The sequence below is a fragment of the Pontibacter mucosus genome, from assembly GCF_003054055.1.
Classification (GTDB): Bacteria; Bacteroidota; Bacteroidia; order Cytophagales; family Hymenobacteraceae; genus Pontibacter; species Pontibacter mucosus.
In genome coordinates, this window is the sequence record NZ_QBKI01000012.1 from 57,672 (window position 1) to 115,342 (window position 57,671).

Sequence of the window (57,671 nt, forward strand, 5' to 3'; positions counted from 1 at the left end):
AGACCCTGCAAAACCCTGATGCCAACGCAGTAGTGGAAGCAGCCGTAGCCGCCAACCCCACCATGGCAGGCGCCGGTTTTAAACTGGTGGACCTGAACGGCAAAGTGACCGACTTCGAGAGCCTGAAGGGCAAGGTGGTGTTCCTCAACATCTGGGCCACCTGGTGTCCGCCCTGCGTGGCTGAAATGCCTAACATCCAGCGCCTCCACGATAAGCTGGCCGATGAAAATGTCGCCTTTGTGATGCTTTCGGTGGACGAGGGCGGCGTGGAAAAGGTGAAGAAGTACATCGATAAGAAAGGATATACTTTTCCGGTATACATGCCGGCCAGTTCGTTCCCGCAGGAGTTTTACTCCAACGCCATCCCTACCACCTTCATTATCTCGCCGGAGGGCAAGATTGTGGCCAAACAGGAAGGCATGGCCGATTACGATACCAAAGAAGTGCGCGAGTTCCTGGTGGGGCTGGCAAAGAAATAAAACAGGCCGGCACGCTGCGCCAAGGCTGCGTGCCGGTTTATACTTTTATCTATCCGACCGATGATGCTAAAGAAGCTACCCTTTGCCCTTGCCACAGCCGCACTGCTCAGCGCATGCAGCACAGACCCCTCCGCCTCAGAGTTAATCGATGCAAACGGAGCCATAGTTCGGTCCGAAACCGGTGAGGCCGGAAAAGCCGTTACCATCAACAGCCATGAGGCAAAGGCTTTGCTGGAACAACACAAAGAACTGGTGGTGCTGGATGTGCGCACCCCTGGCGAGCATCAGGCCGGACATGTGGCAGACGCTCTCCTGCTGGACTACTACTCCCCCGGCTTCGAGCAACGACTGAAGGAGCTGGACACCACCAAGCCTTACCTGGTTTACTGCGCAGTTGGCAGCAGAAGCAGAGACGTGGTGCGCCGGATGCAGCAACTGGGCTTTGAGCAGGTATACGAGGCTGCCGAGGGCTTCGAGGCCCTGAAGCAGGCAGGCGTTCAGGTAGAATAATCTCGCAGCTATACTTCACATGACATGGAAAAGTACTGGCACCTCCTGATCTCGTCTTTTACTGATTATGCGGGCTACCTGTGGCGGGAAATCCTGTACCCGGGCTGGGGCAACTACTTTTACTGGCTCCTGGGCCTGTCGCTGTTTTTCTGGCTGCTGGAGGTGCTGCTCCCCTGGCGGCGCCACCAGGCCGCCATCCGGCAGGATTTCTGGCTCGACGGCTTTTACATGTTCTTCAACTTTTTCCTCTTCTCGCTGGTGGGCTTCAATGCCATCTCCAACATCGGCGTTGAGGCTTTCAATGACCTGCTGGGACTGTTTGGGGTAGAGAACCTGGTGGCATTTGAAGTACAAAGCTGGCCGGTGTGGGCGCAGCTGCTCACGCTGTTTGTGGTGCGCGACTTTATTCAGTGGAACGTGCACCGCCTGCTGCACCGCTCCGAGTTTCTGTGGCGCTTCCATAAGCTGCACCACTCGGTACAGCAGATGGGCTTTGCCGCGCACCTGCGCTTCCATTGGGGCGAAACGGTGGTGTATCGCACGCTGGAGTACATACCGCTGGCCATGATTGGCTTCGGGATTCAGGATTTCTTCCTGGTACACATTTTCGCTACGGCCATCGGGCACTTTAACCATTCCAACCTAAAGCTGCCGCTGGGGCCGCTGCGCTTCATCTTTAACAACCCGCAGATGCACATCTGGCACCACGCCAAGCACATGCCGCGCCGCTACGGTGCCAACTACGGCATCAGCCTGAGCCTGTGGGACTACCTTTTCGGCACCGCCTACCTCCCCGCCGACGGCCGTGACATAGAGTTGGGCTTCGAGGACGTGGATCAGTACCCGGCGTCCTTTATGGAGCAGCAGTGGCAGCCGTTTAAAGAGAAGCAGGCGCAGGAAGAAAAGACACGTACACTAGAGCGTGTGTGAGCCGGGCGAAACTTACCGGGCAGGCCTTTGTTAATCTTTTATTCACTATATTTACACCAAACACCAAAAAACAACAGCATGTATACAGGAATACAGCACCTACATTCATTCTTGAGCTACCTCGTACTGTTAGGTTTGCTCATCAGCTTTGTGGCCGCCCTGGCCGGATGGTTCGGCAACAAGAACTTTGGCGATAAAGACAGAAAGCTCGGCCTGCTGGGCCTCATCCCGACGCACCTGCAGTGGGTTATCGGCGTGATTTTATACTTTGTGTCGCCAAAAGGAATTGAATGGGCAACTGAGGGCTTCATGAAAGTTTCGGAACAGCGACTTTTCGTATTGGAGCACCCGCTTACCATGATTATCGCCGTTGTCCTGATTACCGTGGGATACGCCCGCGCAAAGCGCCAGATTGGTGCTGGAAACAAAGGCTTCAAGAGCATTGCCATTTTCTACGGCATCGGCCTTATCCTGATCCTGAGCCGCATTCCTTGGAACGCCTGGCTTGGCAACTAAGCCCGGCTACCGTATAAAAGTATAGCAGTCGCTTTGCCCCAGGGTGAAGCGGCTGTTTTTTTGTTACCTCTTCCTCAAAGCCAAGTAGCTTCTGTAGCACCGGGTCCAACCACCCCTGGCCCCTCCTTGGCCAAGGAGGGGAGCCCGCTATTACTTTGGCTGACTTATAAATTTCATAGCTACAGTTCTCGCGCGGACAGGTCGCGACCTGTCCCTACAAAGTCTAAACCCACCCCAGCACCTCCCAAGAGGGGAATTTATACTTGCTACATTCTTGTCATTTCGAGCAGCGCGAGATATCTGGCTGGAATTTTAAATAGATCTCCCCCAAAGGTCGAGATGACAGCAATAGCCATAGCTTTCGAATGCTTTCTCTGCAGGCGATTACATCCCCCTACCCCCTTCAAAGGGGGACTTTGGCTGAAGTTGCAGCAGCAGAAGCTATCGAACTGCTTCCCAGCCTTTGGGTTGAGCGCCTCGAGAGGTTCCGGTGCCTGAAAGGCAGCCCGAGGTACGAGGGCAGGAAGCGAAAGCAGCGCGATGCCCTTATCGAGGGCCCCTTCCCCCAAGGCGAGGCCTCCCGGCCTGGGAGGGAGCCAAAGCCAGCGATGCAATGTTAGGTTTGTTGGAACTAGAGGATGAAAGGGAGCTAGTAAGGATAGCTTAGCTCCAGTTGCAGGAGGTCGTGGCTATGGAAGTATAGACCGGCAAGTATAAAAGTATAGCCAAAGTATAAAATATGACTTTTCAAGCCAGTTGGGTTACAAACCCAACATCATAGGTAGGCACGGGTTGCAAACCCGCGCCAGCGAGAGTAGCTTGGTTAAAGTAGGAGGAAGCAGGGGCTATGAAGTATTCTCAAGTATAATCTATAAGAAGGTCACAATCGGACAATTGCGCCAGTGAAAGTACAAGTATAAATCAACCACTCATACCCTAAAACCCAGCAACCTATACTTTCATCACCCACTCCTGCAAATCCAATCCAGCTGCCACCCTACGTCCGTTTACTAAAAAAGGTTTTCGGTACGCAATAATAAAACTGGTATATAGGTTTTAGGAAATAACCACGTCGTGCTGCCGCATCAACCCGGACGAACCTGCCTAGGGAGGCGGCACTTCCCTAAATTTGAGTAGCGTACCATGATTATAACATTTATACTTTCCCTGATTGGAATTTTCGGAACACTGACCATACTGGCTTACCTGCGGCAGGTAGAAGACAAAATGCCTGAACTGCTCAGGCAAATGGAGGAGCCTGAGTGCCAGGTCTGCCACCTGCCCCACCCCCACCGAAGGCCAAAGAAAATGCGCCACAGCTTGGGTAAAATAAAGCGCTACTACCGCCGCAAAAGAAATGCCTCGCTGCTGCGCCGCCGGTATACCAAACAGGCCTGAATCCTTCAATAAAAGCTACCGTCGCTGCGCCAAACATAACTTTATACTTTCGCGAGGAGCTGCAAATGCCCTAAAACCGAAGCGTAGCCACCACCGGCAAATGGTCGGAGGCGTAGCGCTCGGGAATAACCTGCTGCGACACTACCTTAAAGCCCGACGCCTTGCTGAAGGCGATGAAATCAATGGCACGGGTGGGCACGTCTACGGGGATGGTGGGCGCGCAATCAGACTGGCAGGTGCGGGTAAACGCTTTGTCGAGTTCGGCGATGGCATCGCTCTCGGGCAGGTCGTTAAAGTCGCCGGCAAGTATAAACGGCAGTTGCTCTTGGGCGGCAATGCTGTTGATGGTTTGTACCTGCTGCAGGCGGTTGGCTGCGTTCTGCACGTCCAGGTGGGTGCTGCCGAAGCGGATGGTTTTGCCGCCGGGCAAGGTTACGTTGGCCGTAGCCAGCACGCGGTCTTCTGCCTCCGGCGCGGCATCTTCGGGCAGTGGCACCAAATTCATTTCGCTGAGCGGGTATTTGGAAAGTATAGCCACGCCATACTCACCGCCACCGAAATCAATAGCGCGGGCGAAGAAGAAGTTCATGCCTAACTTCTCTGCCAGGGCGGCTGCCTGGTTGATGTTGCCCGATCGGCTTGTGTTCACGTCCACTTCCTGTAGCGCCACCAGGTCTGGGCTGTGCTCCCGGATAACGCGGGCAATGGCATCCAGATCAATCACGCTGGGCCGGCTGGGCGGGTTGGCGTGGTGGATGTTGTAGCTCATCACCCGCAGTTCCGCTACCTGCTCCTGTGTGGTGGCCGTTTTACCCGCGCAACCCGACAGGGCCACGCCGGCCGAAAGTATAAAAGTATAAAGTATGGCTCGTAGTTTCATGGTATAAGTATAGCTGGTGTTCCTGCCTGTAAGCTAGAAAATATATCAGGCTTTTGCTATATACTTACCACTCCTTCCCCATCTTACCAGAAATTTTGTTGTTTTCCCGCTGCTGGAGCGAAACCACTGACCGCGAACAGCGGAAGCATACCCTAGCTCACCTGCACAGCTGGTACCAGCAAACCCACAAAATCAAAAGCAGGATTGTCTCTCATTTGTTCTTCCTATCCCGGATTACGTAAACAGAGAACAGCCTGGCTTGATGCAACTAAATTATATACAGTAAACCAAGGTTGCTGAATGCCAGCCTGAAGGTTGTGTGCACTGCGGAGGAAGTTGGTGTAATTTCCGTTTCTTACTGCGGCAAAGTATAACTTAAGAAGCTGAGCTATGTTAGGCTGGTTTTCTCTGCCTGCTTGCCCACATCAGCTCCGGAACCTATCCTGCCATACAAAGTATAACTAAGGGATACCCGGCACGCACCCAGCGTAGATTACTACCTTTTTATACTTGCCCAGGCGTAAATTTTATACTTATGGTATCGCCCGCATCTATACTTTTGCTGTTTGTACTTCTGCTGCTGCAAAACCAGGATAATTTTCAGGAAAAAAGGGAGCGCATGGTGAAGCAATCCATTGAGGCGCGCGGCATTTCGGACAAGGCTGTGCTGAAGGCCATGCGAACGGTGGAGCGCCACCTGTTCGTGCCCCCGGACCAGGTAGCCTACGCCTACGAGGACAATCCCCTGCCCATCGGCTCCGGCCAAACCATTTCGCAGCCCTACATGGTAGCCTACATGACAGAGGTCATCCGGCCGAAGCCGCACATGAAAGTGCTGGAGATCGGCACCGGCAACGGCTACCAGGCGGCAGTGCTGGCCGAAATCGTGCAGCAGGTTTATACGGTAGAAATCATACCTGAACTGGGAAAATCTGCGGCCCAAAGGCTGAAGGAACTGGGTTATGAAAATGTGGAGGTGAAAGTTGGCAATGGCTATCACGGCTGGGAGGAGCACGCTCCTTTTGATGCCATCGTGGTTACAGCCGCCGCCGAAGCAATACCCCCGCCGCTGGTAGCGCAGCTGAAAGACGGCGGCCGCATGGTCATCCCGGTTGGCCCGCAGAACGGCACCCAGACACTCCTGCTGCTCGAGAAAAAGAAAGGCAAGGTAACTACCCAGCGGTTGCTGCCCGTGCTGTTTGTGCCGTTCACGGGTGGGGATAAGAAGTAGGGGTTATAGTTTGGTTTGTTGATGCTTTGGAGGTCTTCTTCAGAACGAATGTAGGATTTCTGCAGTGCCTGGTCCAATCACCCCTGGCTCCTCCTTGGCTAAGGAGGGGAGTCTGTCATTACCTTAGCTGAAGTATAAGTTCTATAGCTAAAGTATAAACACCCCTATTGAGCGCTGCTCGCAAGCTTCGAACTCTCGTTCTTGCTTGTCCTCAAGGGGACAGTCCATACTTGTTGCATAGCAGAGGCAGCGGCTATCGATTCTCTTCCCAGCCTTTGGGTTGAGCGCCTTGTAGATTTCCGGTGTTCTGAAAGGGCATTGCGACCGAAGGGTAGCAAAGGAAATGTACACAGCGCGATGCCCGAAGGCGAGGCCTCCCGGCCTGGGAGGGAGCCAAGTATAGATGCAACAGTAGCTTATGTAAGGCTTGAGGATGAACGGAAGCTAGTAAGAATAGCTTGGTTCAAATGGAAGGAAGCGGTTGCTATGAAATTATAAACTGGCAAGTATAAAGTATAGCCAAAGTATATCAGCTATTGCCAAAATATAGCCGAAGGTACAAAAGTATAAAGTATGGCTTACGCGGACTTGGAAGTCCGCAGCAGAAAGGTTCCGGACATGGATGTCCGGAACAGCGGAACACACAAGCCTGGAAACTTACTCCATGAAAGAGGGATAGAGAAGTATAATACCTATACTTTCACCACCACTTTCCCTACCGACTGCCCCCGCTGGAAGAGCCGGATTGCCTCATGCATCTGGTTAAATTCATACACATGGCCGATGTGCTGGGGCTGCAGATCCGATACCTGTAGCTCCCGCAGGAGGCGGTGCATCATGTCGGTCTGCTCGTAAAGGTAAATCAGGTTAAAGCCCATCAACGACTTGTTTTCGGTAGGCAGGCGCAGCGGGTCAATTTCAGGGCGCCAGAGGTACTTCCAAATAAGGCGCGGGTAATTGGGGCGGTTACTGTGGCTGGAGAAGCTGGCGTTGCCGTACACCACCATCCGGCCCATCGGCGCCATGGCCTTCCACCCTTCGGCCAGCACCTTGCCTCCGATGCATTCCATGATCAGGCGCAGCTCACGCTCCCCCAGGGCCTCTTTCAGCTTAACATAAAAATCATTATCCCGAAGTATAACTGCGTCGTACCCCTCGTGTTGGCGCAGGAAATCCACTTTGCCCGGCTGCCCCACTGTGCCAATGGTATAAGCGCCATACTTTTTGCAGATGCGGTTGGCCAGAATGCCCACGCCTCCGGCCGCGCTGTGGATCAGCACCGTCATCCCCTGCTGCAGGTCCCCGAGTTCTGTGAGTGCATAATAGGCCGTGAGCCCTTGCACCAGAAAACCCGCTCCTTCCTCAAAGCTCCAACTATCCGGCAGCGCCACCACATAGCGGTGGTTAATGTTAATGTGCGACACGTATCCCCCAAACTTGGTTACTCCCATCACGCGGTCACCCACCCGCCACTCCTGCACGGCTTCGCCCACAGCCACCACCTCCCCTGAAAACTCCAAACCGGTATAAACGGCCCTTCGGGGGTAGCGCTGTAGAGCCCCTGCATGGCAAACACATCGGCAAAGTTCAGCCCTATGGCCCGCACCGCTATGCATACCTGGTCGGCCATTGGTGGCCGGAATTCCTCGGTTTGCTGTTTGAGGTGGTTAATGGAGCCGGCTTTGGGCATGCGGTATACCTGGCGTTGGAGCATTTGCTGAGATGGTTAAGGTTGTGGAATAGTTTGCTCGGAACGTGAAGGTAAGCAATGGGTTTCATACTTTAAACCGGAGGCAGCGGGGCTTTGAAGTATAAAAATTAAGGATAGCCTGTTAAAGTATAAATGCGTATAGTTGTACCGTTCCTTCATCTATACATTCGCTGCCATGCAATACCCTGCTTCCCCTATCTCCCTACAGCACAAGGCTACTTACCAGGCTGCGCGCACGGTGGCCCCTGCGGTAGAAGCGTACTTCGCCCGCAAAATCGCCTCCAGTGAGCAGGGGGAGGTGCAAAAGATACCTGCCCCTTCCCGGGAGGTAATAGAGGCGATCATCGACAGTGCCTTCTGGGCGAGTTTGCGGCGGGAGGAGGGGCTGGCACCTAAGATTTCCCTGGCTTTTCTGTCTCCTGCGGATGTGGAGCAACCGGTTTTATTTGGTCATCGCATGCCCCTGAAAGCGGAGGCACTGACTAAGATTGCGCCCGGCGTGGAGCGCCCGGGCATACACCTGGGCGTGTGGCACGACAAAGGAGAGTTATACGTGTGGGGCATTACGCACGCCATTCCCAGCAACTGCTTTATTGTAGACGTGCCCGAGCCGGGCCTGCTGGTGGTAAAGTATAAACGGGCCAACAGCCTGGGTAAATTTGCCAACGTGGCCGTGCTGAAAGGTGACCAGATAAAGCTGGTAGATGAAAGCAGCGCCCACCTTCCCGACTGCCCGGAGCTGCTCACCTCGCTGCTCGGGTTCAACTCCCCGGACCGCCACTCCAACATACTTATACAATTAGCTGTCTCCATGCAAATGCACCACCGGGGCGGTACCCTGCTGGTGGTGCCAGCGGGCACCACTGCCTGGCAGCAGTCCGTTGTTTATCCGCTCAAGTACGCCGTGGAGCCTGCCTTCAGTGGTTTTGCGGAGCTGATGAAGCAGGACGAGCAGATAAAAAAGCGTAGCCGCTGGCGCGAGGCACTCCGGCGGGAGGTATCCAGCATCGCCGGTCTCACCGCCATCGACGGCGCCACCCTGCTCACCGATGCTTATGAACTGCTTGCTTTCGGGGTGAAAATAGGCCGGCGTATAGATTACGATCCCATCGAGCAGATACTCTTTACCGAGCCAGTTGTCGGCAGCCAGCCTCAAACCATACATCCTTCGCAGCATGGGGGCATGCGGCACCTCTCCGCGGCTCAGTTCGTACACGACCAGCGCGATGCGATAGCCCTGGTTGCCTCTCAGGATGGCAGCTTCACGATTTTTGCCTGGTCGCAGAGCAAGTATTTGGTGCATGCCCACCGCATCGACACGCTGCTGTTGTAGTAGCATCAGGGTAGCACCTCATTTGCCAGTACGTTACCCTGCTCAAAGTCCGTGATGTTCTGCAGCGTCGTCTGCGCTATACTTTGCATGGCATCCGTCGTAAAAAATGCCTGGTGGCCGGTGATGAGCACGTTGTTAAAGGAGAGCAGGCGCATAAACACGTCATCCTGTATCACCTTATCCGACAGATCCTCGAAAAACAGGTCTGCCTCCTCCTCGTACACATCCAGGCCCAGGTATTTTATCTTCCCGCTTTTCAGTCCTTTTATGACAGCTTTGGCATTGATGATAGCGCCTCTGCTGGTGTTGATCAGCATCACGCCTTCCTTCATCCGGGAGATGGAGGCCTCGTTTATCAGGTGGTACGTTTGCGGCGTGAGCGGGCAATGGAGCGAGATAATGTCGGATTGCTGGTAAAGCTCGTCCAGCGAAGTATAGATTACCCCGATGGCTTTCGCTTCCTCGCTCTCCCGTACATCGTTGCCCAGCACCTGGCAGCCAAAGCCCTTCAGAATGCGGGCGGTCACCAGGCCAATTTTACCCAGGCCAATAAGCCCCACCGTTCTGCCGTGCAGGTCGAAGCCCATCAGGCCGGTGAGGGCGAAATTGCCTTCGCGCACGCGGTTGTAGGCGCGGTGGGTTTTGCGGTTCAGGGTAAGGATAAGTGCCACCGTATGCTCAGCCACTGCATAAGGCGAGTAGGCCGGCACGCGCACCACTTTCAGCCCCAGCTCTGCGGCGGATTTCAGGTTTACGTTGTTAAAACCGGCACAGCGCAGGGCCACCAGTTTAGTGCCTCCCGCCGCCAGCTGCTGCAGCACCTGCGCACTGGCTGTGTCGTTCACAAAGATGCAAACTGCCTCGGCTCCACCGGTCATGACGACGGTACGCTCGTTCAGCGGTGCCTCCAGAAACGTGAGCCTGTGCTGAAAACGCTTGTTCCCGCTTTCGAAATACTGCCTGTCGTATACTTTGGAGCTGAAGAATGTTATATCCATACCTGAAAGTATAAAACCCAAGATGCGATTTATATCGGTGTGAAAATGTAACTCCTCCCCTTAGAGCTACGCTCGCTAACTCAAAACTCGCGTTTTGGTTAGTCCAGAGGAGGGGAATTCCTGCAAGTGTCATATGATGCCCCTCCTTGGAGGGGTTAGGGGTAGGTTAATCGCAACTCAGGTTATAAAGTAAAACATCTAGGTTTTGCTTCTGCCCAAGTATACTTTCGACACTTACGCCCCTTCTTTAAAGTATAGAGTCATGCGCTAAAGCCCAAAAACAAGCTCGGTTTGCCAGGTACCGGTTTCTGGCTGCTGCACAGTTCCTTCCGGGAAAGTATAGAGTCATGCGCTAAAGCCCAAAAACAAGCTCGGTTTGCCAGGTACCGGTTTCTGGCTGCTGCACAGTTCCTTCCGGGCTTGTGACAGATTTAATTTCGTGGCTGAATTCCTCCACGTAATGCCCGTACAGGCACCCGTCTATACTTGTACTTTCGAGCTGGTCTATACTTAGCTTGCAGAAAACGGCGCTGTAGTTGTGGCACAGGTTCAGGGTCTGGCAGAGGAAATCCATGAGCAGGGACGTAAGGTCTGCAGAGCAGATGCTTATTTTGTGGATGAGCTGGCTGGGGATATTTCCTCCGCAGCTCCCTTCCTTCAGCAGGTTGGCCATCCCCTGCAAAGCTCCCAGAAACAACTCCTCCGGCGTATCAGCCTCCACTTTCAGACACTTGTTGGCCGCTTGCGGCAGGTACGTTAGTTTATTCATACTCTCATAGGCGACATCCTCCCCAAACTAAAACTCCAGCACCAAATCATTCCCCTGCCTCTTCACAGCAGTTCCATAGGGTATACTTTCCCGGTGCAGCACCTGGGCCAGCCACGCAGTGTCTTCTTCGCTGGCATACTGCAGCCGGAACTGCCGGATTTGCAGCGGCACCATCCGCAGCGATACCAGCCGGCCGGTAGCTGGCTCCAGCACCGGGAAATACATCAGCGACAGGTCGCTACGGAAGGGTTCGTGCCCTGCAATCCCTTCGTAATCGTTTATAAAATCGCCGGCCCCGTACACAATCAACTTGCCCAAGTATATTTCCAGGCCCAGGGGATGGTGCGACGAGTTCCCGAACACCACATCCACGCCTGCCTCTTCGATAAGCCGGTGCGCAAACTCCCGGTGAGCGGCCGGAACATCATAGCCCCAGTTACCGCCCCAGTGCACGGAGAAGATTACCACATCGCCTGGCTTTTTTATACTTTTAAGATACGTAGTTATACTTTGCAGGGTGCTTTGGCTGAGGTCAGATAAAAAATTTATTCCGGGTTTGGCAGGGTTGGCAGCCCATTCCGCGAAAACGCCACTGCCCGGAGAGCCATAGGCCAGCACGATGACCCGCCCCTGTGGCAGCGGCAGCACCGCCGGTTGCTGCGCCTCCTCCAGGTTGCACCCCGCTCCCGCCGTACTTATCCCGGCCTGGTGCAGCACTTGCAGAGTTTCCGCTAACCCGGGGCGGCCCCAGTCCAGGGTATGGTTGTTGGCCAGGGTGGCGATGTTTATACTTGCGGCGGTAAGCACTGCTACATTGGCCGGGTGCATGCGGTACTGTACCTGCTTGCCGGGCCAGGGCTGCGGGTGCGTGGTGATGCTTGTCTCGAGGTTGATGATACGGGCCTGTGGTTTTACTTGATCCCATACTTCCAGCGCGTCGCCCCAGGGGTAAGTATAAGCTACCGGCTTGCTGATTTCCCCGTTCTTCCGCTCGGCTAAGCGCACGTAGTCGCGAGCGTCGTGCACATAGGCTTCATAAAGTTGTGGGTCCACGGATACAGGCAGCACCTGGTCCAGGCCACGCCCGGTCATCGCGTCGCCACACAGGAAAAGGGTCAGCAAAGAAGTATCGTCGCCCATTCCGTTCTCCGTTAAAGCTCCCCAATCAACGTATAAAAATCCACCATTAGTGGCTCCGACTGCTATTGTCCCGCTTTCCAGAGAAGTATACCCACCCGGCACAAGGCCACATCCCGCCACTTTATACTTTACGCGCTTAGTGGTATGCTGATAACAAAGCTGGAGCCATCGGGCGTAATGCCGTTCAGGCGCACCGTACCGCTGCGGGAGGAGTTGATGGCGCGGTCCATGTCGGCCACGCTGTTTACGCGCCTGCCGTTCACGCTGGTAATGATGGTGCCGCGCGGAATACCGGCCATGTCGAAAAATCCTCCTCGCTGCACTTCCGTTACATACACACCCGAGCGCAGGCCGTAGCGTTGCTTCACCTGATCGGGCACCGGTTCAAAGGCTGCCCCGAGCTTGGCCTGTAGTCCAGAAGTTCCCTCCTCTTTTCCGGCCAATGCCTCCTCATCCCCTTTCAGCACCACGCTGGTGGTGCGGGAACGGCCGTCGCGCAGGTACGTCACGTCCAGCTTGTCGCCGGGATACTGCCGCGCAATCCGCTCCGACAGCCCTGCCGAAGAGCCCACATTAACGCCATCTATACTTTGGATGATGTCCCCTTCCTGCAGGCCGGCAGCGGCGGCGGCACTGTTTGGCTGCACGCCCATGATGTAGACCCCGTTCACGGTGGCCGGATCGATGCCGCGCTCCTTCAGGATTTGGTCTTCCACGGCAGGCGCCGGGAAACTGACGCCCAGGTAACCACGTTTTACCTCTCCGTGCTTGCGCAGGTCATCCACCACCTTCTGCATCAGGTTCACCGGAATCGCAAAGCCGTAGCCGGCATAGCTTCCTGTTTGTGAGGCAATGGCCGTATTGATGCCAATAAGCTGTCCGCTGGCATTTATGAGCGCCCCGCCGCTGTTGCCGGGATTGATGGCGGCATCGGTTTGCAGAAAAGACTCGATGGCAGTGTTTCCTGCCTGCTGTGGATCGGCAAAGCCGCCCTGGCTGGGTTGGTTGAGGATGCCGATGCTGCGGCCCTTGGCGCTGATAATGCCTGCCGTAACCGTGGAGCTAAGCGACAGCGGGTAGCCCACCGCCAGCACCCACTCCCCCACCTGCACACTGTCGGAGTTGCCCAGGGAAACGAAGGGCAGTTCCTTCCCCTCCACCTTTAGCAGGGCCAGGTCGGTGCTGGGGTCCACGCCTATGAGCTTTGCCTCGAAGCTGCGCTTGTCCGGCAGCACCACTTCTATACCCGAGGCGTTCTCCACCACGTGGTTGTTGGTGGCGATGTAGCCGTCAGCGGTAAGAAGTACGCCCGAGCCGGAGCCGGTTGCCGGCGCAGGTGATTGCGGCAAGCCAAACAAGTCCAGGTAGGAGCGGCCGGAGGCAGAAGCGGCATAGGTTGTCTTCACGTGCACAATGGCAGGCGTTACCAGCGAGGCGGCCTCTACAAAGTCAGGATAGCCGGCCGATGAAATTGTGCGGGCACTCGTGCTGCTTAAAACCAGCGGCTGCTCCTGCCCGTTGCTAAGCCTCGTACTTACAAACCAGAAGCCAGCCACGGCCAGCATCGCGGCCAGCAGGGCAGCCAGAAAAACAGAAGCGGTGTTCCTCATGTGCAGTTAATGCTACGTTTATACTTGCGCGGGATAACCAACCCTCACATAGATTTATACTTCAGTGCCGGGCAGGACAGGCTCGCTGAACCTATTTGGTAACGAGTGGCTCTTTACAATGGTTTTGGGCGGTAATGAGCTGGGCAAAAGCTTGAAGAGCACATGGTTCTACGCCTTTGCCTATGTATACCTTCCCCAGCTACATGCGTATGGGCTAAAGATTGGATAAAAAAGGCGCCTAACTGCGCTATTATCAAATCTTTATCGTACAAAAGCAACTAACCGGGGTAAACGTCCCTGGTTAGCCTCAGCGTGCCTTAAACCACAAGCCTATGGAAGACTACAGGGATGTACCGGCAGGTACAACAAATGCCACCGATGTGTCGCCAAGCTATGCTGCGCCCAAACCGACTTCTGAAACAGAGGCAGCCCCAAGGCCTGCGCTTGGCAGGTTAGACGCCATCGCCGTTATAGTAGGCATTGTGGTCGGGGCAGGCATCTTCCGGACCCCTTCCCTGGTGGCAGCCAATACCGAAAGCGGGTTGATGTTCATAGGAGTCTGGCTGCTGGGCGGGCTGGTGTCGCTGATAGGGGCGCTTTGCTATGCCGAACTCACCACTACCTTCCCCAACGCCGGCGGCGACTACCACTTCCTGACCCGTGCCTTCGGCAGGAAACCGGCCTTTCTCTTTGCCTGGGCCCGCATGAGCGTCATTCAAACCGGTTCGATTGCCCTGCTCTCCTTTATCATCGGCGATTACCTGGCCCAGATTTTCAGCATCGGGGAGTTATCGTCGGTGCTGTATGCGGCGCTGGTGGTGATAGTGCTGACCGGGATTAACATTATGGGCGTAAGTATGGGCGCAGGCACGCAGAAACTGCTGACGGCCCTGGAAATACTGGGCATCCTGATCGTGATTGCGGCGGGCCTGATTTTTGTTCCTGAAGCCGCAGCTGCCAGCCCCGCCACGCCTCACACAGGTACAACCTCCATGGGCCTGGCCATGGTGTTTGTGCTGCTCACTTTCGGGGGATGGAACGAGGCCGCTTACATTTCTGCAGAACTGCGCACCGGCCGCAAGGGTATGGCCAGCGTGATGATCCTGAGCATCGTCATTATCACGGCCATTTACGTGCTCATAAACCTTGCCTACCTGAACGTGCTGGGCATGGGTGGCATGGCGTCCTCGGATGCCGTGGCAGGCGACCTGGTGCGGGTGGTTTTCGGGGAGGGCGGGCTGGTACTCATCGGCCTGATAGTGGCACTGGCGGCACTGACCTCGGCTAACGCCACCATTTTTACGGGTGCCCGCACCAACTACGCATTGGGCCGCGACGTGCCGTTCTTCAGCTTCCTGGGCAAGTGGAACGAGAAAACGTCCTCACCGGTAAACGCTTTTCTGGTGCAGGGCGCCATTTCGCTGGCGCTGGTGGGCCTGGGCTACCTGACCCGGAACGGCTTTGAAACGATTGTGGAGTATACGGCTCCGGTTTTCTGGTTTTTCCTGCTGCTGGTGGGCATCTCGCTATTTGTGCTGCGGCGCAAGGAGCCGGACCGGCCCCGCCCTTTCAGTGTGCCACTCTACCCCCTTACTCCTCTCATCTTCTGCCTGACGAGCGCTTACCTGTTGTACTCCAGCCTGATGTACACGGGCCTGGGTGCGCTGGTGGGTGTGGCGGTGCTGTTGGTAGGGGTGCTCCTGCTGCTGGCCCTGCCAGGCCTGAACAAGCGCGTAAGCGGTGAATAAGCCGATAGTGGATGCTACAACTGTAGCCTTGCGCCATCCGTAGAAGTATGACGTAAAATTACCGGCACCTGCCACTGCAACTGCTTACTACCCTGACGCATAAATCACAGCTACGGCACCTTTTATATATTGCTTTTTTCCTTAACCCATAATCATACTTTAAAAGCAAGCCTATGAGAATTCTTACAAACACTCTGTTTACGATGCTGGCCCTGCTGTGCGCTACTGTACTGGTACATGCCCAGGAAACCGCCACCATGAAGCGCACACCCGATGTGCCGTATGTTCCTACCCGCCAGGCAGTGGTGGATGCCATGCTGAAAATAGCGGATGTAAAGAAAAATGACGTGATCTATGACCTGGGCTGTGGCGACGGGCGCATTGTGATTACCGCCGCCAAAAACTTTGGTGCCACCGGCACAGGCATCGACATCAACCCGGAGCGTATTGCGGAGGCCAACAAGAATGCCCGTGAGGCAGGTGTTACCGACAAGGTGCGCTTTATAGAGGGCGACCTGTTTGAGGCTGACGTCAGTGAGGCCACCGTGGTAACCTTGTACCTGCTGCCTGCTGTGAACATGAAGCTCCGCCCTATTCTGATGGAACAGCTCAAGCCCGGCACCCGCATCGTGTCCCACGCCTTCGACATGGGCGACTGGGAGCCGGAGAAAACCATCGAGGTAGACGGCGCCAAGATCTACTTCTGGACCATTCCGGAAAAGAAATAAGCAGCAGCCAGCCCGTAGTCAGGTATTGGCTTTTTGATTTCTGAAAACAAAACACGGTACTTACGTGTCTTAATAAAAAAGCAGCCCCAGGCACATGTGTCCGGGCTGCTTTTTTATACTTGTACCGTAATAACCGAAGTGATATATGAGCAGTAACAACAAGACGTTGTCTGATATTGCCTTGTCTGTGCTGGACTTGGTGCCGATACAGGAAGGCAAAACCGCCTCTGATGCCTTTAAAGCCAGCGCTGACCTGGCCCGCCACGTGGAAGGCTTGGGATACAAACGCTACTGGCTGGCCGAGCACCACAACATGCCGGGCATCGCCAGTTCTGCCACTGTGGTCCTTATCGGGCACATTGCCGGCAGCACCAAAAGTATACGCGTAGGCTCCGGGGGCATTATGCTGCCCAACCACGCGCCGCTGGTGGTGGCCGAGCAGTTTGGCACGCTGGAGTCGCTTTACCCTGGCCGCATAGATTTGGGACTCGGACGCGCACCCGGCACAGACGGCCTGACGGCCATGGCCCTGCGCCGCGACCTGCGTGGCGACGTGGACGATTTCCCGAAAAACGTGCAGGAGTTGCAGTACTACCTGGGCCCCGTAGACCCCGAAGCCAAGGTACGCGCCATACCTGGCCAGGGCCTGGAGGTGCCCATCTGGCTGCTGGGCTCCAGCACCTACAGCGCGCAGCTGGCCGCCATGCTCGGGCTGCCCTTTGCCTTTGCCAGCCACTTTGCGCCGGCTGCCCTGCAGGCCGCCCTCAAAATCTACCGCGACACCTTCCAGCCATCGGAGCACCTGAAGGAGCCCTACGCCATCGCCTGCGTGAACGGCGTGGTAGCCGAGACGGACGCCGAGGCAGAGAAACTGGCCACCACGCTTTACCAGTCTTTCCTGAACGTGATACGCGGTACGGCCAACCCGCAGCAACCGCCCGTGGATAGCATGGAAGAACTGTGGAGCCAGAACGAGAAGTATGCCGTGCACCAAATGCTGCGCTACACGTTTACCGGTTCGCCGGCCACGGTAAAAGAAGAGATAGAGGCTTTCCTGGCCGAAACACAGGTGGATGAGCTGATGTTTGCCTCGCACATTTACGAGCACCAGGCGCGGCTCCGCTCCTACGAACTGCTGGCGGAATTAGCCAAAAAATAAGCATTCCCACCAGTCAATCCGATGTTGTACCCAGGTGCTGTATGCCTTTACAGTATAGGGGTGCGGCATCGGATTTTTTTATACCCGTTCTCGTATAAGGGGAGTATCAATTTGACTACATCTATCATCATGGAAACCAAAGTTATCGAGAACCTGAAGCTAAGCAGCCCCGCCTTCAGCGCCGGCGACACCATCCCCGAAAGGTACACCTGTGATGGGGAGGATGTAAACCCGCCGCTGGAGATTGGCGATTTCCCGGAAGGCACCCAAAGCCTTGTACTGCATGTAAACGACCCCGACGCCCCCAGCGGAAACTGGACCCACTGGCTGGTGTACGACATGCCCCTCCTGCATACGATTGAAGAAAACAGCACACCCGGCACCGTAGGCATGAATGATTTTGGCGAGGCAAAGTATGGCGGCCCCTGCCCCCCTATCGGTACACACCGCTATTTTTTCAGGCTATACGCTCTGGACACGCGCTTGTCCCTGCCCCCGGCCAGCACACGGGACGATGTGCTGGCACAGATGGAAAACCACATTATCGGAACCGGAGAACTCATGGGGCTTTTCAGCCACCATACCTGATCCCGGCATACCCGCACCTGATTTATACTTTTAAGATTATACTTTTAAGGCACCAGTACAGCGGCTCCCCTCACCCTGCCCTGCCTTAAATCCTCCAGCGCCTCATTGGCCTGCAGCAGCGGGTACAGTTGTACTTCGGTCTGCACTGGCACCTGAGCCGCTAATGGCAGGAATCTTGCGCCGTCGCCGCGGGTTAGGTTGGCCACCGAGCGCAGCACCCGCTCTTCCCAAAGTATGCGGTACGGAAAGGCCGGGATATCGCTCATATGGATGCCCCCGCACACCACCACGCCGCCCTTGTCCACGTCCTGCAGGGCCTTGGGTACCAACGCTCCGACCGGGGCAAAAATGATAGCGGCATCCAGCGGCTGTGGTGCAGGCTGAGAAGAATCCCCCGCCCAAACGGCACCAAGGCTACGGGCAAACGCCTGTGCTTCCACATCACCCTTTCGCGTAAAGGCGTATACTTTCTTTCCCTCAAAAACCGCCACCTGAATGAGGATGTGCGCCGCGGCCCCGAACCCGTAAATGCCCAGCTTCTCCACGTGTTCCCCAATCATACTGTAAGAACGGTAACCGATGAGCCCGGCACAGAGCAACGGAGCCGTTGCCGGAGTTACCTCTCCCGACAATTTAAAGCAGTAGCGTTCATCGGCAACCGTATACTCAGCATAGCCGCCATCCAGGGTGTACCCGGTAAAAGCGGCATTTTCACAGAGGTTTTCTTTTCCTTTCAGGCAGTAGCTGCACCTGCCGCAAGTATAACCCAGCCACGGCACTCCAACTATATCGCCTTTCTTCACCATAGTCACGTTAGGGCCCGTGCTTACCACAGTCCCCACTATTTCGTGGCCCATGATGAGTGGGAGCTTCGGTTTGTCCAGCTCGCCGTCGAGGATGTGCAGGTCGGTACGGCACACGCCGCAGGCACTTACTTTGATAAGCACTTGCCCGGGCGCGGGCTCCGGCACCGGAACTGTTTTATACTTCAGCGGCTCGCCGGGCCAATCCAGCACCATGGCCCGCATGCTGGCCGGGAGAGTCTGCGACGTTTCAGGTTCTGGTTGTACTGCCATACTTTATACTTTCGTTTCGGGTTGGGAACGCTACTTGGTGCAGTCGGTTTACCGCTACACGCTACTTTATAGGTTATACGATGTTACGTTTGCTTTTAGAGCCTGTAGCGCTGCGAAAGAGCGGTTTTGAGACTAATACCGAAAACGCTATATTAACCCGATGAAACACCTACGCCCTCTCCTGTTGCTTTGGCTGGTACTTGGCCTCAGCACCGCTTTTGCAGCCCCTGCAGCAGCCCCACGTGTTGTGATTGGTGCCGAGCGCCTGCTCACGAAAGAGTTTTTACCTCTGATAAAAGGCAAACGCATCGGGCTGGTCACCAACCACACCGGCCTGCTGCCCGACGGCCGCCACCTGGTAGACGTGCTGCATACCCGCAAGGACGTGAAGCTGACCACCCTGTTCGGGCCGGAGCACGGCATCCGCGGGGATCAGGATACACATGTCGCCAGCGGCACCGACGCTAAGACCGGGCTGCCGGTGGTATCGCTGTATGGCAAGACGCGCAAGCCAACGGCCGAGATGCTGCAAAACGTGGACGTGCTGATATTCGACATACAGGACATCGGGGCGCGTTTTTATACTTATATCGCTACCATGAACCACGTGCTGGAGGCTGCCGCTGAGCATGGGAAGCCCTATATTATTCTGGACAGGCCCAATGCCATCGGTGCCGTGTATGTGGACGGCCCGATTGGCGGTGAGCCAGGGGAGCCTGTAAGCGGCGTGGGACAACTGCCCGTGGTGCATGGCATGACGGTGGGCGAACTGGCCAGGATGTTTAACGGCGAACGCGCCAGGCGCAAGTTGCCACAGGCAAAACTCACGGTCATCCCGATGCAGCACTACAGCCGCCAGCAGTGGTACGACGACACGCAACTGCCCTGGGTAAAGCCTTCACCCAACATGCTGACGCTCACAACCGCAGCTGTTTACCCGGCCACCTGCCTGCTGGAAGGCACTAATGTTTCCGAAGCCCGTGGCACGCTGCATCCCTTCGAGCGCATTGGCGCCACCTGGATAGACGGACAAAAACTGTCAGCCCAACTCAACAGCTATAACCTGAAGGGTGTGACGTTCCGACCGGTTTCCTTTGTGCCGGATAGCATCGTGGACGGCATCAAAATCTGGCCTCCCAAGTTTATGGGAGAGCAGTGCTCTGGCGCTGAAATGGTGGTAACCGACCGCAATGCCTTTGAGTCGGCAAAGGCCGGGGTCTACATCCTGCACGCCCTGAAAACCCTGTACCCGGAGCAGTTGGAGTGGCGCGAGGGCCGCATGGATAAACTGTGGGGCACGCCTAAAGTACGCGAGCAACTGCAGGCCGGACTTTCGCCGCTGGAAATCGTAAAACAGTGGGACAAGGACCTGGCGCATTTCCGGAAGGTGCGCCAGCAGTACCTGATCTATTGATCTGGCACCGGACCGCGTAGTAAGTAAAAACTGGAAGCCACCTGATGAAGAAACACTTTTTCCTTTCCCTTTTTACCGCGCTTTGCCTTACCGCTGCGCAGGCACAGGAGCAAAACTGGACCTGGGGCGGACCACTGGACCCGGCGCAGGCGGCGTTCGATGTGAAGCATTATACCCTTCGGCTAAGTGTATCGCCTGAGGAACGGAAAATCGGTGGCTCGGTGGATGCTGTGGTGGAACTGGTGGCCCCGACCGATAAAATCAGGCTGAATTTAATTGACGCCTACAAGGTAAGCGGCGTGAAGGTGGATGGCAAAAAAGCAACCTATACCCGAAGCACCGACCTGCTGGATGTGGAGCTGAAGAAAACCTACCAACCCGGCCAGCGCCTGACGGTGACGGTGGACTATGCCGGTACCCCTCCCGAAGCTGTCAATCCGCCCTGGCAGGGTGGCTTCACGTTTACCAAAGACGGCAACGGCAAGCACTGGATCGGGCTTTCTTCACAAAACGAGGGCGCCAAGATTTTTATGCCTTGCAAGGACCACCCTTCTGATGAACCCGATGAGGGCGTGGAGCAGTTTATCTCGGTGCCTGCCCCCTACCAGGTAGCGGCCAACGGACTGCTGGTGTCGGAGAAGAAAAAAGGAAACCAGATCACCTACCACTGGAAGACGGATTACACCATCAACAACTACGGCATCAACTTTACGGTGGGCGATTTTGAAATCACCCGCCGCGATTATATGACTGTGGAAGGCAACACGGTGCCCATGGTCATCTACCTGCTCAAGCAAAATGCGGCCAAGGCACCGGAGCTGATGAATATACTGGAAATCAGCCTGAAGACGCAGGAGAAATACTTTGGCGAGTACCCTTTCCGGAAGGAGAAAGTAGGCATTGTGGAGACGCCTTACCTGGGCATGGAGCACCAGACCATCAACGCCTATGGTAATAAATTCCGCTTCACAAGAGTTGGCGACGCGCCCTATGACCACCTGCTGCACCACGAGCTGGGCCACGAGTGGTGGGGAAACAAAGTGAGCGTAAAAGACTGGGCCGATTTCTGGATACAGGAAGGCCTGACTACCTACGGAGACTGGCTTTTCGTGGAGGAGCATGCCGGTCACGAAGCCTACCTGCGGCACGTCAAGCTGATTGCCAAAAACATCCCCAACCGCAACCCCGTCATCATGCGCGAGAACGATGTGGACTCGGACGAGGCCTACCATGGCGAGATTTACTCCAAGGGAGCCTACATTATGCACTCGCTCCGCTATATGCTCGGCGATGAGGTGTTCTTCCGCACCCTCAAAAAGTTCATCCTGGATCCGGCTTATACCTATGAGAACCAGGTAAAAACCGAAGACTTCCAGGAGTTTTTCACCAAGGAAACCGGCCGCGACATCAAGCCTTTCTTCGATTTATACTTACGCACCACCGAGGTGCCGGAGGTGGTCATAGAGCAAACGTCCGGGAACAGCTATACCATCCGCATCCCCAACATCAATTTTACCCTGCCCATGGAGGTAAGAACCGACTCCGGCACCCAACGCCTGGAGTTAAGTAATAAGCCCGTGGAAGTCACTTCTAAAACTGCCCCTGTTGTAGATGAAAAGGGCTGGTACCTGAAGAATGTGGTGGCGGGGGAAAGTACGTTGTAGAGGCAGGTCCGCCAAGCCGAATATAAACCCCACCCCGGCCCTCCCCTAAAAACAGGGGAGGGAGTTCTGCAGGACCGGGTCCAACCACCCCTAGCCCCTCCTTGTCTAAGGCGGGGAACTCTGTAGTTACTAGTGCCAAAGTATAAGCTTCTTAGTTACTGCCCTACAAAGTATACACCCACCCTAACCCCTCTGAGAAGGGGAATTATACTTACTGCTTTCGCTGTCATCTCGAGTACTCTCTTCGGCTCCCGCCTCGAGAGTACTCGAGATGACAGCAAGGGCAGTGGCTCTTACACTTATTTCCTTCTATTGTCTCTACAAGCGATTAACATCCCCCTACCCCCTTCAAAGGGGGACTTTGGCCGAAGCTCCGTTAGCCGCAGCTATCGACCTTATCCCAGCCTTTGGGTTGAGCGCCTTGTAGATTTCCGGTGCCGCTGTGGCGGCATTGCGACCGAAGGGCAGCAAAGGAAATGTACACCGCGCGATGCCCGAAGGCGAGGCCTCCCGGCCTGGGAGGGCAGAAAATTGGAGGTGAAACAATAGGTAAGTGGGGCTGGAGGATAAGCGGCAGCTAGTAAGGAAAGCCTGTGTCAAGTGGAAGGAAGCAGCGGCTAGGTAAGTATAAGCCGGCAAGTATAATTTACGCGGATTTGGAAATCCGCAGCAGCAGTGGTTCCGGACAAGGATGTCCGAAACAGCGGTATAGCCAAAGTATAAAGCATGGCTTTTCAAGCCAGTCGAGTCAGAGACTCGACATCATTGTAAGACACAAGTCTGAAGACTTGCGCCAGAAAGATTATAAAAACATAGCCAAAGTAAAACTCAAGTTAACGCCAAGTATAAACCCAACCCCTCCTGCTCCCGTTTCGGATGATCTGAAAGTATAAACCATCAATGAAAACAGATTTCGAAAGTATACACACAGCGCAGCAAGCAGACAGTCTGGTAAGAGCGCAGCTGGTGGAATTGCTGGAAGGAGGCTTTGCGCCTAATGTAATTCTGCTGCGGGAATTTGATTACAGAAAAGCGGGGATTATACTTGACGGACTGCACTTCTCAGCCTGGATACTGCTGGGCCACATCCGGGCACGGCAGCAGACGCTCCTGAGCTTTATGAAGCATCCGGAACAAAATGTAGATGTATGGCCGGACGCCCACTGGCCCGAAAACCATACACCGGAAAGCGAGCAGGAATGGCACCAGGCCATCGATTCCTATGCGCAGGAACTGAATGAAATGATCAGCTTGGTTAAAAACCCAGCGACAGATTTGTTTGCCGTGCAGCCAAACGGCAAAACCCTCTCCTGGGCCGCCATGACCACACTGCACCACACCGGCTATCACATCGGTCAGCTGAAAACCATCGGGCGGCAGTTGGGGGTGTGGTAACTACTCCTGGTATAGTGGCTGCTGCGAGGCAATTAGCTCCTGTTTCAACGCTTCGAAATCCTGGTGGGGCGGCTCGGTGCGGTAACTCATGGGCTGCCCTTTGCAAGCCGGGTAGCCCAGCAAACGAATCAGCGGACCGGCAATAATGTCGGCCTGCTCCGCCTGCTTCTCCGTCAGCTGGCCCATCCAGTAGCCCGATTGCCCCTTTTTCAGGTGCTTCGGGTTTTTGCTTTTCATGGTGGCAAAGCTCATGGCGTGCTGCAGATCCGCCCGCTCCTGCTCGCTCAAGGTCACCTCCAGGTAATCGAGCAGGCGGCCCAGCTCCTGCTGAAAGTCCAGCAAAAAGCCCTCGTAAAACGCAATGTGAATGTGGTGCTCCCGGCTGTAGCGCAGGTGGTCGTATACATGCCAAACCCATTCCAGCAGCAGCGCATCGAAGTGCTTCTCCAGGTAGCGTTTCGGGTCGGTTTCCTCCTGCGGGTAATACTTGAGCATGTAATCCGAAGTATAATATTTTGAGGCCGAGATGGCGCGGTCGCGGGGGTCGCGCACAATGTATACTTTCTTATCAAACAGGCTAAACAACTCGCCGCTGCGCTTGCAAACCGGCGAATGTGTCCAGACGTGGTCGGTCTGCGCCACGTAGTCTTTTATACTTTCCACGGGCATCCGGAAGATGCTGCTGATGCGGTAGCTGTACTGCAGGTCGGTGATGTCCAGCACGTCGATGCTGGCCTGGGTGGGGTAGTTGAGTTCCCAGGTTTTGGCGATCTCGTAGATTGGCTGCCGCTGGATAAAACTGGAAGCAGGCTGGCCGCTTCGTTCGAGCACCTGCTGGATGATCTGGTAAAGCCAAAGATTGCCGCACTTCGGGGCTCCGCCCTGCAGTATTTTCATAGTATAAAAGATTTTAAAGCATAGGGTCAGGCTGCTATACGGCTTCAGGCAGCTAATTGCCGTACAAGGTGGCAGAAGTAGCGTTATTTATACTTTGCGCAACCCTTACCCGACGAAAGCTATGAAAAACATCTATCCCTTTAAATCCAAAGTATGCCCCGAACAACGTAGGCAACGCATGCAGCAGGAGCCGCAGCTGGTGTGGCTCACCGGCCTCTCCGGCTCAGGCAAGAGCACGCTGGCGCTGCGCCTGGAGCATCACCTGTTTCACCAGGGCTACAAAGTATACCTGCTCGACGGCGACAACATCCGAAACGGCCTGTGCCGCGACCTGGGCTTTAGCGAGCAGGACAGGAAGGAGAACATCCGCCGGGTGGCCGAGGTGAGCAGGCTCCTGCTGGACGCGGGGATGGTGGTGATTTGCGCCTTCATCTCGCCTTATGCCGAGGAAAGGGAGCTGGCCAGGCAGATTGTAGGGCCTGATAGGTTTACAGAAGTATACATCAGTTGCCCCCTGCAGGTATGCGAGCAGCGCGACACCAAAGGCCTCTACGCCAAAGCACGGGCAGGCCTTATCGCAAACTTCACCGGCATCAGCGCCCCTTACGAAGTACCGCCCCACCCCGACCTGACCATCAGAACCGATAAAGAAAGTATAGACGCCTCGCTGGATAAACTGATTACTTTTGTAGAACCGCAACTGCGGCTGCAGCAGCGCATGAAAGCGGCCATGTAGTACCAGCATCTGCCTGATTCTTCCAGGAGGAGGGGCTGTATCAGCAGCGATAGCAGATCATTGCCAGGCTTATAACGTATACTTTCTCACACCCCTTAAATCAGATTCTTGTGAACGTTACACTAAGTATAACCGATCTGCTGCAGATAGCCCGCGCAGCCGCACTGGAGGCCGGAGCCGTCATCATGCAAGTTTATACTTCCGGTGCGTTCGATGTAAGTATGAAGTTGGATGATTCTCCCCTCACCAAAGCCGACCGCGCCGCGCACGAGGTCATCAGCAGGGATCTGGCTATTTCGGGCCTGCCCATACTTTCAGAGGAAGGGCAGCATCATCCTTATGAGCTGCGGCAGCAATGGGAATGGTACTGGCTCGTGGACCCTCTGGATGGCACGAAGGAATTCTTGAAGCGCAACGGAGAGTTTACCGTCAACATCGCTTTGATGCACCAGAACAAGCCCGTGGCCGGCCTTATTTATGCCCCTGTGCCGGGCAGTTTATACTTTGGCTCGGCAGCAACAGGCGTTTACAAAGAGGAAAACGGAGTGAAAACGCAGTTACTGCCTTTACCCAAACGCTATGCGTTGGAAGAGCTTCTACAGAAGCCGGAGCTGACGATTGTCGCCTCGCGCACCCATTTAAGCCCCAAAACGGAGGAGTTTATACGTCGCTTCCCCGAAGCCAGTACCAGCAGCATGGGCAGCTCGCTTAAGTTTATGCTCTTGGCCGAAGGCAAGGCCGACCTCTACCCCCGCTTCGCCCCTACCATGGAATGGGACACCGCCGCCGCTCACGCCCTGCTGAACGCCCTGAACCGGGGCATCTACCAGGCGGATCTGCAGCAGGAGTTAACCTATAACAAGGAGGATTTATACAACCCGGATTTCATCGCCTTTTAAGCCAGGCTGTAACTTGACCCTAAAGCAGTATCTTTTTAGGCTGATATAATTTCTCATTTTGATACTCAAAGTAGGTTTTAAACCGCAGGATTGGGTGCTCAAGCAGCCTCCAGGACAAAGCGGACAGCAAAATGAGCAGGCAGAAATTCTCGAGTCGCACGAGGTAAAAGATAAATAGCTCGCTACCCAATGGCCAGAAGTAAGCATTAACCCTGCCCAGGAGTTCATAAGAGAAGTAGGGAATCATCAGATGGTACAAATAAAAACCGTAGCTGATTTTGCCGATAAACAGCAAAGAGGAATTTCCTAAGACCTTGCTGAGGACTGGCAACTGCCTGTCTTTATATAATATGATGCCCGCAATCACGCTTAGCGTACAGACAGCTGTGAGTGTCCGGGAAGGCAGAACCAGATAGCTGCTCTGGCCCATAACCCTTGAAATCTGCAAGGCAAAGCAAAGCAGTGCCAGCGCCAGGGAGTACTTGAATAGTTTTGGCAGTAATGATGGCTGGTAAACTCTTACCCAGGCTAGCAGTGCACCCAATCCGAATGCATCAAAGCAGGCAAACGTGAGGATATCGCCGAAGTCCTGGTTTAGCAGGAAAAGCTGGCTGGTAATGCCTATAAGTATAGAAATGACGATAAATGGCAGCAAGTATGGTTTGTTCAGATACAGCATCACCCATGGCCAAACCAGGTAAAACTGCTCCTCCACAGCCAACGACCAAAGATGGGACAGCATGCCATCCCATTGCTGTTGCTCAAAAAAGTATAAGTTGGAAGTATAGGTAAAGAAATAAAGGTAATTATCCCGGATACCCGATTCTGTTAGCGGGCCAAGCAAGTATAAAACTGCAAGGGTGAGGTAGTATATTGGGAAAATGCGCAGGGCTCTTCGGGTAAAGAAATTCCTAAAAACTGTCAGCTTGCTCGTGCCAATGCGTTCGGCTTCGTTTCTGTGTAACAGCAGAATGGTTGTTATTAAAAATCCACTCAGCACAAAGAAAATATCAACACCATTAAAGACGCTTGTGTAGCTATTAAGCCAGTGGCCTTCCGGAAACCAATGCGTAATAATGACGAGCAGCACGGCCATCGCCCGGATGCTGTCAAGTTGCTTGATGTGGTCCATAAGCCGTAATCCAACTATCTGTGTAAAATTTATCTAATTATTTAATATTATAACACAATTTATTTTCATACGCTGATTAGGAAAGATTGGCTGATTTAGTGACGCTTTACTTCAGCAGCACCTGCACCAGATGCTGTCAATTCACTTGAACTTTGCTTGCACATCTCAGATTTGACCGCCTTTTAGCGTGCGCCAAGTATAAATATTGCTTTCCTGCCATACTTCTGCGTAACTTAAACTTCCTTTTGTAGCTAAAAGCGCGTATGGCTGGTAAACGTATAGCCACTCCCGGCTGCAACGAAGTATAAACACCCTCTATGGCAAAGTATAAACCCTTCACAAAGCTCTTTTATCCGCTCGTAGCAGCGGCCATTTTCACCTCCTGCCAGGGCACCGGCCAGCAGGAACAGGAGAATAAAGCCCGGCAGCTAACCTACGATCTGCTGATCCGGAACGCTTCTGTGGTGGATGGCACCGGCTCAGAGCCCTATACCGCCAACATCCTGGTGGGTGCCGACACCATCGCCCTGATTGACAAAGACACGGCCTTTGTGTACAAAGCCCTGAAAACGATTGATGCCACCAGTATGGTGGTCACACCCGGCTTTATCGATACACACGCCCACGGCGATCCGCTGAAAGAGCCGGAATTCAAAAACTTTCTGGCCATGGGCGTTACGACCATCAGCCTCGGCCAGGACGGCTTTAGCCACAACAACAAGGACATGAGCGCCTGGATGGACTCGGTCGATGCCGCCCGGCCCGGCGTGAACATCGCCATGTTTGCCGGCCACAACTCGCTGCGCGTGCTTTCGGGGGCCATGTATGAGAAACAGCCGGCCGAGGAGTATATGAAGGCGATGGAAGACCTGGTGGCCGACGCCATGGACGCCGGCTGCTACGGCCTGACCACCGGTCTGGAGTATAACCCCGGCTACTATGCCACCAGCGAGGAGCTGAACCGGCTGGCCAAAGTGGTTGGCTCCAAAAATGGCCTGGTGATGAGCCACATGCGCAACGAAGACGACTCCCTGGTGGAGGAGTCGATACGTGAGTTGCTAGTACAAGGGCAATACTGTCCGGTGCACGTGTCGCATATTAAGGTAGTGTATGGTAAAGGCAGGGAGCGGGCAAAGCAGGTGCTGCAGGTGCTCGACAGCGCCCGCCAAAGCGGCACCAAGGTCACGGCCGACTTCTACCCTTACACGGCCAGCTTCACCGGCATCGCCATTCTTTTCCCGGATTGGGCCAAGTCACCGCATGATTACAAGGAGGTGCTGAGAACCCGCAAGGAGGAATTGAGGACCTACCTCCGCAACAGGGTGATGCAGCGCAACGGACCGGAGGCCACGCTGATTGGCTCGGGGCGTTATACTGGTAAAAACCTGGCGCAGATTGCCAAGGAGCTTAACAAGCCGTTCGAGGATGTGCTGGTGGACAACATCGGGCCGTACGGTGCCAGCGGGGCCTACTTTATCATGAACGAGGAGTTGCAGGAACAACTGCTGCTGGATCCGTACGTGATGATAGGGTCGGACGGCAGCCCAAGTATGCATCACCCCAGGGGCTATGGCTCCTTCGCCAAAATCATTGAGACCTACGTGAACGGGAAAAAGGTGCTGACGCTGCAGGAGGCGGTGCGCAAAATGACCGGTCTGCCTGCCGAAACCATCGGTTTACAGCAGCGTGGCCTGCTCAAGCCCGGCTACAAAGCCGACATCCTCATCTTTAACCCATCCGAAGTGAAGGAAAACGCCACCTACGAAAAGCCAGCGCAACTGGCCAGCGGCTTCCGGTATGTGCTGATTGGAGGAAAACCAGCCAAGGAAGAAGAGGCCTACGCTGAAACACGGCTGGGAAAGGTGCTTCGGAAAAACAAAGAGTAAGCGGGAGTATAAGTCCTGCTTGCTACTGACAGGCGGGACTTATACTTTTAGTGATACTTTATACTTCTGTTAGGTGCAAGCTCAATTATACATGGAAAATATGGCGAACACTCCTTTCAATGAAGATTTCTGTACAGAATTGGAATTTCATTTGGGGCGTACTTTTAAAAACAGCGACAGAACAGATTTGAAAGGTTTCTGGTGTGATGGGGTATTGTGCGAACCAATAAATGAAGCAGAGTTAAGGAAGACCCATAAAGTGGAAACAAAAGCGTGGATAGGTAGAGACGGACAAGGTGAGTATACAATGACAATCAGGTTCGGGGAAAAAGCATTGAATAATTTGCAAAAAGGATATGAATTGGCCGAAACCATTCCAAGTGAAAACTCTATGAGCTGGATTGACATTGATACCGATAAAAAAACTATCGAAATACGATTAATATAAAATGTTTCTTAAACCACGCCTGCTCCTCTTAAATCACCGGATTGTACAGGCAAGTTGCTGCTTTTGCGCGTATACCTACAGCATCACCAGCAAAAAGCACAGTGGCAAAAAGTGAGGAAAAAGAAGTCAGGCTTATCGTGTTCGACCTGAACGGCACGTTTTACAACAAGAGCTCCAAGGATGAGTTCTATAAGTTTGTCGTTAGCAAGCAGCCGAAGCGCATCCTCTTTGCTTTTGAGATGGCCTACTACAAACTGCTGAAAAAGCTGCACCAGATACGCCAGACCGAGTTTAAGGAGAACTTCTTCAATTACCTCGACGAACTGCCGCCCGAGAAGGTAGAAAAACTGGCCAAAGAGTTCTGGGCCAAGGAGTACCCGGAGAACTTTAACCAGGAACTGAAGGTCTACTTTGAGAAAATGAGAAAGGAAGGCGTGCAGCTTTTCTGTGCCACTGGCGGGCTGGAGCTTTACGTAAAGCCCCTGTTCGACCTTTTTCCGGTAGATGGTTTTGCGGGCACGCAGGTAACGTATGAGGACGGCACCTACAAGGTAATTGGCGAGGCCTGCAAGGAGGAAGAAAAACTACGCCGCATCATAAAGCATTTTAAGGATCAAAAACCTCAAATCGTGGAGGCCTACTCTGATAGCAAAGAGGCAATACTCGACGAGGCTGACAAAGCCTACCTGGTAGATGATGACGGGAAGATTCACCCTTATAAAAAATAGGCTGTCCCAAAAAGTATAAACAACCTGCTCCAGGATTAGACTTTGGGACAGCCACCGGACTAAGCGCCTGTCTCAGCTCCTGCTCGTTTGGGTTGGCATGCTTTTCTGGTTCAGGCAGGTATAGGTATTCCTGATAATCAGGATTCCAGTTGCTCCACGTAACGGCGCAACTCCCCATAAACCAGGGCAAGCTTTTTGGGCGGGAAGTGCGCGTTCAGGCCGCTGGGGTTTGGCAGCACCCAGAGTTTGGTTTGGCCTATCGTTTGTTCCTGCAGCCCGATTTCTGCGGTTGGCTTGCCAAAGGCCACGCGGTAGGCAGATAGGCCCAGCAGCGCCAGTACCTGCGGCTGGTACAAAATCATTTTCTCCACGAGCTCTATCCCCCCTTCTATCAACTCTGTCTTGCTCAGATCAGCAGCATTGGCCGTAGCCCTGCCTACAATGTTAGTAATGCCGTAGCCGAGCTGCAGCAAATCCTCCTCCTGGTGCGGCTGGTACTTCTCGGGTGTGAAGCCGGCTGCATAAAGCGTGGGCCAGAAGCGGTTGCCGGGTCGGGCAAAGTGATGGCCCTTCAGGGCCGTGTATAAACCCGGGTTGATACCGCAAAATATTACTTTAAGGCCTGGCACGATGATATCAGGAACGTTTTTTCCGGAGGCGGCGGCCAGTTCTTCTTTGGTGGGACTTTTAGTTGACAACATACTTCCCTTTTACTCCGGCCTTCAGGCAACGGTTATGCTTTTCACCACTATTTACCTGATGTCCAGGCATTAAACCATACTTTAATCCACAGCAATGGCCGCTACTAGGGGTAAGTCGCCAACTGCCTGTAGCCAAAGTATAAAACACAGTAGAAAAAAGCGGCATCTACTGGCCCTCCAACTTTTAACAGGCCCGCTAAGTATGGGAGATAACTAGCTTTTGCATCCACCGCCTATAAACTTCTGAAAATGATGGTCACGTATAACTACACAGGCAAAACAGTTCTTATAACGGGCGGCAGCTCCGGTATCGGGTTAGCCGCCGCCAAAGCCTTTCACGCAGCCGGTGCACAGGTAATCATTATGGCAAGAGCACCGGAAAAGGCAGCTGCAGCCTTCCCTGGCACCGAGGGCGTAACCTTTCTTGCTGCGGACCTGAACGCCCCCGCCTCCATCAGCAGCGCCTTCGAACAGGTGACAGAAAATTTCAGAACAATTGATGTAGCCATAAACAGCGCCGCGGCAGACACGGGAGTAGGAAAACCTGTCCAGGAGTTCACGGAGGAAGAGTATGATTACACGTTCGGCGTCAACCTGAAGGGGCTGTGGTTATGCATGAAGCACCAGATCCGGCTAATGCTCCCCAATATCTCTTCCAGGTGCAGCATCCTCAATGTCTCTTCTGTCAATGGGCTTGGCGGCGTGGAGTACGGGGCTTTGTATGCTGCCTCCAAAGCCGGTGTGCTGGCCCTGACTAAATCTGCCGCGCTGGAGCTGGCCACCTCCCACATCCGCGTAAACGCCGTAGTACCGGGTGCTTTCGATACGCCGCTGCTGAGGAAGGCAATGCTGGGGCAATGCGGTGGGGATGAGAGCAGGCTGCAGGAGGTTCGGGAGAAGTATGAGCAGTTTATACCTGAAAACCGTATCGGCGACCCCGCCGAGGTAGCGTCCCTGATGCTTTGGCTCGCTTCCGGGGAGGCTGATTATGTGGTAGGCCAATCTTTTGTGATAGATGGAGGTATGAGCACCAGGTTCAGGTAATCCGGCAAGTATAAAAAATCCCCGGCAACCGAAGCGGCCGGGGATTTATACGTTGAAAGTATACTTTATACTTGCCTATACTTCTATACTTGCTTAATAGATAGTCGGATAGGTTTTTGAGTCGGCTTCGTGCAAAATCTCATACACCGCCTCGAACACATCCTCTGTGTTTGGCTTGGAGAAATAATCGCCATCTGAGCCGTACGGCGGACGGTGGGCATGCGCCGACAGGCATTGCGGCTTAGAATCCAGCCATCTCCAGGCGCCCTGCTCATCCACTACCTGCTGCATCATAAAGGCTGTAGCGCCGCCCGGCACGTCCTCATCGGCAAACAGCACACGGTTGGTTTTACGGATCGAGTCCGTGATCATGTGGTCCACGTCGAAAGGCAGGAGCGTCTGCACATCGATTACCTCGGCCGAGATACCAAACTCCTCCAGCTGGCGGGCCGCTTCCATCACAATGCGGCACATAGAGCCATAGGTAACGATCGTGATATCGGTTCCCTCTCTGAGAATCTCCGGCTTGCCAAGCGGCACGGTGAACTCGCCAATGTTATTCGGGATGCGCTCTTTCAGGCGGTAGCCGTTCAGACACTCAATCACCAGCGCCGGCTCGTCGGACTTGAGCAGGGTGTTATAAAAGCCTGCTGCCTGCGTCATGTTGCGCGGCACCAGCACGTGCATGCCCCGGATGCTATGCAGGATCATACCAATCGGAGAGCCCGAGTGCCAGATACCCTCCAGGCGGTGGCCACGGGTGCGCACAATCAGGGGAGCCTTTTGGCCGCCCTTGGTGCGGTACTGCAAGCAAGCCACGTCGTCAGACAGGATCTGGATAGCATAGAGCAGGTAATCCAGGTATTGGATTTCGGTGATTGGGCGCAGGCCGCGCAGGGCGGCACCTATCCCCTGCCCCACTATCGTGCACTCCCGGATACCGGTATCGGTTACGCGCAGCTCGCCATGCTTCTCCTGCAGGCCGGCAAAGGCCTGGTTCACGTCGCCGATAAAGCCTACGTCCTCGCCAATGGCGAACACACGTGGGTCGCGGGAAAGGATAGCGTCGAAGCAGGCCTGCAGCACCTCGCGGCCGTCCACCACCGGCGAGTTCTCGTCAAACTCCGGCTTTACCTCCTCTACCAGCAGCGCCGACTCTTCGGATTGGCTATACAGGTAGGAGTTATAGCGCTCGGCGTTCTCGCCCTGCACCTGCTCCAGCCACTCCACCAGCTCTCGCTTGGCCTGGTTGCGCTCATCGCGCACATAGCGCAGGGCCTTGCGCACCGCTCTAACTGCGTCACTGCGAATCGGATTCAGCGTCTTGCGAAGCTCCTCGGTAATCGTGGCAATTTGCGTGATGTGCTCACTGGCATTAGCCAGTCCATCCAGCAGGCGCAGCGCCTCGTCATGGTCTTTCTGAATGTCGTTGGCATAGTCGTTCCAGGCATCGCTGCGAGCCACTTTCACGGCATCCTTTGCCTCTGCCTCTATCTGGGCCAACTGCTCCTCAGTGGCGATTTCGTTCTCCAGTATCCACTCGCGCATCTTCTTGATGCAGTCATACTCGGCTTCCCAGTCCAGGCGCTCCTTCGACTTATAACGCTCATGCGATCCAGAGGTAGAGTGGCCCTGCGGCTGCGTCATTTCCTCTACATGCACCAGCACCGGCACATGCTGCTCGCGGCACACGCGCACGGCGGCCTCATAGGTCTCGCAAAGGGCGAGGTAATCCCAACCCTTCACCTTAAATATCTCGTAGCCCTGCTCCCCCTCGGCGTTGCGCTGGAAACCGGCCAGAATCTCGGATATACTTCCTTTGGTGGTCTGGTACTCGGCAGGCACCGAAATGCCATAGCCATCGTCCCAAACAGACACCAGCATCGGCACTTGCAACACACCAGCCGCGTTTACGGCCTCAAAGAACATCCCCTCGGAGGTGGAGGCGTTGCCGATGGTGCCAAAGGCTACTTCGTTGCCATTCACCGAAAAGTTCGTCATGCCCTGCAGGGCCGGGTTCTGGCGGTAAAGCTTGGAGGCATAGGCCAGGCCCAAAAGGCGCGGCATCTGGGCAGCCGTAGGCGAAATATCAGCGCTTGAGTTCTTCTGCTCCATCAGGTTTTTCCAGTTGCCCTCATCGTCGAGCGAGCGGGTGCCGAAGTGGCCGTTCATGGCGCGGCCAGCGGTAGAGGGCTCTGCCTCCACATCGGTGTGGGCGTAAAGCTGGGCAAAGTACTGCTGCAGCGTCAGCTCGCCGATGGCGAACATGAAGGTCTGGTCGCGGTAGTAGCCGGATCGGAAGTCGCCGTTGCGGAAGAACTTAGCCATAGCCAGTTGGGCCAATTCTTTGCCATCCCCGAAAATGCCGAATTTGGCCTTGCCCATGAACACCTCCTTGCGGCCGGTAAGGCTGGCCTGGCGGCTTTCCCAGGCGATGCGGTAATCGTTTAATATTTCTTCGGAAGTTAGTCTCTGTATGACAGATACTTCAGTGGTTTGCATGTGATATCGTTTAAACCAATGGTCTTTTTCTATTCAAAAGTACATAAGATTCCCCTAAATTCAAATTTGGCAATGCTTTGGCGGCCCTTACAAAGTGCCGTCGCTGTGTTTGAAAAAAGATTCTCGTATATTTGTTTTGCACTAAAAATCTCCGAATTTAGGTGCAGTAATGCCGTTCCCTTATTTACATATGACTAGTAAGCTATTTCTATTAACGCTGTTGTGTTTTATATTTGCGGGCTATACAGCTAAGGCACAAGGGAAACTGGTTTTTGAAAAGGAAACCCATGACTTCGGCACCATAGCTGAGGGCACGCAGGCCTCCTATGTTTTCAAGGTGAAAAACGAGGGAACCGAGCCGGTGGTTATACCCAGTGTGCAGGCTTCCTGCGGCTGTACCACCCCCTCCTGGACTAAAGTGCCTATATTGCCGGGAGAATTTGGCACGATTACAGCTGTTTATAATTCAACAGGCCGGCCGGGCCCGTTCTACAAGAGCATAACGGTGTTATCGAACAATTCTGAGAAGCCGCAGCATGTTTTGTACATAAAAGGCGAGGTTGGTCCGAAAGATTTAATTTCGGCGATCACACCGGAACAAAAGGCACTTTCGCCGCGTTTGGCAGTCGGAGGCACCAGTCACAGCTTCGGAAACCTTGAAAAAGGACAAAAACCTGTAGCTAAATTCCTGATTCGGAACACGGGCCGCAAGCCCCTTGTGATACAAGGTGTGAAGAGTACCTGCAACTGCGTGCAGTACCGCAGTTCCAAGCCAGAAATTAAACCCGGCGAGGTGGCAACTTTGGAACTAAGGTACGCTCCGGTGATGTTAGGGGAGCAAAACGAGGTAGTAACCGTTCTTTCAAATGATTTGATTATGCCTAACCTCAGGCTGACGCTGAAGGCAAACGTGGTGGAAGCGAAAGAGGCAAAGGCATCTAAAGATATGATAAGGGAAGGCAAATAGCCGACACCTTTCAGATAGTTTTTTTCATAGTTTTATTTTGTACTAATGGCAGTGATTTTATCGCTGCCTTTTTTCATTTATAGCCCTTCCTAAACCGCACTGGAAAGCTGCTTAAATTGTATACTTTGAGCACATTTACCTGCTCTTCCTCAAGCGGTTATACTACATTCGGCAAGAACTATTTTATTTCAGCAAACTAATGGTATCTTTGCGCATCTAAATTCAAAAAACCTGTCAAATTAAACTGATTGCGATATGATAATCGGCGTTCCGAAGGAAATCAAGAATAATGAGAACCGCGTGGGCGTAACACCTGCCGGCGTAACTGAACTGGTGCGCAATGGCCACACCGTATATGTACAGGCTACTGCCGGCGAAGGCAGCGGCTTTGTGGATGCTGAGTACGAAGCAGCCGGTGCCACCATCCTTCCCAGCATTGAGGAAGTGTACGGTATCGCCGACATGATCGTGAAAGTAAAAGAGCCTATTGAGTCAGAGTATAACCTGGTAAAGGATAACCAACTGCTGTTCACCTACTTCCACTTTGCCTCCCATGAGCCGCTAACCACAGCCATGATTGAGCGCAACGCAGTGTGCCTTGCCTACGAAACCGTAGAGCGTGCTGACCGCAGCCTGCCGTTGCTGGTGCCGATGTCGGAGGTGGCTGGCCGTATGGCGGTGCAGCAAGGTGCCAAGTACCTGGAGAAGCCGCTGAAAGGACGTGGCATTCTGCTGGGTGGCGTACCGGGCGTTCGCCCTGCCAAAGTGCTGATCCTGGGTGGTGGCGTGGTGGGTACCAACGCAGCCAAGATTGCTGCCGGTATGGGCGCCGACGTAACCATTATGGACACAAACCTGGCCCGTCTCCGTTACCTGGACGATATCATGCCAGCCAACGTGAACACGCTCATGTCTAATGAGTATAATGTTCGCCAGTTGCTGCCAACGCACGACCTGATTATCGGGGCCGTGCTGATACCTGGTGCCAAGGCACCTCGCCTTATCACCAGAGACATGCTGAAGGATATGCGTCCGGGCACAGTGCTGGTTGACGTAGCCGTTGACCAGGGTGGCTGTATCGAAACCTGCAAGCCGACGACGCACGAGAACCCAACCTTCATCATCGACGACGTGGTGCACTACTGCGTGGCGAACATGCCGGGCGCGGTGCCTTATACTTCTACTCAGGCCCTTACCAACGCCACCATGCCGTATGTGCTGATGGTAGCCAACAAAGGCTGGAAGCAGGCTTGCGCCGATAACGCCGAGCTGAAGAAAGGCCTGAACGTGGTAAACGGCAAAGTGGTTTATGCTGGCGTGGCCGAGGCATTCAACCTGCCATACACTCCAGTGGAAGAAGTGCTGTAATAAGACAATACAAGTATAAGTGGGCGCCTTTTTGACTTTGTCAGGAAGGCGCTCTTATTTTTGTGCCACCGGGGAGTGTTAAATTGCGCTCCCCCGGCCTAAAGCCTGACCTGCCCCTGGCGGCAGGCTATACTTTAACACGAAAGAACCGCGATGTTCGACACGGCTTTTAAACTGATGCTGCGCCGCCTGGGCCTTTTGCTGGTGCTCTACACGCTGCTGCGTCTGCTCTTTTATATTTTCAATCCGGCAGAGTTTGCGGGTGCCGATGCAGGTAAGCTGCTGTTTGCCTTTGCCCACGGCCTGCGCTTCGATGTGGCGGCTATACTTATCACCAACGCAGTTTTTATACTGCTGTCGCTATTCCCGGTAGGTAACACGCTGCACCCTACGTACCAGCGGGTGCTGAAATGGGTATTTATACTTTGCAACGCCCCCTTTATAGCCCTTGCCATCGTGGATGTGGAGTTCTTCAAGTTCATAGGCCGCCGCACCAGCAACGAGCTTTTTTCCATCACCGGTGACATTACCAGCCAGTTAATTCAGTTGATGGGCTATTATTGGTACCTCACGCTGGGCTTTGTGCTGCTGGTACTTGGCCTGGCCAGGGCCTTCCCGAAGGCTCCTGCCCTGCCCTCGCCTGCTCCCAACGTATGGCTGCGTGGCCTGAGGCTGGTGCTGGTGGCGGGATTTGTGGTGCTTGGCATCCGGGGAGGCTTGCAGTTGAAGCCGCTCCGCCCCAGCCACGCTTTCATCGTGGAGCCGGCTGCCCTGGGCCACCTGACGCTCAACAGTCCCTTCACCTTCATCAAAGGCATCGGGCAAACCAGCCTGGAGCAGAAAAACTACTTCGAAACCGAGCAGAAGCTACTGCAAGCACTACAGTTTGACCCGCAAAATTATAACCAGGCCCAAGGTACTGCAGAAAAGCAGAATGTGGTGATTATCATCCTGGAGAGCTTTGCCGCCGAGTATGTGGGCGCGCTGAACAACGGCCAGGGCTATACGCCTTTCCTGGACTCGCTGGCCACGCAGGGGGTGCTCTTTCGGGATGCTTTTGCCAACGGCCGGAAATCCATCGAGTCGCTGCCCTCTATACTTGCCGGGATGCCCTCCCTGATGCCGGAGCCATTCATCACCTCCCCTTACCAAGCCAACGAAATCTACGGATTAGGTACTATTCTGCAGCAGGAGGGCTACCACACAGCCATGTTCCATGGGGCGGCCAACGGCTCGATGGGCTTCAACAATTTTGCTATCCGGGCGGGAATGCAGGAATACTATGGCTTGGATGAATACCCTTCCAGCCTGCGCAAGCAGGACTTCGACGGGCAATGGGGCATCTTTGACGAGCCCTACCTGCAGTATGTTTCGCGGGAGCTGACAGGCTTTCAGCAGCCGTTTATGGCTACACTGTTCACGCTGAGTTCGCACCAGCCTTATACCATCCCGGACAAGTATAAAGGCCGCTTCCCGAAAGGCGAGCTGGAGATACACGAGTCCATCGGTTACGCCGACCATGCGCTCCGGCAGTTCTTTAAGTCCGCCGCCCGGCAGCCCTGGTACGCTAACACCCTGTTTATACTTACCGCCGACCATACCCAGAAAAGTATAAACCCAGCCTATCAGAACGAGTTGGGCAACTTCCGGGTACCGCTGCTGTTGTTTCATTCTAACAAGAGTCTGGAAAGTATAGATGCTGGCAGAGTGGCGCAGCACGCCGACATTCCGGCCACGGTGGTTGATTTCCTGCAGGTTAAAACCGACAAGCTGCTGCCGTTCAGCAAATCCCTGCTCGACACGGCATCTACAGGCAATGCTATACTTTACAACGGCTCCTCTTACCTGCTCGTGCAACCAGAGGTAGTAACGATGCTTAGCCAGGACGATGCCCTGCAGTTCTATACTTTCCCTGATTTGGCACCTGCCTCCCCTGCCCTTCAGTCCGGGCAGTTGCTGAAGGCGCAAGTGCAGTATTTCCGAAACGGCCTGGTAAACAATCGGCTATACTTTTGGAAGGAGGAAATTTAGTTTTGAATGAGTGAATGAGTGAATAGGTGTGTGTTAAAACCCTGCACTCGCTCGCGTCCCGCGAGTGTGCGTTATTTTGGGGCCTCTGGCCACTATTTATACTATTATTGGATAACTCTATGATCTGGATATCGCTTTGCTCCGATTTGTCTGCCGCGAGCGTCCTCGCTCATGACAAGCTATTATTAGTGTTGGAGCTCTGGCCTATTTAGTACCTTATAGTACAGAAAGTATAGTATAGCGAGCGGCCAGAGGCCCCAAAATAACGCACACTCGCGGGACGCGAGCGAGATTAAGCCATTCACTCATCCACTCAATCACTCATTCAACATTGTACCTCGGTACCTCCTGCAGCGGCTCAAACGTGCGGGTTTCGAAGTTTACCTGCCAGCAGTAGTGCTGCAGGCCGTTGGAGATAACGACATACCTGGCGCGTAAGGTTTGGTTGTAGGTAGACACCTGCTTGATAACATCCTGCGTAATAGGTACATGAACGGCTTTGCACTCGAGCAACAGGTGGGGCTGGCCCTCCTGGTTGTAAACGCATAGGTCGGTACGCTTCTGCAGCTTGTTGTAGCGGGTGCCGCGCTCTATGCTGATCAGGCTTTTGGGGTAGCCGAGCGTGTTGATGAGGTAATGCACAAAATGCTGGCGCACCCATTCCTCCGGGGTCAGCACTACGTTTTTGCGGCGAAGTATATCAAAAATCAGATAATTAGAACCTGATTTCGTAACTTTGTAGTCAAAGGGAGGTAAATTGAGGGCATCCATACTGCAATTTAACCTTTTTCCTGCTACCTCCGCCCCAGTAGCCGCTGCTGCCAAGGCGGTTTTTTTGTACCTAACTAATCAGTAAAACCCATGAAAAGCAAAGAGGAAATAGTAAGCGACTGGCTGCCACGCTACACCGGTGTGCCCCTCGACGAGTTTGGGGAGTATATTCTGCTCACCAACTTTATAAACTACGTGCGCATGTTCGCCGACCGTTTCGGCGTGGAGATAAAGGGGCTCGACAAGCCCATGCAAACGGCCACGGCCAACAACATCACCATCATCAACTTTGGCATGGGCAGTGCCATGGCGGCTACCGTGATGGACCTGCTCTCGGCCATTAAGCCTAAAGCGGCCCTATTCCTGGGCAAGTGCGGCGGCCTGAAAAAGAAAACGCAGATTGGCGACCTTATACTTCCGATTGCAGCCATCCGCGGCGAGGGTACCTCCGACGATTACCTGCCACCGGAAATCCCGGCCCTGCCCTCGTTCCGCCTGCAGCGCGCCGTTTCCTCCATGATCAAGAAGCACGAGATGGACTACTGGACCGGCACGGTGTATACTACCAACCGCCGCGTGTGGGAGCACGACGACGACTTTAAGGATTACCTGCGCCAGATCCGCGCCATGGGCATCGACATGGAAACGGCCACTATCTTTACCGTAGGCTTTATCAACGAGATCCCGCACGGTGCCCTGCTGCTGGTGTCTGATAACCCGATGATTCCGGAGGGCGTGAAGACCTCAGAAAGTGACAAACTTGTGACAACCAACTACGTGGAGAAACACCTGAGCATCGGCATCGACTCGTTGCTGGAGCTTATCAACTCCGGAGAATCCGTAAAACATATGCGTTTCGAGTAAACCAACACTATGACCAGAACCTTACGCACCCTTGCCGCCGCCCTCCTGCTGGGTGGCACTCTGTTAGGCAGCTGCACCAGCTCTAACTCAGGCTCCGAAACAGCCGACCTGATCGTCTACAACGGAAACGTGTACACGGTTAATGACAACTTCGATAAGGCAGAGGCCTTCGCCGTGAAAGACGGAAAGATTGTGGCCGTTGGCACTTCGGAGGAGATCCGCGGCAAGTACAAAGCCGCCGAGGAACTGGACGCTGAAGGTAAAACCATCTACCCCGGCTTTATCGACGCCCACGCCCACTTCTACCGCTACGGCTTATCGTTGCAGTCGGCTGACCTGGTGGATACGGAGTCGTTTAAGGAAGTGGTGCAAAAGGTGGCGGATCACCGCCAGAAGTACCCCGAGGCTGACTGGATTACCGGCCGTGGCTGGGACCAGAATGACTGGCCTGTGAAGGAGTTCCCGACCAAGGACACGCTGGACCTGCTCTTCCCCGACACGCCGGTGCTGCTGACGCGCATCGACGGGCACGCGGCGCTGGCAAACCAAAAAGCCCTGGAACTGGCGGGTGTAACGCCGCAAACCAAACTGGTAGGTGGCCTGGTGGAAGTGGAGAACGGCAAGATGACGGGTATACTGGTTGATAATGCCATCGATTTGGTGTCCTCTAAAATCCCGGCACCGACAGAAGAGGAAAACCGCGAGGCGCTGAAAATAGCGGAGGCGAACACCTTTGCCTTTGGCCTGACGACAGTGGATGACGCGGGAATCGACAAAGCCACTGTGGATTTAATAGACGACATGCACCGGAAGGGCGAGCTGCAGATGCGCGTATACGCCATGCTGAACCCTACCCAAGGCAACCAGGACCACTACTTTAAGAACGGACCCCACAAAACCGACCGGCTGAATGTGCGCTCTTTCAAGATATACTCTGATGGCGCACTGGGGTCAAGAGGCGCCTGCCTGCTGGAGCCCTACCACGACAAGCACGGCCAGTACGGCTTTTTGCTGGCATCGGAGCAGGAGTTCCGCGATATCGCTGCCAAGCTGAATGAGCACGGCTTCCAGATGAACACCCACGCTATCGGCGACTCGGCCAACCGCCTATTGCTGGACATTTACGGGGAGGTGCTGGGAGGCGAAAACGACAAGCGCTGGCGCATCGAGCACGCCCAAATCATCAACCCTGCCGACATGGCCAAGTTTGGCAAGTATAACATCATCCCGTCGGTGCAGCCTACACATGCCACCTCCGATATGTACTGGGCCGGCGACAGGCTGGGCAAGGAGCGCGTAAAGCACGCCTATCCGTTTAAAGAGCTGATGGAGCAGAACGGCTACATCCCGCTTGGCACCGACTTCCCGGTTGAAAGTATAAATCCGTTTTATACTTTCCACTCGGCCGTGGCGCGGCAGGATGCGAAAAACTGGCCCGAGGGAGGTTTCCAGATGGAGAACGCCATGAGCCGGGAAGATGCGCTGCGCGGCATGACCATCTGGGCTGCTAAGTCTAACTTCGAGGAGAACGAGAAAGGAAGTATAGAGCCAGGCAAGTTTGCTGATTTTATACTTTTGGACCGCGACCTGATGACCGTAGCGCCGGAGCAGATGCGCGAAGCCCAGGTACTACGCACCTACCTCGATGGCAAGCTGGTGTACAAGAAATAAGAGTTGGAGAGTTTAGGAGTTTGAGAGTTTAGGAGGTAAGAATGCTCTCTCGTTAGAAACAGAAAGTCCGCTGAGGTTTATACTTCAGCGGACTTTTCATTTAGGGTAAGTATGGAGGCTCTGTTTGATTAAAGTATAAAACTCCCGTTGCAATTAAGTGCTTTGGTGAAGCTGTAAACATGCCGCTCCTCTCAGGAGGAGAATTTCTTCACCTATACTCTGAGTCCCCTCCTCTGGACTAACCAAAACGCGAGTTTTGAGTTAGCGAGCGTAGCTCTAAGGGGTGGGTTCATCGCAATTGAGGTTACAAAGTATAAAGTATAGCTCAAGCACAGGTCAACAATGAATGCAAGGCATTTTATACTTCCAATGTCTTTGTCCTTTGTCAAATAGTCTTTTGTCTAATCACTAAAAGTATAACTACTTGCCGCCAAGGGCGTGGGCACTTTCCGGCTGCGCCTCCAGCACCCGCTTGCTCCGCATCATCAGCAGGAACAGCAGCCCCAGGGCAAAGAACGTAATCAGGGCCATGATGCTGTTGCGCATAGAGCCTGTTATCTGTGCAATCATACCGTAGGCGAAGGTGCCCAGCACAATGGAGATTTTCTCGGTCACGTCATAAAAACTAAAGTAGGAGGCGTGGTCTTTTGTCGTGGCCGGAATCAGCTTGGAGTAGGTAGAGCGCGACAGCGACTGTATGCCGCCCATCACAGATCCCACCACAGCCGCCAGCGCATAAAACTGCAGCTGCCCGTGCGTAAAGTATGCCCCGATGCAGATGCCTATCCAAACCAGCACCGCCACAATCAGCGCCCGCACGTTTCCATACTTTTCGGAGAGCCTGGCAAAGGCATACGCACCGGCGATGGCCACCAGTTGTATGATAAGAATGGTGATGATGAGCACATCGCTTGGCAGGCGCAGCTCCACCTCCCCGAAGATGGCAGCCAGGTACATCACCGTCTGCACGCCCATGTTGTAGAAGAAGTAAGCCAGCAGGAAACGTTTGAGCAGCGGCAGGCCTTTTACCTGGTCCAGCACTTTCTTGAGCTCCTTAAAGCCATTCAGTATCCAGCTGCCCTGCGGTTTGCGGTTGTACACGTTTCCGGGCAGGTGGTAAAACGTATACTGCGCAAAGCCCAGCCACCAGATGCCTGTGCTCAGAAAGGCAATGCGGGGCGGCAGCGAGGTATTATCCGCGGCGATGCCAAACCAACTGGGTTTCATGATCATCGCCAGGTTAAAAACCAGCAGGATCACGCTGCCAATATAGCCCATCGAAAAGCCCCTGGCGCTCAGGCGGTCGTATTGGTCCTCGGTGGCAATCTCAGGCAGATACGCGTTGTAGAACACAATGCTGCCGCTAAAGCCGATGGTAGCCAGCACGAAAAGTATAACCGACAGGTTAAACGTTTCGGCAGTGAAAAAGTATAAACCCGCGCAGGAAAGCGACCCCAGGTAACAGAACAGCTGCAGGAACAGCTTTTTGCGCCCGCTGTAGTCGGCAATGGCCGTCAGAAACGGGCTCATGAACGCGATAATTAGGAAAGCGGCCGAAATGGCGTACGTAAACAGCACCGAGCTATCCAGTTCAAACCCCAGGAAGTTTACCACGGAACTGCCGTCCGGTTTTCTGGCTACCGCGCTGAAGTAAATCGGGAAAATGGTGGAGGTGATAACAAGCGAGTAAACCGAGTTGGCCCAGTCATAGAAACACCAGGCCCTGGTAACGGTGGGGTTGTTCTTTTCCATGTCGAAAAGTAGTAAAAATAACGCAGCCAGCCACCACTACAGCAGCTGCTCGCGCCGTTTTAGTAATTGCACCGCCAGTTCCCAGAGGTGCTCGTAAGGCACGATTTCTACCTCCGTGAAGGCATCTCCGGGAAGTGGCGTTGCCTTTAGTTTTTCGAGCAGTTCTTTTCCTTGCACACGTGCATCGATGCTGCTTTTAGTAAGCACCAGCAGCAATAAGCGCAGAAAAAGACGGGGCCGTTCAGCCTTCTCCCCTTTCAGGTGCTTGCTCGTATACTTTCGCACGCGCTCTGCATGCAGGGCGAGGTCCTCTACATGCGGGGCGGCCAGCTTCTCCAGCACATCCAGCACCAGCAAAGCCAGGTTGAAGCCAACTTTATCGTTCGGCAGGATGAGCAGCCTGGTCGTGATCCCGGTGGATAAAGCTTGTAATTGCTCCTCGCGTACCTGCTCCACTACAAAGGCAAAATAGCGCCTGTACAGCTCCCAGCGCTCAATACTGCTGTCCCCGAGTTTTCTCAAGTGCTCGCCTTCTATCACCTCCTTCAGCAAGTTCTCAGCCAGCTTGTACTGTTTGCTGTGCATGGCGAGCAGCACATAGTTCTCCATAAAAGCAAACCAGTTGGCGGAGTATTTTCCAAAAAGCTTGATGTTCTCGGCTGCTAACCTGAGGCCTTTTTCATACTGCCTGCTTTGCAAAAGGGCGTAAATAACGATATAGGAATTGAATTTCCGGTTATACCAGCTCGTACTTACCTTTTTTGCCTCAACCAATGCCTCTGCCTGAGCTATAGACTCCACTATTTTGGAATACTCCCCTAATTGCTCAAGATAAGCTGTATTCAGCACATGCCACCTAGAGAAAACCCTGGAAGAACCTGATTTTTCCCATAGCTCCCACAGTCTTGCAAGTGCGCCAGGAAATAATTCTAGCATTTTGGATTTCTCCGCTGTATACCCTTTCAGGATCGCCATCATCTCATCATAAAGAAATTGGGCGTCACGTTCCTGGGCTTGAACGCTGTATAAACCCATCAGATCCTCATTATACTTGGCAAGGTCTTTACGCTTTGCCAAATCTTGGTAAATAGCCTTTATTCCCTCCAAAGCCCTTATGTGCATCTCCGTATTGTCATGTTCTGCGGCAATCTGGGCAACTTGTTCTAAAAGCTTAGTTGCAAGCTTCAACTCAGAATGCAACATCAACGCCTGTGCCTGCGTGAGGAGGGAGAGACAAGCGTAAGTTGACTCATTTGCACTCTTCAGGTTATCAACCGATTGGTAGAGAAAGTATAGGTGGTTATATAATTTTTTCCGGAACCGATACTTTAGCGTTCGGTATGTTCCGGTAAGTTTCTCACTTCCATATATCTCCTTTGCCACCGCCTCATCAGAGTAAGTGTTGTTATTTTTTAACAGATGAAAAAGCTTGGACTCAAGGGTACTATCCTCCTGTATGTTTATTAAGGGAGAAGTGGCAGGAGTATTCTCGTCAATGATCCTGATTAGCCTCTGTAGTTCCTTCATTATGATTGAAATGTCCTACTTGTAATGCGTTTGCAGTGTATCCAGAATATGTTCCCAAAGGTGTTCATACGGAACAATCTCGATTTCGGCATAGGCGTCGCCAGGTATAGGGGTCTCGATAAGTTTCTGATACAACTTGTGGCCTTTCTTCCTACACGATTCCACATCATAATCTTCTGTAACAATCAGGATCAGCAACTTCAAAAATATCTTGCTCCGAAGGCTGAATGTATCTTTTAAGTGGGTGAGAATGTATTTTTTGAGACTCTCGATTCGATATAGCAAGGCTTCTGTGTCTCTTTTCTGAAGGTAGTAGACAAACTGAAGTATAAGTATAGCCACGTTAAAACCTTGCTTGTCTTTACTGTACTCCGGCAATGAGAGCAAAAACGGGTTAATCAGGTTAGATGAAGCTGCGTTAGACTGGTTTAGCATCACATAGTAAGCCTGGTATATTCTCCATCTCTCTTTCGCTGCTACAGAAAGTTTATCCATCAAACTGTTACTGAATACCTGGTGCAGTGTAACCTCCGCCAAATCATAGTTCTTGCTATGGGTAGCCAGTAAGAAGAAGTTTTCCTGGAATGAGAACCAGTTAATACTCTTCTCATCAAAAAACTTAACAAACTCCTTTGCATACCTCAGGCCGGCAGTATACTTCTTTAGCCTGAGGTGCGCGTACACCAGAATAAACTTGTTGTACAGGCTGTCAAATCTGTGCTGGTTAACAGCTCCCTCCGCTATTAGCCTTTCCGATTCAAAGGTGAGCTGAAGTATCCTGTCGAAGTCGCCGATTAACTCAAAGTATAGCATGGAAAGCTTGTAGTAAGAGTTAAATGCCTCATAAGTACCTGCTCTTTCCCATAATTTTTTTACGGCTTCTACTTTCGCATTCAGGCTGGCAACTATGTTCTTCCTGCTCTTAACACTCTTGAAAACAGATACTCTTACAGATTGGTAAATACTTTGAGCTTCCCTCTCAGCGAGCTTTTTGTATAAAAAATCATTATAAAGCTCCAGATGCCTATCGTACGCCTTCTGCTTTCCGGTAAAAGAAAGTGCTGCTAAAATAATTTCATAGGCAAGAACCTTCTGGTTTGTAAAAGAGTATTCATCTGACACAGCTATGACTTTATTAGCCAGCTCGGCTGCCAGAATAAACTTATGGTTACGGAATAAAACATTCGCTTTTAATAAGACCTGCTGGCAGAATTGCTCCTTTCTGTATACTAAATTTGTTTCAGTGTCTTCATACTCATATAAAAGTAATAGATCGTATAATTTGCTTTTAACTCTGTGCTTAAGCATTTTGTACCTGAAGTCGTCAGGAGAGGTATTGTAGAGTTCCTGAGCTAGTGCTGCATCGCTTGCATGTACCCCATTGGCTATGAGGTGTATAAATCTATACTCTTTGCTTTCTTTTCGCCCCTTTTTAAAGAGACTTTCCTTGTTGTAACCCGTCTTTAGAACGTCAACTAACTGTACAAGCTCTTCCAAACCCTAAAATTTATCTATATAGTTATAGTTACTTTAAAATCGTATATTGACTTTACAAATAAAGTAATGCAAAGCTAATTTTCCAGACTAATATAGCTTATTTTGAATGCTTAAGTTACTTTTTTGCTTTTTTTAACTTTTAGTACTTACAGCAAATAATTAGCTATAAGCACTTAGGATATTCAAAAAAGTGTAAAATATAATTATTTAATAATCAGATTATAGTTACCTAATAGTATAAACATTCCTTTTAAGGGCAGTAATTTTAACCAACCTTTGCGTATCACTTAAACATTAAAAGACATGATCGAGCTACTTATCTCTATCTTCATTGCACTGGTTAGTCCATCAAACCCTACTAACACTGCTACTACTACCAAACAGACCCAGCAAACAAACTCTACGGAGACCGTTTCTGCATTTGGCGGCACTGGAACTTGGATAGATAAAGAGCAATAGGCTTTTGTCTGATTTTCCCTAACTTGCCCTTGAAATCTTTTAGCCAAGGGTAAGTACATGAGGAAGATCAACGTAGCACTAACCTGCTTTCTCCTATTACTTTTTACATTCTGTAGCCAGCCCGAGCGCGCACCTGAAGAGGTGCGGGTAAGGATATCGACTGACCCGGAAACGTTAAGTCCGGTCAGCTATAACCATGGAAGCGCACTACAGATACTGAACCTGCTGTTTCAGAGCTTGCTGGGTGCTGACCTGGGCACAAATGAAATCAAGCCTTTTTTGGCTGAGAACATGCCCATGGTGGAGCGACAGGACTCCCTGACGCTTTTTACCTACACTATCAGGGAAGAAGCGGAATGGACCGACGGCAGCCCTGTTACGGCCAAGGATGTAGCCTTCACGCTGAAGGTGGCGAAAGCCCCGTTGCTAAACAACGAGAGCCTGAGGCCTCAGCTAGAGTTCATCCAGGACATCAGGATCGATGCAGAAAACCCACGGCGCTTCACGTTTGTGTGCGCTGGTTATGCTCCGGAAATGGAGTTGCTCACAGGCGACTTCTTCATACTTCCGGCATACCTGTACGACCCTGAGAACCTGCTGCAGCACCTTGCTGTAGCAACCCTGAACGGAGATCTTTCCGAGCTGGAAAACGATGAGAAACTAAAAGAATTCGCGGCCAGGTTTAACGCGCCTGCTTTTGGGCAAGACCCAAAACTGCTGCAAGGCAGTGGCGGTTATACCTTGGAGAACTGGGAAAAAGGACAATACCTGACGCTGACGCGCAAAAAAGATTGGTGGGGGAACAACACATCTAACACACAACATCTGACAGCCATTCCGCAGCGCGTCAGCTTCCAGGTAATCCCGGACGTTACGACGGCACTCCTTGCCCTGAAAAACAGGCAACTGGATGTGCTGGAAAGTATACCGGCAGCCGAGTTCGAGCAGCTTAAAAATCAGGACTCCTTTCTGCAGGACTATGCCCTGCACACGCCCGACGCCTACGAGTTTGTGTATGCCGGCCTTAACACCAGGCGCCCTAAATTCGCCGACAAGCGCACCCGCCAGGCCATAGCCCACCTGCTGGGCACCGAGAGTGTGGTAAAAGTGGCGATGCAGAACTACGCCACCCCTACGGCCGGTCCCGTTCCGCCTTCTATCCCGGACCTTTACAACAGCAACCTGCAGCCTTATACTTTCGATGCCGAAAAGGTAACGAACTTGCTGAAGGCCGCCGGCTGGGCACAAGAGCAGGGAGGATGGTATCAAACCCTCAACGGAAAGCGGGAGCAACTAACGCTGGAGGTCATGTATCGTGCTGGCTCAGCCACTTACGAAAATGCAGCCGTTATACTTCAGCAGAACGCAGCCAGGTTGGGAATTCCGGTACAGGTACAGGCTGTGGAAAGCAGCCTGCTGGCCAGCAAATCCCGGCAGCACGACTTCGATTTATTCTACCGCTCGCTGGGTGGTAATCCTTTTGCCTTTAATTTTAAGCCGCTGCTGCACACCCAGTATGCCGCCGAAGGCGGTTTAAACTACACCGGCTTCGGCACACCGGAAAGCGACCGGATACTCGATAAAATCAGCAGCACGATTAACTCCCGCGAGGAGTTGGCAGAACTACTGAAGCGACTGCAGGCGATCCTGCACGAGGAGGCCGCCATCATCCCCATGTACTATGTAAAGGAGCGCGTGGCGATTCATCGCCGGTTTACCAACGCCAAAATTTCCGGCCTCAGACCCAACTACGACGTTAGCGCCTTTACTTTAAAAGAAGAATAGGCTGTATGTTCCCTTATCTGCTCAGGAAACTACTGTTGGCCATACCCGCCATCTGGCTGCTTGGTACGCTGGTGTTTCTGTTGAGCAGGCTGCTGCCGGGTTCCTTTGCCGAGGAGCGGCTGCTGAACCAGGAGGGCGGTTTTTACAGCAAAGGAAGTCAGAGTAGCCGGGAAGGAGCGTTAAGGCAGTACCAGGAAAGGACGGGGCAAAACCTTCCTGTTTTCTATGTTGGCCTCGCCTCTCAGGATGAAAGTCCAGGCATTTCCCTTTTCCCGAAAGTTAGCTGGCACGGCACCGATAACCAGTACCACCGCTGGCTCAAAGGCATCTTCACCGGGGACCTGGGTACCTCCTACCGCACGGGCCTGCCTGTGCTGGACATGATCTGGAAAAGCATTGGCAATACGTTCTGGCTCTTGCTGGCAAGTATGGTAGTTACCCTTATACTTGCGCTGGAGCTTAGCATCCTGATGGCACGCGAGCGACTGAGGTGGCTGCGCAGCCTGGTGCTGCCCATACTTTTCTTCATCGATAGCATCCCGATGCTGGTGCTGTCACTGTTGTTGCTGGTACTGCTGGCCAACCCCGATTTTTTGCAGATCTTTCCGGTTTATGGCATGGGTTATTTCGTGCCGGGGCAGCTTGGCTTCTGGCAGGAGGTGGGGCAGCGGCTGCAATATATGGCCTTGCCGCACCTGGCACTCGTGCTGGTTAACCTGCCTTATATTACCAACCAGGTCTACAGTTCGCTGCAGGCTGCCCTGCAGGCCGATTATACCCGCACGGCCAGGGCAAAGGGCCTGCCCGAGCGCCTGGTTATCCGGCGGCACGCGCTGCGCAACGCCCTCCTGCCCCTTATCACCATCGTGTCCGATTTTTTGCCCGCCCTTGTTAGCGGCTCTATACTTGTAGAAACGATCTTCGCCATTCCGGGCATTGGCCGGTTGCTCGTAGAGTCGGTGCTGGCGCGGGACTACCCGGTGCTGGTGGCCATTGTGCTGGTCGTGCTGGTGGTGCGGATGGTTGCTTACGCGCTGGCAGACACGGCCTACGCGCTGGCAGACCCACGACTTAAACCAAAGCTGGCATGAGGTACGCCTGGCAAAGTATAAAACCGCTGTGGCAGCGCAAAACCGGCTTCAGGCTGGCGCTGATCTACCTGGCGCTGATCTTCCTGCTCACCCTGATACTGCCACTGCTTCCGCTCCCCTACCCGCCTGAGTACCTCGACCTGGAACACCCTTACCTGGCACCGTTCACCCCGGCGGCCCTGGAAAGCGGGCATCCGCTGGGGACCGACGGCCTGGGCCGGGATTTGCTGGCCAATACGCTTTACGGCGCACGCACCGCCTTCCTAATCAGCTTGCCGGTGATGCTACTGGCTACCGGAATAGGCATCGTGCTGGGCACAGCGGCAGGTTATTTCGGGAACAATGGCTTAAGGCATCCGCTGCACAGGTTGTTTTTCTACTTACTGGCTGTGCCGGTGGTGGCAAACTACGGGCTATACATCCCGTGGCAAGTATACCAGCAGGGAGCGGCACTCTCCTACTTCTGGTGGGCGCTGATTATACTTTGCGGATCGCTTTTGGCTTTGTGGTTGCTGTTCAGGTGGCTCGGAAAAAGACATGCTATCTGGAGCAGCAGTGTAGCTGTTCCCGTGGACAAGGGCGTGATGCGGCTGACAGAGGCCTTAAACTCTATCCCGCGCTTTGTACTGATTCTGGTGCTGGCATCTTTTCTGCCGCCGTCCCTGCCCCTGCTGTCGCTGCTGCTGGTTTTCACGCTATGGCCCGGGACCGCCCGCCTGGCCCGGGCGGAGATGCTTCGGATAAAGGAACTGCCATACTTTGAGGCGGCCATAAGTATAGGCAATACCCCCACGCGATTACTTTGGCGGCACGCGCTCCCGAACCTTGTTGGCCCGACGCTGGTTGCTTTTACTTTTGGGCTGGGGGGCGTGCTGGCACTGGAGTCTTCCCTGTCCTTTCTGAACATCGGTGTGCCCAGCTCGCTTGTGAGCTGGGGCCGAACCATTGCCGGCATACGGAACAACACCTCTGCCTGGTGGCTGGTTGCCTTTCCCGGAGGGCTTTTAAGCCTTACGGTACTGGCACTTTATACCTGCAGCAATTATTTCATGCAGATTTTTAGCTCAAAAAGCCGGGTATAAAACGTTACTTTAAGACACTTTTTCACTCAAAAATACACTCTTTTCTTCTTGCAGAAGGTATGGCGAACAATTAGCTACACACCTATTTCCGTTACTATTAGGGGTTTTGGGCTTTTAGACGGAGCTAGCACCTGTTATTGAGCATGTACTCAGCAACAACAATACAAGTGATAACCTGAAAAACCATAGTTACTTTGCAGGCTTAAGATTCCTGTTTTGACAGAGGGGGCGTCTGTATACTTGTATCGTGTTAGAACCCAAAACCCCATCGTCACATGAAATCTACTTTAAACCCTTCACCCAAGCAATTGGCTGAGCGCTGTATAGTGCAGTCGGTACTGCCGGGTATTCCCTGTATAAAAACAACACTGCAAGAAGATGAGCAGGTGGGCTTTGCCACCATCGACGGCAATATGGTAACCTATCACGCCGGATCCAGTGCCGTTAGTAGCGGCGCTGGCATCTTTATCGGAGATTACTTTGTGGGGCTGGCAGATAATTACGAATCGGTAAGTATAACCCCCTTTATACGTTACTAACATCAAGAGAACTTAAAGTACTATAATACCCCAATTCCCCTTTAATTAATAGATTTTGTTGGTTGTTTGTGTTTAGATTAGGCAAGCCCTGTAGTTTCCCCCACTACAGGGCTTTTGCTTTTTAAAGCGAGCTAAGTTACTGGAAAATAAATTAATAATCAAAGAACTATCTAGTTACTTTTGATTTTCAGCTTTGAGTTTCTGCCTGAACACTTTCCTGAACTTGTCCAATTTGGGGCGGATAACAAAGCTGCAGTAAGGCTCATGGCCGTGTGTGTTGTAGTAGTTCACATGGTAGTTCTCAGCCGGGTAAAACTTCTCCAGCGGCACGATCTCCGTCACAACCGGGTCATCGTAGGCGCCGGAGGCCTCCAGTTCCTGTTTATACTTCTCCGCCAGTTGCTTCTGCTCCTGGTTGTGGTAAAAAACGGCGGAGCGGTACTGGGTGCCCACATCGTTGCCCTGGCGGTTCAGGGTCGTGGGGTCGTGGGTGGCCCAGAAAACCTCCAGCAGTTCTTCATAGCTGATCTTATCCGGGTCGTAACTTACCTGCAGCACCTCGGCGTGCCCGGTGGTGCCGCTACAAACCTGTTGGTAGGTCGGGTTCTCCACCTGCCCGCCGGCATAGCCCGGCATCACTCGCTCCACCCCTTCCAACTCCTGAAAAACGGCCTCTGTACACCAGAAGCAGCCATTGCCAAATGTCGCTAGTTCCATACGTTGTTATTTTATACGCTTACGGTTTCTCGGTTAAGCTCCGTTAGTGCTGTTTATAATTTCCTTACCCCTACGCAGGAAACTGTTCCTGAGGAGGCAGTTTATACTTCGTGCCTGACGTTGCCAAGTATAAAACTGTTTGTATCATGACAAAACAACTTAAACCTGCCAGTGTTTTTGCTCACCAGATTTATTAACCCTTCACTACCGCCTTACGTTACCTTTCAAATAAAAACACTATCTTATCCCATATTTTTAACAGCCATTCCCTTAGCTCAACTTAATGACCCTATCAAAGCACGCCGCTTCCAACCCCAGCAACGACTCCAGGAATAATTTCTTAAAAGGTGGAGGTGAGATGGGAGCCATGATGCGAAACTTCGACTGGGCATCTCACCCCTTAGGAGAGCCGCAAGGCTGGCCACAGAGCCTTAAAAACAACATCCGGCTGATGCTCAACTCGGCATTCCCCATGTTCATCTGGTGGTCGCAGGATTTATATATGTTCCATAACGATGCGTACCTGCCTGCCCTGGGCAAGAAGCACCCCAAAGCACTTGGAGCCTCCGCGCCGCAAATGTGGGCCGAGATTTGGGACCAGATCGGGGGCATTACTGAAAATATCCTGGAAACGGGCGAGGACTTCTATGCCCAGAACCTGCTGCTGTACCTGGAGCGCAAAGAATTCGCCGAGGAAACCTACTGGACATTCTCCTACAGCCCGGCCTTTAACGACGCCGGTGAGATTGCGGGCATCTTCTGTGCCTGCAACGAGGAGACGAGTTTTGTACTTGGCCAGCGCAGGCTAAAAAGCCTGAAAGACCTCTCCGATACGCTGTCGCATGTGGCTACGCTGGAGGACCTTGGACCTGCAGCCTGCCAAACCTTAAGCTCCAACCACAACGACATTCCTTTCTGCCTGATGTACCTGGTGGATGGACAAAGCAGGCAGGCGACGCTGGCCGGAATGGCCGGCACGGTTCCCGAACAGCTTGCCCCGCCAAGCATCAGTTTGACAAACGCAGGGGAAGTTTGGCCGCTGGGCCTGGTAAGCCATCTCTCCCATGGCATGGTAGCGGATCTTGCAGTTCCTGCCGGCAAGGTTCAGCAGGCGGTTATACTTCCCATCGTCAAAGCCAGCGGCGACCAGCTGGCCGGCTTCTTTATAGCCGGCATCAGCGCGGCGCAGGAGTATACCGAAGACTACAAGGGCTTCCATAGCCTGCTGGCCGCTCAGATGGGCACCTCCATCACCAGCGTAAGGGCCAAGGAAGAAATACTGAAACGGCAGGATTTTCTGAATGAGATCTTCCAGCAGGCCCCGGTGGGCATCACCATCCTCAACGGTCCCAATTACATCGTGGAGATCGCTAACCCCAGGGTATGCGAGATATGGCGCGTACAACAGCGGGATGTGTTGGGCAAGCCTATTTTTGATGTTCTCCCCGAAGCTGTGGGCCAGGGCTTTAAGGATTTGCTGGACAATGTCATGGCCACCGGTATCCCCCATGTAGCCAACGAGGTGCCGCTGGTGCTGGAGCGGCGGGACAGGCAGGAAGTAGTGCACCTGAACTTTGTGTACCACCCGATGCGCGACGAGCATGGCCTTGTGACGGGTATCATTGCCACTGCCATCGAGATTAGCGAGCAGGTGGCGGCCCGCCTGGAGGTTGAGGCTGTTAACAAGGCGCTGCTGGCAACGAACGCCGACCTGGACAACTTTGTATACGCTGCCTCGCACGACCTGAAGGCCCCAATCTTCAACATCGAGGGGCTGATGGACGAACTGCTGCAGCACCTGCCGCAGGAGGTGGCTGCCTCGGAAGAGATGCGGCAACTGTCCTCCTACATGTATGGCTCCATCAACCGGTTCAAGCGCGTTGTCAGCGACCTGACGCAGGTGGCCAGAACGCAGCGCGAGGATGACGAAAACTCCTACGCCATCGACCTGAACGACGTGATAACAGAAGTATGCATGGACCTGAAACCCATCATCTCCGAAACTGGGGCCGTTATCCAGACAAGTATAGCGCCGGGCACTACCATCCGGTTCTCCTTTAAAAACATGCGCAGCGTGATGTACAACCTCATCAGCAACGCTATCAAGTATAGCTCCCCCAACCGCGCTCCCTACATCAGCATCAGTACCGCCCCAGGTAAAGGTTTTACTGTTCTCACGGTGGCCGATAACGGCCTTGGCCTGAAGCAGGCGGACGCGCCGAAGATCTTTTCCCTGTTCAAGCGCCTCCACGACCACGTGGATGGCTCCGGCATCGGGCTTTACATTGTAAAGAAAATCGTGGAGAATGCGGGAGGCAGGATTGAAGTAGAAAGTGAACTCGACAAAGGAACCGCTTTCAAAGTATACCTCCCGCATTAAGCACACCGGCTGGCCCCACTCTTATTTGTAACTACTCAGGTTAGCCTTGATTTATACTTTGCAGGTTGCTCCAAAGTATAAACCAGGGCTTTTCTCTTACCCCGTTTCCCACTAATTCCATGTCATACAGGAACTTCCGAACAACTAAACCGGAGGGGTGCAACGTATGAACGTAAGAAAACAAAGTATAAAACCGGAAAACAAACTTAAGATTATGGCAATATCATTGAAATCCCTCCGCGAGCAGGTAATCGTTATTACCGGAGCCTCCAGCGGAATCGGACTTGTAACGGCGCGCGCAGCCGCTAAGAAAGGCGCCCGGCTGGTGCTGGCCTCCAGAAACGAGGAAGCCCTGGAGCAAATAACCGAGCAAATCAGAATGGAAGGCGGGGAGGCCGTGTACATGGTGACCGACGTGGGCAACCGCGAGGAGGTGCAGCGCCTGGCCGAGACAGCCATCAGGCACTACGGAGGCTTCGACACCTGGGTAAACAACGCCGGCGTATCTATTTACGGCAAGCTGGCCGAGGTAAGCGAGGAGGATAACCGGCGCCTGTTCGACACCAACTTCTGGGGCGTGGTGTCCGGGTCGCTGATTGCGGCAAGCCACCTGCGCAACCGGGGCGGGGCCATCATCAACCTTGGCAGCGAGCTGTCGGATGTGGCCATACCGCTGCAGGGCATGTACGCGGCCAGCAAACATGCCGTAAAGGGCTTTACGGATGCCTTGCGCATGGAGCTGGAGGAAGAGGCCGCGCCTGTCTCCGTCACGCTAATCAAGCCTGCCGGTATCGACACCCCCTACCCGCAGCACGCCCGCAACTATACCGAGCATGAACTTACCCTGCCGCCGCCGGTGTATGCCCCGGAGGAAGTGGCCGCAGCCATACTTCATGCCGCCACCCACCCGGAGCGCGATATTTTTGTGGGCAGCGGCTCGAAGATGATGAGCAGCCTGAACAAGTATGCGCCCAGCCTGATGGATTGGATAAACAAATCCTTCATGACGAAGGCGCAGGTAACCGATGCGCCCGCCCGCCACACAGAGGGCTCCCTGCATCAGCCTGGCGCCGATGGTATGGAACACGGCCACTACAAAGGCCATGTCATGAAAAAGAGCCTCTATACACGCGCCTCCATGCACCCGGTACTTACTGGTACGATGGTGGCGGCAGCCAGCGCCGCAGCCATTGCGCTGATGAACAAAAGGAAGAATAAAAAAGGCCGTTTAAATGCTCCAGTGCAGCGTTACGAAGGCACCCCGATCCGGCAACATGAAGGCACCCAGGTCCGGCATCGTGAAGGCGAGCCGCCCATGTATAATATTTAGAAACGTAGGCTAACACAACAGGAGCCCCTGACCGCGGTCAGGGGCTCCTGTTTTTATGGTGCGACCCATTGCCTCCGCGCCTGGGGTCAGGCGCACACAACTGTGCGAAAACGCCAACACCGCGCAGCATCAGCCGTAAAAGCTCTGGCACCCACTGCCTATACAGAACACACCCTATACATGAAAAAATTTGCCATTGCCCTACATGCTGGTGCCGAGACCGTTAAGCGGAGAGAGGTGACTAAAGCCCAGGAAAAGGCTTACAGAAAAGGAATAGAAGAGGCGCTCAGGGCCGGGAACGCCATTCTTAAGAAAGGCGGCAGTGCCGTGGAGGCTGTTGTGGCCGCCATAGAAAGTATGGAAAACAACGAACACTTCAACGCGGGCCGTGGCGGCAGTCTGAACCAATTTGGGGAGGCCGACTTTGATGCCGCTATCATGGATGGCCGCAACCTGAACTCGGGCTCGGTGGGCAGTGTGCGCTACGTAAAAAACCCGGTAAAACTGGCGCTGGAGATCATGCAGCACTGTAAGCACGCCTTCCTGGCAGGCGCGGGCGCAGAGGAGTTTGCCCTCAGGCAGGGGCTGGAACTGAAGGAGCCCGCCTACTTTGTAACCGAGGAAAAGCTGAAAGCCTGGCACGAAAGCGTTCTGGAGGAGCGAAACGGCGGGCACGATACCGTGGGCGCCGTTGCCCTGGACCAGCAAGGCAACCTGGCGGCCGGCACCTCTACCGGCGGACTCATGAACCGCATGAAAGGCCGTGTGTCCGACAGCCCCATTATCGGAGCGGGCACCTATGCCAACAATCCCTATTGTGCCGTCAGCTGTACCGGAGACGGGGACATCATCATGCGTGGCTCCATTGCCCACGAAGTATACGCCCAGGTAAAGTATGGGGGTGAGCAGCTGCAAGCAGCCGCTGCGAAGGCCATCACCATGCACGCCAAGTTCCTGAAGGGCGACATGGGCCTGGTAACCATGAACGGGGAGGCGGAAACCGCCTTTGCCTTTAACACCAACCTGATGAAACGGGGCTACAGCATAGACGGCCAAAAGCCTGTGATAGCGCTTTGGGAGGATGAAGAAGTATAAGAAGAAGTATAAAAGGTAAGCGGCGATGGGAATAGCCAGTATAAAGGCTACTCCCGCTCCACATACTTTGTAATGCAATGCACGGAGCCGGCAAACTCCGCCAGCGGGTGGTAGTCCTCCAGCAAGATTACAGTAAAGCCAAGTCCCTCCCAGATCTCCTTGTTCCGTTGGTCTACCTGCTGCAGCTCCTGCCAGTTGCCATGGCCATAGGTTGGCAACCAGACCGTTCTCTCCTCCGGCCCCTTTACTTCCACCAGCGCATTGTTGTAGGTAGCGTAATACCACTTCCGCACCCTCTCCTGCTCATCGTCCACGTACACCAGCGGCAACGGGTTCCGGAGTACCTCAAACTTAAGCCTTTCCAGCAGGTCGGCTATCTCGTCGAAGGCTTCAGGCGTGGCCAGGTCATCGAAGTTATTGCTCAGCATCCGGGAAGCCATGCGCGGGTCCCCGACCAGCACCTGGTACTTGCCCTGCGCGTTGCGGCCAGCCAGC

The 57,671-nt window shown here is 53.6% G+C and carries 53 protein-coding genes (2 of these 53 cut by a window edge); 34 read left to right on the plus strand and 19 right to left on the minus strand.

The window, feature by feature from the left end:
* The 5 genes from C8N40_RS19660 to C8N40_RS19685 form a co-directional block, all read left to right on the plus strand.
* Positions 1-479, plus strand: partial view of a TlpA family protein disulfide reductase gene (locus C8N40_RS19660; protein WP_170114164.1) — the 3' portion only. 157 nt of this gene lie to the left of the window's left edge; the window shows 479 of its 636 coding nt (coding positions 158-636); the start codon falls outside the window, past its left edge; the stop codon is at positions 477-479.
* 60 nt (positions 480-539) lie between these two features.
* Positions 540-989 carry a rhodanese-like domain-containing protein gene (locus C8N40_RS19665; RefSeq protein ID WP_108213522.1) on the plus strand — a complete coding sequence of 150 codons (450 nt, stop codon included), beginning with the start codon at positions 540-542 and terminating at the stop codon, positions 987-989.
* Between the two features lie 24 nt (positions 990-1,013).
* Positions 1,014-1,919: a sterol desaturase family protein gene (locus tag C8N40_RS19670; RefSeq protein WP_108213523.1), complete on the plus strand. Its 906-nt coding sequence runs from the start codon at positions 1,014-1,016 to the stop codon at positions 1,917-1,919.
* Positions 1,920-2,030: 111 nt separating this feature from the next.
* Positions 2,031-2,435: a hypothetical protein gene (locus tag C8N40_RS19675; protein WP_108213524.1), complete on the plus strand. Its 405-nt coding sequence runs from the start codon at positions 2,031-2,033 to the stop codon at positions 2,433-2,435.
* A gap of 1,143 nt (positions 2,436-3,578) precedes the next feature.
* Positions 3,579-3,833, plus strand: a complete 255-nt coding sequence (locus tag C8N40_RS19685; RefSeq protein WP_092104132.1) for a hypothetical protein — start codon at positions 3,579-3,581, stop codon at positions 3,831-3,833.
* 70 nt (positions 3,834-3,903) lie between these two features.
* On the opposite strand, the gene C8N40_RS19690 is transcribed toward C8N40_RS19685, so the two are convergent.
* Complete coding sequence (locus C8N40_RS19690; RefSeq protein WP_245905194.1) at positions 3,904-4,713, minus strand: endonuclease/exonuclease/phosphatase family protein; 810 nt, start codon at positions 4,711-4,713, stop codon at positions 3,904-3,906.
* A gap of 535 nt (positions 4,714-5,248) precedes the next feature.
* Between C8N40_RS19690 and C8N40_RS19695 the strand changes: the two genes are divergently transcribed.
* Entirely contained in the window at positions 5,249-5,944 is a 696-nt protein-coding gene (locus C8N40_RS19695; protein ID WP_108213526.1) for a protein-L-isoaspartate(D-aspartate) O-methyltransferase, read from the plus strand.
* A 692-nt stretch (positions 5,945-6,636) separates the two neighbouring features.
* Here C8N40_RS19695 and C8N40_RS19700 read toward each other — a convergent pair.
* On the minus strand, positions 6,637-7,464 hold the full coding sequence (locus C8N40_RS19700; RefSeq protein ID WP_245905195.1) for a zinc-binding dehydrogenase: 828 nt from the start codon (positions 7,462-7,464) through the stop codon (positions 6,637-6,639).
* On the minus strand, positions 7,395-7,658 hold the full coding sequence (locus tag C8N40_RS23190) for a hypothetical protein (protein ID WP_245905196.1): 264 nt from the start codon (positions 7,656-7,658) through the stop codon (positions 7,395-7,397). The genes C8N40_RS19700 and C8N40_RS23190 overlap by 70 nt, the downstream gene beginning before the upstream one ends.
* Positions 7,659-7,830: 172 nt before the next feature.
* Here C8N40_RS23190 and C8N40_RS19705 point away from each other — a divergent pair, with 172 nt between their 5' ends.
* A complete protein-coding gene (locus C8N40_RS19705) occupies positions 7,831-8,988 on the plus strand; it encodes a putative sensor domain DACNV-containing protein (RefSeq protein ID WP_108213599.1) in 1,158 nt (385 codons plus the stop codon).
* 5 nt (positions 8,989-8,993) lie between these two features.
* On the opposite strand, the gene C8N40_RS19710 is transcribed toward C8N40_RS19705, so the two are convergent.
* From C8N40_RS19710 to C8N40_RS19725, 4 genes are all read right to left on the minus strand, one after another.
* A complete protein-coding gene (locus C8N40_RS19710) occupies positions 8,994-9,986 on the minus strand; it encodes a 2-hydroxyacid dehydrogenase (protein ID WP_108213527.1) in 993 nt (330 codons plus the stop codon).
* 352 nt (positions 9,987-10,338) lie between these two features.
* Complete coding sequence (locus C8N40_RS19715) at positions 10,339-10,755, minus strand: archease (RefSeq protein ID WP_108213528.1); 417 nt, start codon at positions 10,753-10,755, stop codon at positions 10,339-10,341.
* A gap of 27 nt (positions 10,756-10,782) precedes the next feature.
* The gene (locus C8N40_RS19720) at positions 10,783-11,895 is read right to left on the minus strand and encodes a CapA family protein (protein WP_108213529.1); all 1,113 of its coding nucleotides are present in this window, start codon (positions 11,893-11,895) and stop codon (positions 10,783-10,785) included.
* Between the two features lie 128 nt (positions 11,896-12,023).
* The gene (locus C8N40_RS19725; RefSeq protein ID WP_108213530.1) at positions 12,024-13,505 is read right to left on the minus strand and encodes a trypsin-like peptidase domain-containing protein; all 1,482 of its coding nucleotides are present in this window, start codon (positions 13,503-13,505) and stop codon (positions 12,024-12,026) included.
* 332 nt (positions 13,506-13,837) lie between these two features.
* Between C8N40_RS19725 and C8N40_RS19730 the strand changes: the two genes are divergently transcribed.
* The 4 genes from C8N40_RS19730 to C8N40_RS19745 all read left to right on the plus strand — a co-directional run bounded on the left by C8N40_RS19730 (position 13,838) and on the right by C8N40_RS19745 (position 17,728).
* Entirely contained in the window at positions 13,838-15,253 is a 1,416-nt protein-coding gene (locus C8N40_RS19730) for an APC family permease (RefSeq protein WP_108213531.1), read from the plus strand.
* A gap of 173 nt (positions 15,254-15,426) precedes the next feature.
* Complete coding sequence (locus C8N40_RS19735; RefSeq protein WP_108213532.1) at positions 15,427-15,981, plus strand: SAM-dependent methyltransferase; 555 nt, start codon at positions 15,427-15,429, stop codon at positions 15,979-15,981.
* Between the two features lie 145 nt (positions 15,982-16,126).
* Positions 16,127-17,140 (plus strand): LLM class flavin-dependent oxidoreductase, encoded by a 1,014-nt coding sequence (locus tag C8N40_RS19740; protein WP_108213533.1) that lies wholly within the window; start codon positions 16,127-16,129, stop codon positions 17,138-17,140.
* A gap of 129 nt (positions 17,141-17,269) precedes the next feature.
* Complete coding sequence (locus C8N40_RS19745; protein ID WP_108213534.1) at positions 17,270-17,728, plus strand: YbhB/YbcL family Raf kinase inhibitor-like protein; 459 nt, start codon at positions 17,270-17,272, stop codon at positions 17,726-17,728.
* Positions 17,729-17,772: 44 nt separating this feature from the next.
* Here the strand turns inward: C8N40_RS19745 and C8N40_RS19750 are convergent, their stop codons facing one another.
* Positions 17,773-18,804 carry a zinc-dependent alcohol dehydrogenase family protein gene (locus C8N40_RS19750; protein WP_211318154.1) on the minus strand — a complete coding sequence of 344 codons (1,032 nt, stop codon included), beginning with the start codon at positions 18,802-18,804 and terminating at the stop codon, positions 17,773-17,775.
* 160 nt (positions 18,805-18,964) lie between these two features.
* On the opposite strand from C8N40_RS19750, the gene C8N40_RS19755 reads away from it, so the two are divergent.
* From C8N40_RS19755 to C8N40_RS19765, 4 genes are all read left to right on the plus strand, one after another.
* Positions 18,965-20,218: an exo-beta-N-acetylmuramidase NamZ family protein gene (locus tag C8N40_RS19755; RefSeq protein ID WP_108213535.1), complete on the plus strand. Its 1,254-nt coding sequence runs from the start codon at positions 18,965-18,967 to the stop codon at positions 20,216-20,218.
* A 44-nt stretch (positions 20,219-20,262) separates the two neighbouring features.
* A complete protein-coding gene (locus C8N40_RS19760) occupies positions 20,263-21,882 on the plus strand; it encodes a M1 family metallopeptidase (RefSeq protein WP_108213536.1) in 1,620 nt (539 codons plus the stop codon).
* A 593-nt stretch (positions 21,883-22,475) separates the two neighbouring features.
* A complete protein-coding gene (locus C8N40_RS22490) occupies positions 22,476-22,775 on the plus strand; it encodes a hypothetical protein (protein WP_146173609.1) in 300 nt (99 codons plus the stop codon).
* 7 nt (positions 22,776-22,782) lie between these two features.
* Positions 22,783-23,277 (plus strand): hypothetical protein, encoded by a 495-nt coding sequence (locus C8N40_RS19765; RefSeq protein WP_108213537.1) that lies wholly within the window; start codon positions 22,783-22,785, stop codon positions 23,275-23,277.
* Here C8N40_RS19765 and C8N40_RS19770 read toward each other — a convergent pair whose 3' ends face one another.
* Positions 23,278-24,174: a sulfotransferase domain-containing protein gene (locus C8N40_RS19770; protein WP_108213538.1), complete on the minus strand. Its 897-nt coding sequence runs from the start codon at positions 24,172-24,174 to the stop codon at positions 23,278-23,280.
* A 121-nt stretch (positions 24,175-24,295) separates the two neighbouring features.
* Here C8N40_RS19770 and cysC point away from each other — a divergent pair, with 121 nt between their 5' ends.
* Complete coding sequence (gene cysC / locus C8N40_RS19775; RefSeq protein WP_108213539.1) at positions 24,296-24,910, plus strand: adenylyl-sulfate kinase; 615 nt, start codon at positions 24,296-24,298, stop codon at positions 24,908-24,910.
* A gap of 110 nt (positions 24,911-25,020) precedes the next feature.
* Positions 25,021-25,809, plus strand: coding sequence for a 3'(2'),5'-bisphosphate nucleotidase CysQ (gene cysQ / locus C8N40_RS19780; protein ID WP_108213540.1), 789 nt, complete (start codon positions 25,021-25,023; stop codon positions 25,807-25,809).
* Between the two features lie 19 nt (positions 25,810-25,828).
* Here the strand turns inward: cysQ and C8N40_RS19785 are convergent, their stop codons facing one another.
* Positions 25,829-26,941, minus strand: coding sequence for an acyltransferase family protein (locus C8N40_RS19785; protein ID WP_108213541.1), 1,113 nt, complete (start codon positions 26,939-26,941; stop codon positions 25,829-25,831).
* Between the two features lie 317 nt (positions 26,942-27,258).
* Here C8N40_RS19785 and C8N40_RS19790 point away from each other — a divergent pair, with 317 nt between their 5' ends.
* From C8N40_RS19790 to C8N40_RS19800, 3 genes are all read left to right on the plus strand, one after another.
* Entirely contained in the window at positions 27,259-28,827 is a 1,569-nt protein-coding gene (locus tag C8N40_RS19790; protein WP_108213542.1) for an N-acyl-D-amino-acid deacylase family protein, read from the plus strand.
* Between the two features lie 73 nt (positions 28,828-28,900).
* The gene (locus C8N40_RS19795; protein ID WP_146173610.1) at positions 28,901-29,275 is read left to right on the plus strand and encodes a hypothetical protein; all 375 of its coding nucleotides are present in this window, start codon (positions 28,901-28,903) and stop codon (positions 29,273-29,275) included.
* A 101-nt stretch (positions 29,276-29,376) separates the two neighbouring features.
* Complete coding sequence (locus C8N40_RS19800; protein ID WP_108213544.1) at positions 29,377-30,003, plus strand: HAD family hydrolase; 627 nt, start codon at positions 29,377-29,379, stop codon at positions 30,001-30,003.
* Between the two features lie 137 nt (positions 30,004-30,140).
* On the opposite strand, the gene mug is transcribed toward C8N40_RS19800, so the two are convergent.
* Positions 30,141-30,704, minus strand: coding sequence for a G/U mismatch-specific DNA glycosylase (gene mug, locus C8N40_RS19805; protein ID WP_108213545.1), 564 nt, complete (start codon positions 30,702-30,704; stop codon positions 30,141-30,143).
* Between the two features lie 249 nt (positions 30,705-30,953).
* Here mug and C8N40_RS19810 point away from each other — a divergent pair, with 249 nt between their 5' ends.
* Positions 30,954-31,748, plus strand: coding sequence for an SDR family NAD(P)-dependent oxidoreductase (locus C8N40_RS19810; RefSeq protein ID WP_245905197.1), 795 nt, complete (start codon positions 30,954-30,956; stop codon positions 31,746-31,748).
* A 93-nt stretch (positions 31,749-31,841) separates the two neighbouring features.
* Here the strand turns inward: C8N40_RS19810 and C8N40_RS19815 are convergent, their stop codons facing one another.
* Positions 31,842-34,250: an alpha-ketoacid dehydrogenase subunit alpha/beta gene (locus tag C8N40_RS19815; protein WP_108213546.1), complete on the minus strand. Its 2,409-nt coding sequence runs from the start codon at positions 34,248-34,250 to the stop codon at positions 31,842-31,844.
* 169 nt (positions 34,251-34,419) lie between these two features.
* On the opposite strand from C8N40_RS19815, the gene C8N40_RS19820 reads away from it, so the two are divergent.
* The 3 genes from C8N40_RS19820 to C8N40_RS19830 all read left to right on the plus strand — a co-directional run bounded on the left by C8N40_RS19820 (position 34,420) and on the right by C8N40_RS19830 (position 38,616).
* Positions 34,420-35,217: a DUF1573 domain-containing protein gene (locus tag C8N40_RS19820; protein ID WP_245905198.1), complete on the plus strand. Its 798-nt coding sequence runs from the start codon at positions 34,420-34,422 to the stop codon at positions 35,215-35,217.
* A gap of 255 nt (positions 35,218-35,472) precedes the next feature.
* On the plus strand, positions 35,473-36,585 hold the full coding sequence (ald, locus tag C8N40_RS19825) for an alanine dehydrogenase (protein WP_108213548.1): 1,113 nt from the start codon (positions 35,473-35,475) through the stop codon (positions 36,583-36,585).
* Between the two features lie 153 nt (positions 36,586-36,738).
* Complete coding sequence (locus C8N40_RS19830; RefSeq protein ID WP_108213549.1) at positions 36,739-38,616, plus strand: LTA synthase family protein; 1,878 nt, start codon at positions 36,739-36,741, stop codon at positions 38,614-38,616.
* Positions 38,617-38,937: 321 nt separating this feature from the next.
* Here C8N40_RS19830 and C8N40_RS19835 read toward each other — a convergent pair whose 3' ends face one another.
* A complete protein-coding gene (locus C8N40_RS19835; RefSeq protein WP_108213550.1) occupies positions 38,938-39,387 on the minus strand; it encodes a type I restriction enzyme HsdR N-terminal domain-containing protein in 450 nt (149 codons plus the stop codon).
* 90 nt (positions 39,388-39,477) lie between these two features.
* Between C8N40_RS19835 and C8N40_RS19840 the strand changes: the two genes are divergently transcribed.
* Both C8N40_RS19840 and C8N40_RS19845 read left to right on the plus strand, forming a co-directional pair.
* Positions 39,478-40,251: an AMP nucleosidase gene (locus C8N40_RS19840; protein WP_108213551.1), complete on the plus strand. Its 774-nt coding sequence runs from the start codon at positions 39,478-39,480 to the stop codon at positions 40,249-40,251.
* 9 nt (positions 40,252-40,260) lie between these two features.
* Positions 40,261-41,922: an amidohydrolase gene (locus C8N40_RS19845; protein ID WP_108213552.1), complete on the plus strand. Its 1,662-nt coding sequence runs from the start codon at positions 40,261-40,263 to the stop codon at positions 41,920-41,922.
* 420 nt (positions 41,923-42,342) lie between these two features.
* Here the strand turns inward: C8N40_RS19845 and C8N40_RS19850 are convergent, their stop codons facing one another.
* The 3 genes from C8N40_RS19850 to C8N40_RS19860 are packed head-to-tail and all read right to left on the minus strand — an operon-like array spanning position 42,343 to position 46,698.
* A complete protein-coding gene (locus C8N40_RS19850; protein WP_108213553.1) occupies positions 42,343-43,674 on the minus strand; it encodes an MFS transporter in 1,332 nt (443 codons plus the stop codon).
* Positions 43,675-43,710: 36 nt separating this feature from the next.
* Positions 43,711-45,201 (minus strand): hypothetical protein, encoded by a 1,491-nt coding sequence (locus C8N40_RS19855; protein WP_108213554.1) that lies wholly within the window; start codon positions 45,199-45,201, stop codon positions 43,711-43,713.
* 15 nt (positions 45,202-45,216) lie between these two features.
* Positions 45,217-46,698: a hypothetical protein gene (locus C8N40_RS19860; RefSeq protein ID WP_108213555.1), complete on the minus strand. Its 1,482-nt coding sequence runs from the start codon at positions 46,696-46,698 to the stop codon at positions 45,217-45,219.
* Positions 46,699-47,001: 303 nt separating this feature from the next.
* Here C8N40_RS19860 and C8N40_RS23005 point away from each other — a divergent pair, with 303 nt between their 5' ends.
* The 5 genes from C8N40_RS23005 (at position 47,002) to C8N40_RS19880 (ending at position 51,654) form a co-directional block, all read left to right on the plus strand.
* Positions 47,002-47,157, plus strand: a complete 156-nt coding sequence (locus tag C8N40_RS23005) for a hypothetical protein (RefSeq protein WP_211318155.1) — start codon at positions 47,002-47,004, stop codon at positions 47,155-47,157.
* Positions 47,158-47,214: 57 nt separating this feature from the next.
* A complete protein-coding gene (locus C8N40_RS19865) occupies positions 47,215-48,942 on the plus strand; it encodes an ABC transporter substrate-binding protein (protein WP_245905199.1) in 1,728 nt (575 codons plus the stop codon).
* 5 nt (positions 48,943-48,947) lie between these two features.
* On the plus strand, positions 48,948-50,033 hold the full coding sequence (locus tag C8N40_RS19870) for an ABC transporter permease (RefSeq protein WP_108213556.1): 1,086 nt from the start codon (positions 48,948-48,950) through the stop codon (positions 50,031-50,033).
* Complete coding sequence (locus tag C8N40_RS19875; RefSeq protein ID WP_108213557.1) at positions 50,030-51,115, plus strand: ABC transporter permease; 1,086 nt, start codon at positions 50,030-50,032, stop codon at positions 51,113-51,115. Before C8N40_RS19870 ends, C8N40_RS19875 begins: the two co-directional genes overlap by 4 nt.
* A 275-nt stretch (positions 51,116-51,390) precedes the next feature.
* Complete coding sequence (locus tag C8N40_RS19880) at positions 51,391-51,654, plus strand: hypothetical protein (RefSeq protein ID WP_146173611.1); 264 nt, start codon at positions 51,391-51,393, stop codon at positions 51,652-51,654.
* Between the two features lie 174 nt (positions 51,655-51,828).
* Here C8N40_RS19880 and msrA read toward each other — a convergent pair whose 3' ends face one another.
* Positions 51,829-52,371 carry a peptide-methionine (S)-S-oxide reductase MsrA gene (gene msrA / locus C8N40_RS19885; RefSeq protein ID WP_108213559.1) on the minus strand — a complete coding sequence of 181 codons (543 nt, stop codon included), beginning with the start codon at positions 52,369-52,371 and terminating at the stop codon, positions 51,829-51,831.
* A gap of 283 nt (positions 52,372-52,654) precedes the next feature.
* On the opposite strand from msrA, the gene C8N40_RS19890 reads away from it, so the two are divergent.
* Complete coding sequence (locus C8N40_RS19890; RefSeq protein ID WP_245905200.1) at positions 52,655-54,751, plus strand: sensor histidine kinase; 2,097 nt, start codon at positions 52,655-52,657, stop codon at positions 54,749-54,751.
* A gap of 40 nt (positions 54,752-54,791) precedes the next feature.
* Here the strand turns inward: C8N40_RS19890 and C8N40_RS22845 are convergent, their stop codons facing one another.
* Positions 54,792-54,935, minus strand: coding sequence for a hypothetical protein (locus tag C8N40_RS22845; RefSeq protein ID WP_170114166.1), 144 nt, complete (start codon positions 54,933-54,935; stop codon positions 54,792-54,794).
* A gap of 30 nt (positions 54,936-54,965) precedes the next feature.
* On the opposite strand from C8N40_RS22845, the gene C8N40_RS19895 reads away from it, so the two are divergent.
* A complete protein-coding gene (locus C8N40_RS19895; RefSeq protein ID WP_108213604.1) occupies positions 54,966-56,081 on the plus strand; it encodes an SDR family oxidoreductase in 1,116 nt (371 codons plus the stop codon).
* Positions 56,082-56,261: 180 nt separating this feature from the next.
* Positions 56,262-57,176 carry an isoaspartyl peptidase/L-asparaginase family protein gene (locus C8N40_RS19900; RefSeq protein ID WP_108213560.1) on the plus strand — a complete coding sequence of 305 codons (915 nt, stop codon included), beginning with the start codon at positions 56,262-56,264 and terminating at the stop codon, positions 57,174-57,176.
* A 47-nt stretch (positions 57,177-57,223) separates the two neighbouring features.
* On the opposite strand, the gene C8N40_RS19905 is transcribed toward C8N40_RS19900, so the two are convergent.
* Positions 57,224-57,671, minus strand: partial view of a hypothetical protein gene (locus C8N40_RS19905; protein WP_108213561.1) — the final stretch only. 872 nt of this gene lie beyond the right edge of the window; only the last 448 of its 1,320 coding nucleotides appear in the window; the start codon falls outside the window, past its right edge; it ends in the stop codon at positions 57,224-57,226.

Coding starts and splice junctions, on each gene's coding strand:
- C8N40_RS19665 (WP_108213522.1), top strand. CDS start 540: ATGATGCTAAAGAAGCTACCCTTTGCCCTTGCCACAGCCGCACTGCTC.
- C8N40_RS19670 (WP_108213523.1), top strand. CDS start 1,014: ATGGAAAAGTACTGGCACCTCCTGATCTCGTCTTTTACTGATTATGCG.
- C8N40_RS19685 (WP_092104132.1), top strand. CDS start 3,579: ATGATTATAACATTTATACTTTCCCTGATTGGAATTTTCGGAACACTG.
- C8N40_RS19690 (WP_245905194.1), bottom strand. CDS start 4,713: ATGAAACTACGAGCCATACTTTATACTTTTATACTTTCGGCCGGCGTG.
- C8N40_RS19695 (WP_108213526.1), top strand. CDS start 5,249: ATGGTATCGCCCGCATCTATACTTTTGCTGTTTGTACTTCTGCTGCTG.
- C8N40_RS23190 (WP_245905196.1), bottom strand. CDS start 7,658: ATGCTCCAACGCCAGGTATACCGCATGCCCAAAGCCGGCTCCATTAAC.
- C8N40_RS19705 (WP_108213599.1), top strand. CDS start 7,831: ATGCAATACCCTGCTTCCCCTATCTCCCTACAGCACAAGGCTACTTAC.
- C8N40_RS19710 (WP_108213527.1), bottom strand. CDS start 9,986: ATGGATATAACATTCTTCAGCTCCAAAGTATACGACAGGCAGTATTTC.
- C8N40_RS19715 (WP_108213528.1), bottom strand. CDS start 10,755: ATGAATAAACTAACGTACCTGCCGCAAGCGGCCAACAAGTGTCTGAAA.
- C8N40_RS19720 (WP_108213529.1), bottom strand. CDS start 11,895: ATGGGCGACGATACTTCTTTGCTGACCCTTTTCCTGTGTGGCGACGCG.
- C8N40_RS19725 (WP_108213530.1), bottom strand. CDS start 13,505: ATGAGGAACACCGCTTCTGTTTTTCTGGCTGCCCTGCTGGCCGCGATG.
- C8N40_RS19730 (WP_108213531.1), top strand. CDS start 13,838: ATGGAAGACTACAGGGATGTACCGGCAGGTACAACAAATGCCACCGAT.
- C8N40_RS19735 (WP_108213532.1), top strand. CDS start 15,427: ATGAGAATTCTTACAAACACTCTGTTTACGATGCTGGCCCTGCTGTGC.
- C8N40_RS19740 (WP_108213533.1), top strand. CDS start 16,127: ATGAGCAGTAACAACAAGACGTTGTCTGATATTGCCTTGTCTGTGCTG.
- C8N40_RS19745 (WP_108213534.1), top strand. CDS start 17,270: ATGGAAACCAAAGTTATCGAGAACCTGAAGCTAAGCAGCCCCGCCTTC.
- C8N40_RS19750 (WP_211318154.1), bottom strand. CDS start 18,804: ATGGCAGTACAACCAGAACCTGAAACGTCGCAGACTCTCCCGGCCAGC.
- C8N40_RS19755 (WP_108213535.1), top strand. CDS start 18,965: ATGAAACACCTACGCCCTCTCCTGTTGCTTTGGCTGGTACTTGGCCTC.
- C8N40_RS19760 (WP_108213536.1), top strand. CDS start 20,263: ATGAAGAAACACTTTTTCCTTTCCCTTTTTACCGCGCTTTGCCTTACC.
- C8N40_RS19765 (WP_108213537.1), top strand. CDS start 22,783: ATGAAAACAGATTTCGAAAGTATACACACAGCGCAGCAAGCAGACAGT.
- C8N40_RS19770 (WP_108213538.1), bottom strand. CDS start 24,174: ATGAAAATACTGCAGGGCGGAGCCCCGAAGTGCGGCAATCTTTGGCTT.
- cysC (WP_108213539.1), top strand. CDS start 24,296: ATGAAAAACATCTATCCCTTTAAATCCAAAGTATGCCCCGAACAACGT.
- C8N40_RS19785 (WP_108213541.1), bottom strand. CDS start 26,941: ATGGACCACATCAAGCAACTTGACAGCATCCGGGCGATGGCCGTGCTG.
- C8N40_RS19790 (WP_108213542.1), top strand. CDS start 27,259: ATGGCAAAGTATAAACCCTTCACAAAGCTCTTTTATCCGCTCGTAGCA.
- mug (WP_108213545.1), bottom strand. CDS start 30,704: ATGTTGTCAACTAAAAGTCCCACCAAAGAAGAACTGGCCGCCGCCTCC.
- C8N40_RS19810 (WP_245905197.1), top strand. CDS start 30,954: ATGATGGTCACGTATAACTACACAGGCAAAACAGTTCTTATAACGGGC.
- C8N40_RS19815 (WP_108213546.1), bottom strand. CDS start 34,250: ATGCAAACCACTGAAGTATCTGTCATACAGAGACTAACTTCCGAAGAA.
- C8N40_RS19820 (WP_245905198.1), top strand. CDS start 34,420: ATGCCGTTCCCTTATTTACATATGACTAGTAAGCTATTTCTATTAACG.
- ald (WP_108213548.1), top strand. CDS start 35,473: ATGATAATCGGCGTTCCGAAGGAAATCAAGAATAATGAGAACCGCGTG.
- C8N40_RS19830 (WP_108213549.1), top strand. CDS start 36,739: ATGTTCGACACGGCTTTTAAACTGATGCTGCGCCGCCTGGGCCTTTTG.
- C8N40_RS19835 (WP_108213550.1), bottom strand. CDS start 39,387: ATGGATGCCCTCAATTTACCTCCCTTTGACTACAAAGTTACGAAATCA.
- C8N40_RS19840 (WP_108213551.1), top strand. CDS start 39,478: ATGAAAAGCAAAGAGGAAATAGTAAGCGACTGGCTGCCACGCTACACC.
- C8N40_RS19845 (WP_108213552.1), top strand. CDS start 40,261: ATGACCAGAACCTTACGCACCCTTGCCGCCGCCCTCCTGCTGGGTGGC.
- C8N40_RS19850 (WP_108213553.1), bottom strand. CDS start 43,674: ATGGAAAAGAACAACCCCACCGTTACCAGGGCCTGGTGTTTCTATGAC.
- C8N40_RS19855 (WP_108213554.1), bottom strand. CDS start 45,201: ATGAAGGAACTACAGAGGCTAATCAGGATCATTGACGAGAATACTCCT.
- C8N40_RS23005 (WP_211318155.1), top strand. CDS start 47,002: ATGATCGAGCTACTTATCTCTATCTTCATTGCACTGGTTAGTCCATCA.
- C8N40_RS19865 (WP_245905199.1), top strand. CDS start 47,215: ATGAGGAAGATCAACGTAGCACTAACCTGCTTTCTCCTATTACTTTTT.
- C8N40_RS19870 (WP_108213556.1), top strand. CDS start 48,948: ATGTTCCCTTATCTGCTCAGGAAACTACTGTTGGCCATACCCGCCATC.
- C8N40_RS19875 (WP_108213557.1), top strand. CDS start 50,030: ATGAGGTACGCCTGGCAAAGTATAAAACCGCTGTGGCAGCGCAAAACC.
- C8N40_RS19880 (WP_146173611.1), top strand. CDS start 51,391: ATGAAATCTACTTTAAACCCTTCACCCAAGCAATTGGCTGAGCGCTGT.
- msrA (WP_108213559.1), bottom strand. CDS start 52,371: ATGGAACTAGCGACATTTGGCAATGGCTGCTTCTGGTGTACAGAGGCC.
- C8N40_RS19890 (WP_245905200.1), top strand. CDS start 52,655: ATGACCCTATCAAAGCACGCCGCTTCCAACCCCAGCAACGACTCCAGG.
- C8N40_RS19895 (WP_108213604.1), top strand. CDS start 54,966: ATGGCAATATCATTGAAATCCCTCCGCGAGCAGGTAATCGTTATTACC.
- C8N40_RS19900 (WP_108213560.1), top strand. CDS start 56,262: ATGAAAAAATTTGCCATTGCCCTACATGCTGGTGCCGAGACCGTTAAG.